Genomic DNA, 49163 nt, shown 5'->3' on the forward strand with positions numbered 1-49163 from the left:
CTGCGCCGCGCGGGCGGGCTGGACCCCGGGGACCCCGACATCCGCAAGGCCCTGGAGGAGGCCGGGTGAACGCGGCGGGCGGCGCCGGGACCAGGCAGACCCCGGCGCCGCCCGCTCGTCCGCGTCCTCGTGCCAGAGGTACGCGCCGGCCTCACTCCTGGCCTTGGCCGGGGCGGCCGGCGAGGAGGGCGATCACCTCGGGGAGCGAGGCAGGCTCGATCGGCTCGGGAAGGGCCGCCAGCTCGGCTGGGGTGAACCAGTCGTGGCCGAGGTAGGTGGCCTGCTCCTCGCGGGTGAGCCCGGTGGGGGCGACACCGGGGGACCCGGCGAAACGGGCCAGGTAGAACGGTTCGATCTTCACGTAGTGGACACCCAGCCAGTGGTAGTCCCGCTCCACGGGAACCCACATGTCCACCACGGCGTCGCCGGGCAGGCCCGTCTCCTCGCGTAGCTCCCTGCGGGCCGCCTGCAGTGGCGTCTCGCCGGGGTCGATCCCTCCGCCCGGCGGCTCCCAGAACACCACGCCGCTCACCGGGTCGCGCCAGTGCAGCAGCAGCACCCGGCCTTCGCCGTCCAGGCAGACGATCCGGGCGGCCGGGCGGCCACTGGTCCCCGGCGGACGGTCATCGATCTCCATGGGACGGGCTACGCCTCCGGCTTGCCCGGAGGTTCGGGCCGATCGGTGACGTCCGGCCCGTCGAGGTCGTCCCGCCAGGTGTTGGCATTGATGATCTGCCAGAACTCGTCGGGACTGCCGGCAGCGCGCTGGACGCTCTGCTCCTGCAGCTCGGCGGCGATGGCGCGCTGCTCCTCGTAGGCGCCCTTCATCGCGTCCAGCCACTCCACCGGGTCGACGCCGGCCTCCTGGGCGGACCTCATCGCCATGTCGGCGTACTGCTCGGGGGTGGCGTTGAACTTCCAGCCGGTGCGCTCCATGAGGTCCTCGTCGGTGAGTTCGCCGCGCTGCCAGGCGATGGTCTCCGCGAGGTGCTCGGCCACGAACACGGCGTTGATGTAGCCGGGGAGCATGGCCGCGAGCGCGACCGCCGCGCGCTTCTCTCCCGGTGACAACTCGTCCCACTTCAGCACCCGCCGGCTCCTCTCCGCTCGTCCGGGCGCCACTGTACGCCCCGCCCTCGCGGGACGGCGGCATCACCGCCGCGATGGCGGTGATCAGTCGGTGACCACGAGATCGGACAGGTCCAGGTGCCGGGACAGCTCGGTGACGTCGGTGTAGTAGGCCACGTACTCGTGGCCTCTGCGCACGCGCAGGCAAGGCTGGTTGCCGAGGACCAGCGCCTCGACCTCAAACCCTCTGCTGTCGACCCATTTCACGTCATAGAGGCTATGAACCCCGAGGTCAAGGGCGGGCAACAGGCGCAGACGGAATGCGTGTGTCTACGGTCGCTCGTCCGTAATGAAGTTTTAGTCCGTTCTGTACCGCGCGGGCCCGGGCCGCCACTACACGGCTCGCGCCTCTCGCCGGTACACCTTCATCGGCGGGACCTGTGGAAGATGGGACGGCGACCGGGGGCGGGGAGCGGTAATCTGCCTCAACGCGATCGAAGAGGTGAGTGGCCGGTGAGCTCCGAATATGTGCTGACGCTGTCGTGTCCCGACAGGCCCGGCGTGGTCGCGGCCGTCTCCGGGCTGCTGGCCTCGCACGGGTGCAACATCACCGAAAGCCAGCAGTTCGGCGACCGGTCCGCCGGGCGCTTCTTCATGCGCGTCCAGTTCACCTCGGCCCTCGCCGAGCAGGAGCTGCGAGCGGCCTTCGCCGCCCTCGCGCCCGAGCTCGCCATGGAGTTCCGGCTCCACGACCGCGCCGTCAAGCCGCGGGTGCTGGTGATGGTGAGCAGGCTCGGCCACTGCCTGAACGACCTGCTCTACCGCGTGCGCTCCGGGCTGCTCGACATCGAGATCGTCGCCGTGGTGTCCAACCACCCCGACCTGCGGCCGCTCACCCAGTCGTACGGCATCGACTACCACCACCTGCCGGTGACCCCGGAGACCAAGCAGCGCCAGGAGGCCGAGGTCCTCACGCTGGTGGACCACTACCGTGCCGAGCTGGTCGTGCTGGCCCGCTACATGCAGGTGCTCTCGGAAGATCTCTGCGCCAAGCTGTCCGGCAAGGTGATCAACATCCACCACTCGTTCCTGCCGTCCTTCAAGGGCGCCAAGCCCTACCACCAGGCGCACTCGCGCGGCGTGAAGCTCATCGGCGCGACCGCCCACTACGTGACGGCCGACCTCGACGAGGGCCCGATCATCGAGCAGGAGGTCGCCCGCGTGAACCACACCCACTCGCCCGACGATCTGGCCGCCATGGGCCGCGACGTCGAATGCCTGGCGCTCGCCCGGGCCGTGCGCTGGCACGCCGAGCAGCGGGTGCTGCTCGACGGCCACAAGACGATCGTCTTCCCCCGCTAGCCGGGGGCGGACGCCTCAGCCGGCGAGGCCGGTGTGCCGGGCCAGGAAGGCGAGCTGGTCGGCGAGGAGCTCCACCGAGCGGCTGACGGCGCGGGCTCCGTGCCCCACCTCGGCCTCGTTGCGCAGCAGGATGGGCCGGTCGTCGGCCGCCTGGCCGTGCTGGAGCGCGGCGCACATCTTCCAGGCGTGCAGCGGATGCACGCGGGTGTCGGAGCCGAAGACCATGAACAGCGTCGCCGGGTAGCGGACCCCCTCGCGGACGTGGTGGTAGGGGGAGTACTCCCACAGCCAGGCGAACTCCTCCGGGTCGTCCGCCGAACCGTACTCGACGTTCCACGTCGCGCCGAGACCGAACTTCTCGTACCGCACCATGTCGAGCAGCGGGGCCGAGCAGGCGACCGCCGCGTACAGCTCGGGGCGCTGGGTGAGCGCGGCTCCGACCAGCAGGCCGCCGTTGGACCCGCCGGAGATCGCCAGCTGGTCGGAGGTGGTGACCCCGGTGGAGATCAGATGCTCGGCGGCGGCGTGCAGGTCGTCGAAGACGTTCTGCTTGCGGCCCAGCATGCCGGCGCGGTGCCACTCCTCACCCTGCTCGCCGCCGCCCCGCAGCTGCGCGACCGCGTAGACGCCGCCGGCCTCCACCCACGACAGGGTCGAGGCGGAGAACCCGGGGGTCAAGGACACGCCGAAGCCGCCGTAGCCGTACAGGATCGTCGGCCGGGGGCCGGTGCCGGGCCTGGAGACCACGATCATGTGGACCTCCGTGCCGTCAGCGGAGCGGTAGACCACCTGCTCGGTGTTCACCTCGGGCACCTCCACGGCGCCGGGTGAGGCGGCCCACAGCGTGGTCTCGCCGGTGCGGGCGTCGTAGCGCTGGATGCTCGGCGGGGTGGTGTTGTCGGTGTAGCCGAACCACGCCTCGTAGCCGCCTTCCGGCCGCTCGGTGATGCCGCCGATCGTGCCCAGGCCGGGGGTGGGCACCTCGCCGACCTTCTCCCCAGTGGCCAGGTCGTGCACGGAGATCTCGCTGATGGCGTGCCGCGTCCAGCCGACGAGCATCACCGGACGCTCCAGATCGTCGAGGATCGCGAAGTCCGTCAGCACCGCCTCGGGGTCCTCTGGGATGAGGTCGCGCCAGCTCGCGTACTCCGGATGGTCCGGCGAGGTCACGCAGACGCGGCAGCGGGGAGCGTCGCGGTCGGTGTAGACGTACAGGCGCCCGTCACGGCCGAACAGCACGCCGCTCTGCGCGTCGACACCCTCCTGGACGGAGATCAGCCGCGGCGCGTCGAGGGGGGAGGCGGACAGGTCCGCCATCCACAGGTCGTTGCGCGGAGCCGTGCCCCGCGAGGCCGAGATGGAGAGCCACCGGCCGTCCTTGGAGACCGAGACGCCGTAGTAGTTGGTCTTCTCCAGCCCCTCGCCGAAGATCATGGTGTCCTGCTCGGTGGGCGTGCCGAGGCGGTGCAGGTAGACGCGGCGGTGATACTGCTCCTCGCCCGCGGGAACGTCGCCGGGCGCGAGCCTGCGCACGTAGTAGAAGGCCTCGCCCCCGGGCAGCCACGCGATGGGGGAGTAGCGGCACCGGTCGATCGGCCCGTCGAGCCGCTCGCCGGTGACGACGTCGATCACATAGAGCTGGGACTCCTCGTCGCCGCCGACCGAGATCTGGTAGGCCAGCCGCCGGCCCTCCTTGTCGGGCTGCCAGGAGTCGATCGTGGTCAGGCCGGACGGGTCGAGGGCCATGGGGTCGAGCAGCGCCTGCTCGGTCTCGTCGGGGCCGACCGTGTAGAGCACGGCGTGCTCCTGCTCGGGGGTGCGGCGCATGAAGAAGTGCCGGTCCCCGCGCCACGCCGGAGCGCCGACGGTGCCCGAGCGCACCAACTCGGAGATGCGGTCGCGGAAGGCGTCCCGCCTCGGTGACGCGGCCATCGCCTTGCTGAACAGCTCGCCCTGCGCGTCGAGCCATTCCTTGGCCTCGGGCTGGTCCGGGTCCTCCAGCCAGCGGTACGGGTCGGGCACCGGCGTGCCGTGGTAGTCGTCCACCACGTCGTCACGGCGTGCGTTCGGATAAGGCTCTCGCGTCATGGAGATGAGCCTATGACACTCCGTTACCCCGACGTGGAACATCGTTTTCCGGTGCACTTCGCCGGGAGCGGACAGGGAGCTGATCAAGCGATCAGAGTGATCTTTCCCCAATAGGTTTGCTTAGCGGGGTGAACCGGACATAAACCGGAAGGCGGGGTCTGGAAGACACGACCGTTAATTGGGGTGGCGGGAGAGTCGACCGAGAGGCCACACTTGCTGAAGGGCGGTGCCGTGGAACCCATCCGCTGGGCCGTCCGGCGGAGGTGCACGTGACGGAAGCATCCGGGGCTCAAGACGACGGGCCGCAAGCCGGGGTGTGCCACGGCACATCCCTGATGAGCACGTGCGCAGCGGAAAGGGCCCGCTGATGCGCCAGGTGCTGCTGCTGAACGCCACTTTTGAACCGCTCACCACGCTCAACCTGCATCGAGCCGTCGTGCTGGTGATCAGGGAGAAGGCGGACGTCGTCCATCGTGACGGCCGGGGCGCGGTCCTGCGCTCGGCCTCGCGTACGGTCGACGTGCCGTCGGTCATCCGGCTCAGGCGTTATGTCCGCATTCCCTACCGCTCGCGCATCCCGCTGACCCGCGCCGCGCTCATGCGAAGGGACGACTACCGCTGCGCCTACTGCGGCCAGCGGGCGGAGACCATCGACCACGTGCTCCCGCGCTCCCGCGGCGGGCTGCACACCTGGGAGAACTGCGTCGCCTCCTGCATGCCGTGCAACCACCGCAAGGCCGACCGGCTGCTGGAGGAGATCGGCTGGACGCTGCGCGTCGCGCCCGTCGTGCCCCGAGGCGTCCACTGGCGCCTCATCGGCGCCCAGCTCGACGGCGACCCCCAATGGGCTCCCTACCTGGCCGAAACCGCGGCCTGAGCCGCGAGTCTCCGGCGCTGGCAGGGGTGTCCTCCGCCGGTCCGAGGCGGCGACGCCGGGGCAGGTGAGGACGTACCGCGCGCCGTCCGCCTGGCGACGGGGCCAGGCGGTGCCGCGCGGCCTTCACCGGCTAACCCGCCGTGTGGGCGGGCTGCGGCTCGACCCCAGCGCCCCTGGAACGGCGACGGCGACGCCATTGCCGGTGCGGGAGCCCCATGCGGCTCCGGCACCGGCTCCTTATGACGCCTGAAATCGTCGTACTCTTATGGCATGCCGCGTTACGACTACCGCTGCCGCTCCTGCGGATCGACCTTCGAGCTGTCTCGGCCCATGTCCGCTTCGGGAGACGCCGCGGTGTGTCCTGCGGGCCACGACGACACGGTGAAGCTGCTCTCCACGGTCGCCGTCACCGGCGGTGCCTCGGCGCCACGCCCCACCGGCGGCGCCGGCGGGGGCGGTTGCTGCGGCGGCGGTTGCTGCGGCTGACCCAAGCACGACCCGAATCGCCTGAGCCCAGCACGACCCGAATCGCCTGAGCTCCGCACCCACCTGAATCGGCTGACCTCGCACGACCCGAATACGGTCACGCGACGCTTCGCCGCATTGCCCGCCGTACGGCGGCGCCGGCTTCGCCGTACCTCTCTCCCGCCATCACGGGTGTGGCTTTGCTCGCTCGTGTGGGGCTGGGCGTGTTTGGTCGGGGACGGGGCTAGGCGGGGCGGCGGTTGGGCAGGGGGATGAGGGGGCGGGGGGTGTGTCGTTCGGGGGCCTTGCGGCGCTGGAAGGGGAGGTAGCGCTCGGCGCGATGCGGGCGGGCGGGGACCAGGGTCGGTTCCACAGCGACGATGCGGTCGAAGCGGAACGCGCGTATGCCGACCTTCGTGCGGCACCACCCCACCAGATACCAATGCTCACGGTGGACGAGGCAGGTGACCGGCTCGACGTCACGGGAGGTCACCCGGCCGCCGGCGTCACGGTAGTGGAGCCGCACCACCTGACGGCCGGTCACGGCACCCGCGATCGTGCGAGCGCGCCGGGCGACGTCGGGAGGCAGCGGCGTGGTCAGCGTTTCGAGGGTCGTCGCGACGACGTCGTCGTCGAGGTCGAGATGGTCGAACACGGCGCGCAGACCACGGCGGGCGGTCAGCGCTTGGGGACCCTCGCCGAGATGGGCGAGGGACAGGGCGAGGGCGGCGATCTCGGCGGTCGTCAGGAGCGGCGTGGTGACGTTGGCCATACATTGACACTACCGCCGAGCACCGACATTTTTCGAACACCAGATCATGAAATGGCCATCTCGAAGGCGACTATTCTTTACCTTCGAGTGACAGCCGACTCCCCAAGAAGGTAGAGCAGGGCGAGCGCCCTGATGTTCTCAACCTTCGGATGACAGCCGGCTTCCTAGGGAGGCAGGGAAGGGCGACACCCCTCGGGAGGCGCCGGTTAGTGGGGGGAGAGTTGGGACAGGTCGCGGGAGGCGCCGGTGGAGGCGGAGGTGGTCAGCGCGGCGTAGGCCTGCAGGGCGGCGCTCACCGGACGGTCGCGGTCGCGCGGGCGGTAGCGGCCGAGGTCGGCCAGCAGCCGCTCGCGGCGCGCGGCGAGATCGGCCTCGGACACCCTGAGCTCGATGCTGCGCCCCGGGATGTCGATCTCGATCAGGTCGCCGCTCTCGACCAGGGCGATGATGCCGCCCTCGGCGGCCTCAGGGGAGGCGTGCCCGATGGACAGGCCGGACGTGCCTCCGGAGAAGCGCCCGTCGGTGATCAGCGCGCACGCCTTGCCGAGGCCCTTGCCCTTGAGGAAGCTCGTCGGGTAGAGCATCTCCTGCATGCCGGGACCGCCCTTGGGCCCCTCGTAGCGGATGACCACGACGTCGCCGGCCTTGACCTTGTTGCCGAGGATGCCCTCGGAGGCATCCTCCTGCGACTCGAACACCACGGCGGGGCCGCTGAACTTCCAGATCGACTCGTCGACGCCGGCCGTCTTGACGATGGCGCCCTCGGGCGCGAGGTTGCCGTAGAGCACCGCGAGACCGCCGTCGCGGGTGTAAGCGTGCTCGAGGTCGCGGATGCAGCCTTCGGCGCGGTCGAGGTCGAGGGACTCCCACTGGGCGTTCTGGGAGTACGCCTTCACGGTGCGGACGTTGCCGGGGGCGGCGTGCCAGAGCTCCAGCGCCTCCTGCTTGACGCCGGGCGACATCGGGTCCCAGGCCTCGAGGAATTCGGTGAGGGAGGCCGCGTGGACGCTGTGGGTGTCGCGGTGGAGCAGGCCCGCGCGGTCGAGCTCGCCGAGGATGGCCGGGATGCCTCCCGCTCGGTGGACGTCCTCCACGTGGTACTTCGCGGTGGCGGGCGCGACCTTGCACAGGCACGGCACCCGCAGCGACAGCTCGTTGATCTCCTTCAGGCCGAAGTCGACGCCGCCCTCCCGCGCGGCCGCGAGCAGGTGGAGGATCGTGTTGGTGGAGCCGCCCATGGCCACGTCGAGGGCCATGGCGTTCTCGAAGGCGTCGCGGGTGGCGATGTTGCGGGGCAGCACCGAGGCGTCGTCATCCTCGTAGTAGCGCTTGGTGATCTCGACGACCTGGCGCCCTGCCTGCTCGAACAGCGCCTTGCGGGCCTTGTGGGTGGCGAGCGTGGTGCCGTTGCCGGGGAGCGCCAGGCCGATGGCCTCGGTGAGGCAGTTCATCGAGTTGGCGGTGAACATGCCGCTGCACGAGCCGCAGGTCGGGCAGGCGTTCTCCTCCATCTCGAGCAGCTCGGCGTCGGAGACGCTGTCGTCCGCCGCGGCGATCATCGGGTCGATCAGGTCGAGCTTGCGGCCCAGGGTCTTGCCGGCCTCCATGGGGCCGCCTGAGACGAAGACGGTGGGGATGTTCAGCCGCAGCGCGGCGAGCAGCATGCCCGGCGTGATCTTGTCGCAGTTGGAGACGCAGACCAGCGCGTCGGCGCAGTGGGCGTTGACCATGTACTCGACGGCGTCGGCGATCAGTTCGCGGGAGGGCAGCGAGTAGAGCATGCCGCCGTGGCCCATCGCGATGCCGTCGTCGACGGCGATGGTGTTGAACTCGCGCGGGATGGCGCCCGCCTCGCGGACGCCGGCCGCCACCACCTCGGCCACTTCGCGCAGGTGGACATGGCCAGGAACGAACTGGGTGAAGCTGTTGGCCACCGCGATGATCGGCTTGCCGAGGTCTCCACCGGCTACACCCGTGGCCCGGAGCAGGGCACGCGCGCCTGCCATGTTCCTGCCGTGAGTGACCGTTCGAGATCTGAGGGCCGGCATGACCGTTCTCCCATCCGATGACTGCTGAGTCTTCAAATGGTACGGCCACCGCTCGCTTGACGAGACCCGCCGTCCACAGCTTGGACAGCGAACAAGATCCTTCGGGATTCCCGGGGGCAGTGGTGGAACAGGGACGGGAATCCCGAAGGACCTTCTCGGACGGTCAGTTCTCGGGATAACGCGCCGGCAGGACCTGCTCGGCGGCGGTGTAGATGTCCTCGACTTCCTCGCTGGTCAGTGAGCGCTCCCGATTGGTGATCCACTTGCGCACGCGGCCGCCGTCGAAGACGTCGACCTCGCGGATGTTGAGGATCTTCCAGGGGATCGCCGGCCCGTAGATGGCCAGGGACGGCACCACGGTGATCTGGCGGCCGAGCGCCGCGGTGATCAGCTCGCTCGCCTGGGAGGCCTCCCAGCGCGCCTCGTCGAGACGTGGCTTCTGGTTGAAGGGCCCGTGGAACAGTTTGCGGTGGGACTGGACGCGGACCGGAAGCCGCTTGTCCCACTTCTCGGAGTCGACGGCGTACACCCCGGTCGGGCCGACGACCAGGTGGTCGATCTGCGCGTCGCTGTCGGGGATGGCCCTAGCGTGCAGCGTGAGGTAACCGCTCTTCTCGAGCTTTCTCAGCTGGGCCTCGGTGCGCCGCTCGGCGGCCGATGCCCGGCGCCAGGGTGCGACGGAGGAGGCCGTGCGCGCGCGGTAGACCGTGTCGGCGATGGCGGCGATGATCGCCGCGACCAGGCCGAGCCGCCAGCTCCACAGCGGGATGCCCACGACCAGGCCGGCACCGGCGGCGATCAGGGCACGCAGCCGCAGATGCCGGTATTTGGGCTGCTGAAGCAGTCCGAGCAAGGACGCGCGCCCGATGGGAGCATAAGTCTCCTCGGGTGCCGCGGGCCGAGATTTCGGCTGCGAGGGGCGGTCACTCACCCATATGGGTGACGTATTGTGACCGTCATCAGGTTCTAGACCGGAATCCACGTAACTCACGGTAGTTGACGCCCAAGGGTGTGCCTAGTGTTGGCTAGTTCACATTTTTGTGGCCCCGCGTTCCCGCATTGTGGGGCGGAAAGACGGGTATCTCTTTCTTTTCTCTCTAGATAAGTGATGGTCACAGGCCTTACTGTGCGGAAGCGTGGCGCACATACATGATCTTACAGCCCTGGAGCAGGCCGAGGCCGTACGAGCCCGGGAGCTGTCCCCCGTCGAGATCACCAAGCACTACCTGGAGCGCGCGGAGCGGCTCGACGCCGAAGTCGGCGCCTTCGTCACGCTGACCGCCGACCGTGCCCTCGAGGAGGCCCGCCGGGCCGAGGCCCTGGCCCTGGAGAGCACCGACCTGCCCCCGTTGCTCGGCGTCCCGATCCCCATCAAGGACCTGAATCTCGTCAAGGACGTGCCGATCATGTTCGGTTCGTCGACCTACGAGGGCTTCGTCGCGCCGGTCGACGACAGCGTGGTGGAGCGGCTCCGCGAGGCCGGGACGATCATGCTGGGCAAGACGGCGACCCCGGAGTTCGGGCTGCCCTGCTACACCGAGACCGACGTGTCCGTGCCTTCCCGCACGCCGTGGGACCTGACCCGCTCGGCGGGGGGCTCCAGCGGTGGAGCGGCGGCCGCGGTCGCGGCCGGGCTCGCGCCCGCCGCGCAGGGCAGCGACGGGGCCGGCTCCATCCGCATCCCCGCGTCGGTCTGCGGCCTGTTCGGCATCAAGCCCACCCGTGGGCGCATCTCCTTCGCGCCGGTCATTCCCGACCTGGCCGGCCTGTCCACCAACGGGCCCCTCGCCCGCACGGTGGCCGACGCCGCCGCGCTGCTGGAGGTGATGGCGCACAACCAGCCGGGCGACCTGTACGTGGCCCCGCCGTCGCCGGTCGGATTCGTCGAGGCGGTCACCCGCGAGCCCGGGCGGCTCAAGATCGGCAGGTTCGCCGACCCGGTCGTCCCGGGCGCCGAGGTGCACCCGGACGTCCTCGCGGCCTACGAGAAGGCCTCCGCGCTTCTCGCGTCGCTCGGCCACGAGGTGGTCGACATGCCGCCGCCGTTCGACGCCTCGATCCTGGGCGAGTTCGAGAGGCTGTGGTTCTGTTTCGCCTGCATGCACCCGGTGGACCCGTCCATGGAGTCCAGGTTGCGGCCCCTGACGCGGTGGCTGCGCGAGCGCGGTTTCGCGACGCCCGCGCCGGCCTTCCTGCAGGCCCAGGCGACGCTGCAGACCGCGACGCGCTTCGCCTTCCTGGTCATGAACGAGTACGACGCGGTCCTCACCCCCACCGTCACCCAGCCGCCCGTGCCGATCGGCTGGTTCGAGGACGTCGAGGATCCGGAGGAGACCTTCCATCGAATGGAGCGGTTCGCGCCGTTCGCCGCGCCCTACAACATCAGCGGCCAGCCCGCCGTCAACCTGCCCCTGCATTGGAACGAGGAAGGGCTGCCGATCGGGGTGATGCTCGCCGGGCGGTTCGGCGACGAGGCCACGCTCATCTCGCTGTCCGCGCAGGTGGAGGCGGCGGTCGGCGGTTTCTGGGGAGAACGCCGTCCGGCGATCTGGTGACCTCGCCGATGCCTTTCCGCCGATGTGCGGAATTCGCGCGGCCGGCCGGTGAAGAAGGCGAGGAATCGCCCGCCGTGCCGGCCGGTGCGTGGCCACGGCCGGCAAGCGGCTAGATATTCGCGAAATGCGACAGCAGCGACATCATATGTCCGCTCACGTCCTTCAGCAAGGTCGCCGGCCGGATCGGGGCGCTCGCGATGGCCGAGAAGAGGCTGGGCAGACCCGGCAGCGGGAAACCGTCGTCCCGGGTGGCCTGGTGGCCGACGCCGTTCTTGTCGAGATACGACCGGCTCCGCGCCCACGCGTCCAGCACCTCCTCCGGTGAGGGCACGCCGAACCCGTGGCCGACCGGCGCGGCGTGGCGCAGCCGCACCAGCGGGGTATCGGCGAACGTGAGCGCCACCTTGCAGCGCAGGGCGAGGCTCTCACGGGACTCCGGGGCGATCCAGTCCATGGCCGTGCACGGCCTGCGGCACTTGGCGACGCACGTCGCCATGGCCCCCGACAGCTGGCTGTGCTGGCGGTCGAAATAGGCCCGCCAGCCCTCACCGGGCTCCTGGGCGACGCGCAGCGTGCGCTCGGCGGCCGACTTCTCGGGCTTGGTGTGGTCGCACTCGCGGTCGCCGATCACGCCGAACCGGCTGCCCTCGGCCCGGAGCCCGTCCGGCCAGCGCGCGGGGTCGCCCGCGTGCCCGAGCACCGGCTCGAAGGCGAGCAGCGGGAGGTACTCCCCGGCGATGTGGATCGCCGACATCACCGAGCTGAGCTCACGCCGCTCCCAGCGCACCTGGATGACCTCCAGCAGCAGCCCGTAGGCGGGCCGGAGCGAGGACAGGGCGCCGCGCGGCTGCTCCCGCGCGGTCTGCGGCATGTGGCACTCGCGGGCGCGGCGCCGCAGGGCGCTCGGGACGGACTTCGCGTCGACCTCGGTGGCGAAGTCCTCCGCGTCCAGCGTCAGCAGCCGCTGCCCGAACTCGCACAGCGCGGGGATGAGGACTCCCTCCGGCACCACCTTGGGGGCCAGGGCGCCCAGGTCCGCGAAGGCGTACCGCCGGGCCAGTTCGATGAGCAGGTCGAGGGGCGAGTGCACCTGGACACCCTCTCACGCCACCGGTGATCTCCCTTCCATGCGGGCGGCGGCCGTCCGGGCCAGCTCGACCAGCGCGTCGGGCGGCGGCGGCCCCGCGGGGGAGTGCACGTGGATGGCGAAGGTCCCCTCGCTCGTCCGGGCGGAGACCACTCCCGGATACAGCATCGCGTCGCCGCCCACCCCGGAGATCTGCCGCCCCTCGACCCGGGTCAGCAGGTGCCCGAGCACCATCAGATAGCCGCCCCGGGCCCCCTGCGCGGCGTGCACGTCCACGGTCACCGGGGTGCCCCCGGTCGTCCGGTAGCGGCAGGACCGCACCGCCAGCCACGCGGGCGTGGGCAGCGCGTCGGTGTACGCCGCGGCGGGGCCGACCTCGATGCCCAGAGCGCGCCGCAGGTCGGCGGGGGTGACCAGCGCGGCCGTGCCCTCGTCCCCGCCCCGCCCGTCACCCGCGCCATGTGCCAGGTACCGGTCGTCCCCGGCGGCGCCGTCGGCGTCCTCGCCGGTGCCCCGCACGTCCCCGGCCGGGCTCCGGCGGGAACCGGCGAGCACCGGAACCTCGCCCAAATTCTCCGGGGCCGAAAGGAGGTGCTCGCCGGTGTCGTCGTACGACGCGGCGCCGCGGTGCCGGGAGCGCTCGGTGACCTCGATCTCGAAGACCCAGCCGAGCCGGCGGCCGACGCGCGCCCTGACCCGGTCGCCCTCGGCCAGTGGCCGCCACAGCGACTCGTCGATGCCGAAGGCCTTGACGTCACGCTGGTGGCCGTCGTCCAGCGCCACCCAGTAGACGTACCTGGGCCGGTTGTCGCCGTCGGATCCGACCTGGAAGGCCCGCAGCCGGACGATCTGGCCCTCCAGCTCGGCCTTGCCGGTCAGGTCGGCGATGGCGAAGGCGATGGGCACGCCGGCCGCGAGGGCCGCGCCGAGGTAGGCGACGGGCATGACCAGAGGCTCGGGCCAGTCGAGCAGCGCCTTGGCGACGATGCCGAACAACCAGAGCCAGAACCCTGTGAAGAACGCGGCGGCCAGGCCCCGGAGCATCATCGGCCAGGGCGGACGCCCCCACAGGATGCGGCGCGGGTAGCGGACGTTGACGACGTGCCACATGCCGCCGAAGTCTGACCAGGCGCGTCTGTCGTCGGCGGGGACGCTGATCGGCAGGCTGGTCACGGCGCGCCTGGCCAGGCCGAGGGCGGCGGCGTACGCCAGGTGACGTCCCCAGATGGTGACGGCCGCCGCCGGCCGGTCGGCGAACGCTCCGCCGGCCGACAGGTGCTCGCGCACCCCGAGCCAGTGACCGGCGACCCTCGCCCCCTCGGCCGTGCCGCGCTCGCCGTTCAGCTTTCCCATCAACCCGGTGAGCAGGGCGAAGCCGACGATCGCGGCGCCGATCCCGCCCCCCTTGTCGTCGGTGTCCGCCGTCGCGGTGACGGCGACGCCGGCGGCGATGGCCGGCACGGCGGCGGCGACGGTGAGCAGGAGCGCCTGCGCCCTGCTCCACCGGGGCCGCGACAGGCCCTTCTCACGCGCCTCGGCGATGACCTTCTTGCGGAAGCTCTTCCACCAGCGGCCGAGGTTCCTGGCGCCTTCCGCGAGGGCTCCGGTGGCGACCACCCCGTCGGTGGCGAGCGACGCCACGTGGTCGTGGACGAGCTTCTCGTAGGGCGCCAGCGGCGTGCGGGGCGTGCGGAGCCGTACCAGGGACAGCTCCGGGCCGATCTCCTCGATGTCGACCGCACCCTTCGCGGCCAGATCGAGCAGGGTGGCCGAGGCGGCCTCGTCGCACAGGCGCCAGTTGCCGGTGATCAGGTCCACCAGCGCGGGCGACTCCTCACCCAGCTCGCTGGTGGGCGGTGCCGGGTCGACGTCGGGATTGCGCGTGGCGAACGCCAGCGCGGCCAGCAGGAGCAGCCACAGCCCGAGCGCGGCCGCCGTGGCGAGCAGATAGATCATGGCTGGGGGTCAGAACTGGACCTGGACCGGGCCGCGCTCCTCGCCGGGCGCCTGGAAGTACTCGCGCTGCTGGAAGCCCGTCATGCCGGCCACGATGTTCGCCGGGACCGTCTGGATGCCGTTGTTGTAGGTCAGGACGGCGTCGTTGTAGTACTGCCGCGAGTAGGCGATGCGGTTCTCGCTGGTCGCCAGCTCGTCCTGGAGCGCGGCGAAGTTCTGGTTCGCCTTGAGGTCGGGGTAGGCCTCCGACAGGGCGAACAGGTTCTTCAGGGCGCCTGACAGGAGGTTCTCGGCGGAGGCCTGGTCACGTGGCCCCTGCGCCTCCACGGCCTGCCGCCGGGCGGCGATGACGGCCTCCAGGGTTCCGCGCTCGTGGGCGGCGTACCCCTTGACGGTCTCCACGAGGTTCGGGATCAGGTCGTGGCGGCGCTTGAGCTGGACGTCGATCTGGGCCCAGGCGTTGTCCACGGCTCCACGCTTGCGGACGAGCCCGTTGTAGGTCGTGACGACGACGAGGATCAGGAGAAGGGCGAGGACGCAGACGACGACGAGAGCGATCAAGGGGGGCCTCCCGGCTTACGGTGACAGCGCGCACAGTAGACCTGCCGTGGCCTGCTGTAAACGGGTGCTGCCGTTGTCCTGCCATGTCACCGCGGAGTGCTTGCGACGCGCTTGAAGCGTGCTGGCGGCCACTCCCGCCGGGAAGCCGACCGGCCCGCCTGACGTTCAACCGGACTTGAACATCAGGCGGGCCGGGGCTCAGGCGGCCGAGGCGTCCTTGGCGCGGGCGCGAAGGGCGCGGCTGATGCCGTCGGCGCCCTCCAGCAGCAGGCGGCGCAGAGCGGGAGACGGCTGGGAGGAGGTGATGTAGTCCTGCGTCCTCGCCACCGTGCCCGGCTCGATGAGCAGCGCGGGGTAGCACCCCATCGCGAACCGCTGGGCGCTGTCGGACGGCCAGCTCTTGTAGATGCGGCCGACCTCCTCGAAGAACCGATCGCCGTAGGGCCCGAGCTGCTCGACGTGGTGCGGGTTCATGAAGCCGACGATGGTCGAGCGCAGCACCGCGCCGCTCAGCGTCCCGCCGGTGATCGAGGCCCACGCCTCGGCCTTGCCCTCGGCGGTCGGGATGGACGCCTGGCACATCGCGGCCGACTGCTCGCCCCTGGCCGTCGCGTCGCGGCGCAGCTCGTCGGCGATGTCGCCGGCGGACAGGACGCCGCCGGAGACCAGCGCGTGGATCAGCGTCCAGCGCAGGTCGGCGTCCACGGTCAGGCCCTCGGGGGCCGACGAGCCGTCCAGGATGCCCTGGATGAAGGCGAGGTCCTCGGCGGAGGTGGCGCCCGCGGCGAAGGCGTTGACGTAGGCGAGCTGGTGGTCCGAGCCCGCCTCGGCCGAGGCGATCAGGCCGCGCAGGGCCGCCGACAGCTCGGCGAGACCGATGGCGCGCCACGCCGGGTCGGCGTACTGCTGGGCGGCCAGGCGCGCCTGGCGCAGCACGGTCTGCAGGACGGTGATGTCGGTGATCGTGTGGACGTTGGAGGTGACCAGCCGCACGTAGTCGCGCGTGGCCATCTCGGCGTCCCGGGTCATGTCCCAGGCGGCCGACCAGCACAGGGCGCGCGGCAGCGAGTCGGTGAAGCCGGCGAGGCCGCCGTCGACCAGGGTGCGCAGCGAGCGCTCGTCGAGACGGATCTTGGCGTAGGTCAGGTCGTCGTCGTTGATCAGGATCAGGTCGGGCTGCGCCTCGCCGACCAGCTCGCGCACGGCCGTGCGGGCGCCCACGACGTCGAGCTCCACCCGCTTGACGCGGGCCAGGGCGCCGTCCACCCGGGAGTACAGGCCGACGGCGACGCGGTGCGAGCGCAGGGTCGGATAGTCGGCCGGGGCCTCCTGCAGGACCTCGAAGGACAGGAAGCGGCCCTCGGCGTCCACCGTGAAGGACGGCCGCAGCGTGTTGACCCAGGCGGTCTCCAGCCACTCCTTGGACCAGGACGACAGGTCGCGCCCGGAGGTGCGCTCCAGGGCCGAGAGCAGGTCCTTCAGCTCGGTGTTGCCCCAGGCGTGCTCGTTGAAGTAGTCGCGCACGCCGGCGAGGAAGTTGTCGAGCCCGACGTAGGCCACGAGCTGCTTGAGCACCGAGGCGCCCTTGGCGTAGGTGATGCCGTCGAAGTTCACCTCGACCGCCTGCATGTCGGGGATGTCGGCGGCGATCGGGTGGGTCGAGGGCAGCTGGTCCTGGCGGTAGGCCCAGGACTTCTCCACGTTGGCGAAGGTCGTCCACGCGCCCTGACCCCAGCGGGTGGCCTCGGCCTGGCACAGGACCGACATGTAGGTGGCGAAGGACTCGTTCAGCCATAGGTCGTCCCACCAGCGCATGGTGACCAGGTCGCCGAACCACATGTGCGCCATCTCGTGCAGGATCGTCTCGGCGCGGCGCTCCACCATGGCGTCGGTGACGCGGGAGCGGAAGATGTAGTCCTCAAGGAAGGTCACCGCGCCGGCGTTCTCCATGGCGCCCGCGTTGAACTCGGGGACGAACACTTGGTCGTACTTGCCGAAGGGGTAGCGAGTGCCGAACACGCGGTGGAAGAAGTCGAAGCCCTGCTTGGTGACCTCGATGATGTTGCCGGCGTCGAGGTGCTCGGCCAGGGAGGCCCGGCAGAAGACGCCGAGGGGGATGCCGTCGTGCTCGTCGCGCACCACGGAGTACGGCCCGGCGATGAGGGCGGTGATGTAGGTCGACATCACCGGGGTGGGCGGGAAGTGCCAGCGCTTGGCGCTCTGGAGGGTGCCGTGGCGGCCGCGGTGCTCCTCGAGCTCCTCGACGGCGTCGGGGGCGGCGTTGGAGATGACCTGCCAGTCGCCCGGGGTGAGCACGCTCAGCTCGAAGGCCGCCTTGAGGTCGGGCTGGTCGAAGCAGGCGTACATGCGGTGGGCGTCCGCCGTCTCGAACTGCGAGTGCAGGTAGACCTTCTGGTCGACGGGGTCGACGAACCTCGTGAGGCCCTCGCCGGTGCGCATGTAGGCGCAGTCGGCGTCGACCCGCAGCTCATTGACCTGCGCCAGGTCCGGAAGGGGAAGACGACCGGTCTCGGGGTCGTAGGACGTCACGTCGAGCTCGGCGCCGTTGAGGACGACCTTGCGGACCTTGGCCTCGGCCAGATCGATGAAGGTGGTCGCGCCGGGGTCGGCGCAGGAGAATCGGACCGCGGTGACGCTCTCGAAGCGCTCGTCGCCTTCGGTGAGGTCGAGCTCGACCGAATAGGACTCCACCTTTAGCAGACGAGCCCGCTCCCGGGCTTCGTCACGGGTCAGGTTGCCTGCCACATCCGCTCCTCATCACGACTCCCCCTGCCCCTTCGCGAGAGGGATGCATGAATCCTGCCACGTCGGGCGCTGTGATGCGGCACCGGAGGTGCGGCACCCGGGAGCGGTCACGACGAGGGCGGCGAGGGGGAGCGGCCGGAGGGCCCACGGGGGAAGAACCTCTACCGGCGCCCCGGAGGATTCCTACCCGGTTACAGAGGAATAGGAAGCACCGGGGAGCCGGTTGTGGCTGCGTAGCACCACAACTGGCACCGCCACCACGATCAGGAAAGCTGGCCATGTCTGAACGCACCCCGGTCGACTTCTGGTTCGACCCGTTCTGCCCGTGGGCTTGGATGACTTCCCGCTGGCTGCTGGAGGTCCAGGCCGTACGGCCCGTCGAACCGCGCTGGCACATCATGAGCCTCGCCGTGCTCAACGAGGACAAGGACATCCCCGCCGAATACCGGGAGATGCTGAAGAACGCCATGGGGCCGGTCCGCGTGCTGCAGGCCGCCGCCGAGAAGTACGGCGAGCAGGTCCTCGGCGATCTCTACACGGAGATGGGCGTCCGCATCCACATCCGGCAAGGCCTCAAGCCGCGTGACGGTGAGGAGGAGGGGTTCGACGCCGCCGCCGCCATCCGCGGGGTGCTCGCCGGAGCCCTCGAGGCCGCCGGGCTCGACCCCGCCCTGGTGGCCGCGGCCGACTCCACCGAGTTCGACGAGGCCGTGCGCCGGTCGCACCACGAGGGCATCGGGCTGGTCGGCCAGGAGGTCGGCACGCCGGTCATCGCCGTCGACGGCGTGGCCTTCTTCGGGCCGGTGGTCTCCCCGGCGCCGAAGGGTGAGGCCGCCGGGAAGCTGTGGGACGGCGTGCTCCTGGTCGCCGGCACCGACGGTTTCTTCGAGCTGAAGCGCTCGCGCACCCGCGATCCGATCTTCGACTGACCGCTGAGCTGCGGTCCGATCGCGATTAGATGCCCGCGAAACCTTGCGGGCGGCTGTCAAGCATGGTCAACTCAAGCCGTTCTCCTTACCTGACCGTAGTGTGAGATGGGCAGGCGACCGGATCGTGGCGACCGCGCGGCACCACATCCCCGAAGTCGCGTCCACCGGGCGATGGACGGCCATCGCCCGGCGGCGCGGCTTCTCGCCCAGGCATTCCGCGCACAGGGAATGAGGGGCATGCGTCACCTTTACGTGCAAGGAGCCTGGGTTTCCTCCTCGTCGGGTGAGGGCATCGACGTCGTGAATCCGGCGACCGAGGAGGTCATCGACCGGGTGCCGGCGGGTTCGCCGGGCGACGTCGACCGGGCCGTCTCCGCCGCGCGTGCCGCGTTCCCGGCGTGGTCGGCCACGGCCCCCGCCGAGCGCGGCAAGATCCTCAAAGCGGCGGCCGACCTGCTCAAGGACCGTGCGGAGCAGATCGCGCGCACCATCGCCACCGACATGGGGGCGCCGTACGCGCTGGCGCTGAAGGTGCAGACGCTGATGCCCGCCGGGGTGCTCGCCGACTACGCGCGGCTGGCGGAGGAGCGGGGCGAGGCGGAGACCCGCGTCGGCAACTCCCTGATCCTGCGCGAGCCGGTCGGCGTCGTCGGCGCGATCACCCCGTGGAACTACCCCCTCCACCAGGTGATCTGCAAGGTGGCACCCGCGCTCGCCGCCGGCTGCACGGTCGTGCTCAAGCCCAGCGAGGTCGCGCCGCTCGCGGCCTACGCGCTCGCCGAGGTCTTCCACGAGGTGGGGCTGCCCGCCGGCGTGTTCAACATGGTCAGCGGCCACGGGCCCGTCGTCGGCGAGGCGATCGCCTCCCACCCGGATGTCGACATGGTGTCCTTCACCGGGTCGACGCGGGCCGGCAGGCGCGTCGCGGCCCTCGCCTCGCACACGGTGAAGCGGGTCGCGCTGGAGCTCGGCGGCAAGTCGGCGAACGTGATCCTGCCCGACGCCGACCTCGGCACCGCGGTGAAGGTCGGAGTGGCCGGCGCCTTCCTGAACTCCGGCCAGACCTGCTCGGCCCTGACCCGCATGCTCGTCCACCGCGACCAGTACGACGACGCCGTCGGGCAGGCGGTGTCCGTCGCGTCCACCTACACCCTCGGCGACCCCTTCGACGAGGCCACGCGCCTTGGTCCCCTGGTGTCGGCCGCCCAGCGCGACCGCGTCGTCCACTACATCAACCGCGGCCAGGAGGAAGGGGCTCGCCTGGTCGCGGGCGGCGGCGACCGGCCGCTGGAGCGCGGCTACTACGTCGAGCCGACCGTCTTCGCCGGGGTCGCGCCGGGCATGGTGATCGAGCAGGAGGAGATCTTCGGCCCGGTGCTGTCGATCGTCCCCTACACCTCCGTCGACGAGGCCGTGGACATCGCCAACGGCACGCCCTACGGCCTGGCCGGCGCGGTGTGGGGGGCGACCGAGCAGGAGGCGGTGGCCGTGGCGCGCAGGCTGCGCACCGGCCAGGTGGCGATCAACGGCGGGCGGTTCAACCCTTCGGCCCCGTTCGGCGGCTACAAGCAGTCGGGAATCGGCCGCGAGCTCGGGGAGTTCGGCCTGGAGGAGTATCTCGAGGTCAAGTCCCTGCAGTTGTAGCCCGAAGGGCGGTGCCATGGAGCCGTCGGTCCGTCCCGCACGCCGGGTCGGCGCGTTCGAGATCGCGCTGGCGCTCGGCGGGCTGCTGCTCATCCTGCTCGCCGCGCAGAACGCCGGTCCCGTCATCGCGGCCGCGCGCGCCGACGGCGTCCAGGGCATCTTCACCGCCCGGCGGCTCGACTGCGTCCAGCACCCGGGCCACGAGCAGTGCTCGTGGACCGGGACGTTCCGCTCCGACGACGGCCAGGACGTCCGGCAGGGAGTCGGCTTCTACGGCAGCGAGCGCGGCACGTTCACTCCCGGAGCCGCCTCTCCCGCCTTCGACACCGGCCGGCGCGGCCACGTGTACGGCCCCGGCGGCTCCAACGAGTGGGTCGTCGTCGCGGCGCTGATGCTCGCGGGCCTCGCCCTGGTCGCACGGCTCGTGGTGCGGGCGTGGCGCTCTCAGGGGGTGCGCAGCATGATCTTGCGGGCGGCGTCCTTGGGGAGCCGGTCGACGTAGAGCACGCCGTCGAGGTGGTCGTACTCGTGCTGGAAGCAGCGGGCCAGCAGCCCACGTGCCTTCAGGCGCGTCGGCCGCCCGAGCCGGTCGAACCCGCGCACGCTCACCCCGGCCGCGCGCGGCGTGGGGGCGTACAGCGGCTTGCCGGTGTCGCGCCCGGGCACCGACAGGCACCCCTCCTCGTCGAGGACCTCCTCGGCGTCGTCGATGATCAGCTCAGGGTTGACGACGTGGCCTTTGCGGCCGCTCGCGTCGTACACGAAGAGCCTCTTCGACACGCCGATCTGCGGCGCGGCCAGGCCCACGCCGTCGGCGGCGTACATCGCCTCCATCATCTCGTCGATCAGCCGCCGCAGATCCCTGTCGAAGACCGTGACCGGCTCGGCGGGGGTGCGCAGGACGGGGTCACCGATCACGCGGATCTCACGCATGAAGCTCTCCTGTAAGGGGTCATCGGGCCAGCCGCCTATTACTGTAACGGAATCGCCGCCGGTGACGGCCCGTAACCCGCGTACGGCGCGGCCCGATGGACCCGCGGTGAGCGAGGCTGCGAGAATGAGGCCTGTGCGCGTCTACATCGCCGCCGATCACGCCGGCTACGAACTCAAGAACCACCTGGTCTCCTGGCTGAAGGACCACGGCCACGAGGTCGTCGACGACGGCCCGTTCGTCTACGACGCCGAGGACGACTACCCGACGTTCGTGATCCGCGCCGCCCAGGGCGTCGTCCAGGATCCCGGCGCCTTCGGCGTCGTGATCGGCGGGTCGGGCAACGGCGAGCAGATCGCGGCCAACAAGGTGCGCGGAGTCCGCGCCGCCCTGGCCTGGAGCGAGGAGACCGCCTCGCTGGCGCGGCAGCACAACGACGCCAACGTCATCAGCCTGGGCGCCCGCATGCACACCCTCGAGGAGGCCACCCGCTTCGTCGAGGTCTTCCTGAGCACGCCCTTCTCCGGCGTGGAGCGGCACCAGCGCCGCGTCGACCAGATCCTCGCCTACGAGACCACCGGCGAGACACCCCCGCTACCCGAACACTGACCGCCGCGGCCGGGCCTAGCCGTCCTTGCGGCGGCGGGGCTTGGGTCTGTGCTGGGTCTCGGTCTCGCGCTGGAGCGGGTTGTCGCGCGGTGGTTCGGGCCTTCGCTGCGGCTCGCTCCTGCGCGGGGGCTCGGCTCTGCGGGGCATCTCGTCCCGCAGCGGCCGCCGGTCGGCGGCGTCCTGGTGCTCGGGAGACGGGCGCGAGACGTCGCGCGCCCGCATCGCCGTGATCGCGGTGATCTGCAAGCTCTGCAGTGCCATGTCCGGATCCTAGAACGCGGTTCCCGCTTCCAGTAGGTGTGCGAGGCCCCGGAAGCCGGAAAGGCTCAGAAGACGAGGCCGCCCCACGGCGCGGTGTCCCAGGACATCGCGGCCGACAGGGCGCGTACCGCTCCCGGCCGGGCCTCGCGTACGACGCCGGCGGCCAGGTAGGAGCCGAGGGTGCGCCCGCCGAGGTAGGCCGCCCCGAGCACGCTCACCGGAAGCTCCAGGTCGGCGGGGTCGCTCGTGCGCGCGCAGACCGCTCCGGTGGCGTCGGCGGACAGCCGCCAGCGCCCCGCGTTCCACGGGCAGACGGTGTCCTGGACGTCGAGGACCACGTCCACGGGCGCGGAGTACGCCCGATCGGGCAGGGCCCGGTCGACGTCGACGACCCGGACCCACAGCTCGTCGAGCCAGCCCGCGTGCAGCAGGCGGGGATTGGCGAGCAGATGCATGATCGGATCGTCGGCAGGGCGATTGGCGGCGCGCACATGCGAGCACAGGTCACGGTCGAGGACGTGACGCCACAGAAGCGCGTAGGCGGCGGGGTCGAGGCCGAACAGGTCGATCAGCCGCACCTCGCCGTCGGGCAAGTCGTGATCGGTCGTTCCGGACTTGATCCGGAACAAGGCGTATCCGCGCGGCCCCGAGTCGTCCTCGGCGATCACGCAGCGCAGCGCGCTCGCCCCGCGACGGTAGTCCGGGTCGTCGACGAGCAGCACGTCCCATTTGACGGAGTTGCGGGCGTACAGGCCCGGGCGCGTGGGCATCACGGCCTCGAAGACCTTCTCCAGCTCCCCGCGCGCGGCGGCCGCCGGTCTGACCAGGCGCAGCCGGAGCGACGGGTCGGCCGGGGCATGCGGGACGAACTGCGATCCCTGCTTGGGGATGCGGAAGAACAGGTTGTCGACGGCCCTGCCGTACCCGAACCGGCCGTAGATCGCGGCCTCGGCCGCGTACAGCGCCGCGACCGCCTCCCCGCTCTCGTGCAGGTCGGCCAGCTGGCGCCGCATGAGCGAGGACAGGATGCCCTTGCGCCGGTGGGAGGGCAGCACCGAGACGGCGGTCACGCCGCAGACCGGCCGCGGCCCGCCAGGGACGGTCATCGTGAACGTGAGCCCTCCCGCGCAGCCGACGAGACGGTCGCCGTCGAAGGCCCCGAGGGATCGGTCGAACTCCACCAGGGCCCGGAAGTGTTCGGCACGGGCGGGGGAGTTGTCCTCGGAGAACGCCTCCTCGTCGACGTTCAGCCATTCGGGCCATTCCGCTTCCTTGATGGGACGGATGACCATGTCGGGCCGCGCGCTTGGTTCGGTGTTCACCTGGCCAACGTTATGACCGGGCAAACCGGATCGGCCACCTAATATCCCCGTTTAATGATCAAGGTCTTGGTCAAGTCGGCTGCCCAAACGGCAGACGGGCAGATAGAGTCGACCGCATCATGACTTCCCGTCCGGCGCCGCTGATCCCCCCGCGGCTCCGCGCGATCTTGGTACGCATCCCGTTCCTGGTGCGGATCGTGCGATTCCTGCGGAGGGGACCGTTGGCGCGTGACCGGAACCTGCTCATAACCCTGAGCGTCCTCACCCTGCTGCTCGGCGCCCTCTCCGCGAGGGTCTCGACCGACTGGTTCTCACCCAGCCTGTTCATCCTGGTGACCCTGGTGGGCGGCCTGCAGTTGCGCATGCGCAGCCTGGCCGTCCTGGTCGGCGCGGTGGGCGTCGCCCTGGCCTACATCGCCGTCATGCTCGGCGTGCGGTCCGTGAGCCCGGGGCTGCTGGTGACCATCGGGTTCACCACGGTGCTGGCGTTCCTCATGGCGCGCACCCGCGGCAAGCTGGGCGTCCAGGGCCTGCGTGGCGACGTGATGCTGCTGGAGCTCAGAGACCGGCTCAAGAGGCAAGGAGAGCTGCCGCCGCTGCCCACCAAAGACTGGGGCTCGCGGGTCGTGCTCAAGCAGGCCGGCGGGTCGTCCTTCGGCGGCGACTTCCTGGTCTCCATGCGCCACGGCAACATCCTGGAGGTGGCGCTGGTCGACGTGTCGGGCAAGGGCGTGGACGCCGGCACCCGCGCGCTGATGCTCTCCGGCACCTTCGGCGGGCTGCTCGGCTCGGTCGACTCCTTCCTGCCCGCCTGCAACGCCTACCTCCACCGCCAGCCCGAGGGCGAGGGCTTCGTCACGGCTGTCCACCTGCGGCTCGACCTGTCCACCGGGGCGTACGAGATCACCTCGGCCGGTCACCCTCCCGTGGTCAAGTTCGACGCGGGCACGGGCACCTGGCAGGTGTCGGCCGCCAAGGGCGTGGTGCTGGGCGTCGTCCCCGACCTCCACTGCGAGCCCGACAGCGGCGTCCTGCGCAAGGGCGACGCGCTGATGCTGTACACCGACGGCCTCATCGAGCAGCCGGGGCGTGACATCGACTCGGGGCTCGACCGGCTCCTCGGCGAGGCCGAGCGCCTGGTGCCCTCGGGCTTCCACGACGGCGCGCGCCCGCTGGTCAACTCCATGTCGGCCGGGCACAACGACGACTGCGCGCTCATCCTCATCTGGCGGCCGTAGCCGCCGGCCCGGGTGGTCAGAGCCAGCCGGCCTCCGCGGCGATGCGCACGGCGTCGGCCCGGTTGCGCGCTCCGGTCTTGCAGATGATCCGGGACAGGTGGTTTCGGACCGTTCCCACCGACAGATAGAGCTTGGCGGCGATCTCCTTGGAGGTGGACCCCTGCGCCGCGACGCGCAGCACTTCCTGCTCGCGAGGAGTGAGGGGATTGTCGGCGGAGGTCAGCGCCGCGATGGCGAGGTCGGAGTCCACGGCCTTGCGCCCGGAGGCGACCCTGCGGATGCCGTCCGCCAGGTGTTCGGGCGCCACGCTCGTGCTGAGGAAGCCGAGCGCGTGGGCGGCGAAGGCCCGGCGGACCTGCCCGGGGTTGGGTCGCGCCGACAGCAGCATCACCTTGCAGCGAGGAGCCTTCTGGTGCAGGCGTGCGGCGGCAGTGAGCCCGTCGACGTCGGGAAGGTCCACATCGATCACCGCCACGTCCGGGGTGAGCTCCATGGCTGCCGGTACGATGTATTCACCGGAGGCCACGTCGGCGATCACCACGAGATCCTTCTCCCCGTCCAGGGACGCCACCAGGCCTCGGCGGACCAGCGGGAGATGTTCGGCAACCAGGATGCGTATCAAGGTGCTCCCTTGGATGGCCTTGGAACAGATCCGGCAGATTACGCTTCGCCGGCTCATATCCCACGGTGTCTACATGATTGCTTACCGTCAATGCAGTCTCCCGATTCGCTCCACGGCGCGCAAGTCACTCCTACGGTTGGTCGTTGAACGGTGTTTTCGTGCTGAGGCCGAAGTCCTCGGTTGTTCGGTTACGCTCGGACGGGGCAATGTAAACAGAAGGCATCTTCTCCGCAGGTGGGGGTAGCACCTATGAGCTGGCTCGTCGTGGCCGGGTTTCTCATCTTCTTCCTCGGGATGGCCTTGTCCATTGCCCTCCACGAGCTGGGCCACCTTGTGCCCGCCAAGTTCTTCGGCGTCAAGGTGACGCAGTACATGGTGGGTTTCGGGCCCACCATGTGGTCACGCCGCCGCGGCGACACCGAATACGGCCTGAAGTGGATTCCGCTCGGCGGCTACATCCGCATGATCGGCCCGCTTCCGCCGCGCCCCAACGACGATCCGAACAAACTTCGCAACATGTCCACGGGGCCGTGGCAGGGGCTCATCGAGAGCGCCAGGCAGGCGTCACTGGAGGAGGTCCGGCCGGGCGACGCCGACCGCGTGCTGTACCGCAAGCCCTGGTGGCAGAAGGTCATCATCTTCTCCGGCGGCCCCGCCATGAACTTCGTGCTGGCCTTCGCCCTCTTCGCCGTCGTGGTGATGGGCTTCGGGGTAGAGGTCGCCAAGCCCGTCGTCGGCGCGGTCTCCAAGTGCGTCATGACCGTCGCCGAGCAGGAGAAGGGCCAGAAGTGCACACCGGCGCACCGCGCCACCCCGGCGGCGCTGGCCGGGCTGAAGGCCAACGACAAGATCGTGTCCTTCGGCGGCAGGCCGGTGACCTCCTGGGATGACGCCAGCAAGCTGATCCGCGGCCACGGCGCCGGCCCCGTCGCCATCGGCATCGTGCGTGACGGCAAGCCGATGACCTTGAACGCCACCCTCGTCGCCCAAGATCGGCCCTCGCTCGACGACCCCGCCAAGCTCGACAAGAACACCGGCTTCCTGGGCGTCAGCCCCGTCATAGTCGTCGAGAAGCAGGGCCCCGGGTACGTCGTCGGCCTCATGTGGGACCTGACCAAGCGCACCGCCCAGGCGCTCACGCGGTTCCCCGAAAAGCTCGTCGGGGTCTGGCAGGCGGCCTTCGGCGGCGCCGAACGCGACCTGGACAGCCCTCAGAGCGTCGTGGGCGCCGGACGCATCGGCGGCCAGATCGCCGCGGCGGCCATCCCGCTGGAGAACAAGATCGTCGGGTTCATCCAGCTGCTCGCCGGGGTCAACCTCGCCATCGGCATGTTCAACCTGATCCCGTTGATGCCGCTGGACGGCGGCCAGATCGCCGGCGGTCTCTGGGAAGGCGTCAAGCGGGGCTATGCCCGGGTGCGGCGCCGCCCGCTACCTGGCCACGTGGACATCGCCAAGGCGCTGCCCCTGACGTACGCGATGGCGATCGTGCTCTTGGTCATGGGCTCCCTGCTCATCTACGCCGACATCGTGAACCCGATCCGCCTCCCGGGCTGACCCGGTCGCCCCGCCTCGTCCCCGCCTCCCGGCCGGCGCCGTCCGCCCTCCGGGAGGGGCGAAGCCGTCCGGCGAAGCGCATCCGAACACCTGATCGATGGCCTATGGTGGTTTCGTGGACGAGCTGGAACCGTCGCAGGCCCTCGAGCGGCTGAGGAGCCTCTGTCTGGCCCTGCCCGAGACGACCGAGCGGCTCAGCCATGGCGAGCCCACGTGGTTCGTCCGCGGCAAGAAGACCTTCGTGATGTTCGCCGACCACCACCATGACGACCGGCTGGCCTTCTGGTGCGCGGCGCCGCCCGGCGTCCAGGAGGCGCTCGTCGCCGAGGCTCCCGACCGGTTCTTCCGTCCCCCGTACGTGGGCCACCGGGGCTGGCTCGGGGTCTATCTCGACGTGCCGGCCGACTGGCAGGAGATCGCCGAGATCGTCACCGACGCCTACCGGCGGGTGGCCCCCAAGAGCCTCGCCGCCGGCCTCGGCTGACGGCCGGGCCGACGGCAGAACAGCCGGGCCGGCGGGCTGGAGGGCAGGGGCGGCGCGACCCGCTGAACGCTTCACGCGGACGCGCCGCCGCCGGCTAATACATCGAGATGTGGACGTGGTCGAAGTGGTTGGCGGTGATGCCGCCGCGGTTCTCCATGGGGCGCCAGCCGGGGAAGCCGAGGTTGTAGATCCGCTGCCGGTAGATCACGTACTTCACCCCCAGCTTGCCGCCGTTCTCGATGGCCCAGGCCGCGACCTGCTCGCCCAGCGCGGTGCCGGCCGCCGAGGGCATGGCGCCGCCGGAGCTCAGCATGAAGTCGCACGCGCGGCCCAGCGGGTGCTCGCCGCTGTTCTCGGCCCGGTAGCAGCCGATGGGGAAGGTCAGCGGGAAGTGGCTCTTGACCTGCGCCCGCATCAGCCGGGTCCGGGGAGTGATGTTGTCGCTTCCGGTGGGCAGCTCGGGGGCCCATGACCCGTTCGACCGCTTGCCGGGAGCGGTGGGGACGAGCCGGTCCAGCTTGTCCTTGATCTGGCTGATCAGCTTCTCGGCTTCCTTGCGCTGATCGGTGACCTCCAGGACGTCGTCGCGGAGGTGCTTGGTCAGCGTGGTCGCGTCGTCGGCGGCCTTCTTGCGGGTGTCTCGCGCCGACGCGAACCGGGCTATCTTCGCGGTCTGCTCGGCCTGGAGCTGCTGCAGCATGGCCGCTCCGCCGAAGTCGGGGGAGAGGATCTGGCCCATCATGCCAAGGCCGCCCGCCTGGTAGCGGAGCTGGGCGATGTCGCCGACCTGGCTTTGTGAGGTCTTGAGATCCGACTCGGCGGTCTTCAGCCGCTCGCGCGCCGTCTTCTCGGCCGTCTTGGCCTTGGCGACGGCGACGCGCTTGGCGTTGTACTCGGCGATCAGTTTGTCGATCTTCTTGTTGAGCGAGGCCAGCTGCGCCTTGAGCTGTTTCTCGGTGGGCTTGGGGGCGGCGTATCCCGCCGTCGACTGGCCCAGCACGAGGGTGGCCACGATCAGGACACTGGCGGCCAGGGAGCCATGGCGGCCGAAAGTCGGGGGCAGAGCCCGCTCCTCTCCTTCTGCCGACCGGGTTAGCTGACGGGTTCGGGCCGGAGTCGCCCTACCACTGACGTGGATTCACCCCAAGGAACCAATGGGTCCCCGGCTCCCAGGCGGGGCACCTGGGATTAGGCGGACCGACCGTTACGGCCGGTGTGGGATGGATGTTAGTGGTAAGTGCTCGTTTGTGGCGACTCGGGGTGCTTGCTACGCCGGTGACCGCAGGAGACGGGCGGCCTCCTCGGGCAGCACGTCGTTGACGAAAGCGCCCATCGCGGACTCCGAGCCGGCCAGGTACTTGAGCTTCTGCGCGGCCCGCCGGATGCTGAAGAGCTGCAGGTGCAGGTAGGCCAGGTCGCGCCCGGTGTTGACGGGCGCCTGGTGCCAGGCCGCGACATAGGGCATGGCCACCCCGAAAAGGCCGTCCAGCCGCCGCAGCACGTCGGTGTACAGCGGACCGAATGCCGCGCGCTCCTCGGCGTCCAGCGAGGACAGGTCCGGAACCTGGCGGTTCAGGTAGACGTGCACCTCGAACGGCCACCGGGCCGCCGCGGGGACGAACGCCGTCCAGTGGTCGTTCGACGCGACCACGCGGGTCTCGGCCTTCCGCTCGGCCTCGAGCACGTCGGCGAACAGGTTGCCGCCCGTCCTCTCCCGGTAGCGGGCCGCCGAGTCCAGCATCTGCCTCGTGCGCGGCGTCACGTACGGATAGGCGTAGATCTGGCCATGCGGGTGCGCCAGCGTGATGCCGATCTCCGCGCCGCGGTTCTCGAAGCAGAACACCTGCTCCACGCCGGGCAGCGCCCCGAGCTGCTCGGTGCGGTCGGCCCACGCCGTCAACACCAGGTCCACCTGCTCGGGGGAGAGCGCGGCGAAGGAGGAGTCATGCTCGGAGGTGAAGCACACCACTTCGCAGCGGCCGAGCCCGGGACGCACCTCGCTCAGCCCGCCCACCTGCTCGTACTCGCCCGCGTGGAAGCTGAACGAGGGGAAGCGGTTCTCGAAGACGGCGACGTCGTACTCGGGAGCGGGGATCTCGGTGGCCCGGCCGGGCGCCGACGGGCACAACGGGCACTCGTTCGCGGGCGGCAGGAACGTACGGCTCTGCCGGTGCCCGGCGATCGCGATCCACTCGTCCATGACCGGGTCGTACCGCAGTTCGGAGGCCGGGGGACGCGGAGGCAGCTCGCGGGTGTCGACCGCGCTGCGGTCGGCGTCGTCACGGCGGTCGAAGTAGATCAGCTCCCGGCCGTCGGCCATGCGGGTGACGGTGCGCTTCACTGGGCCGCCACCTGTCCGGCCTGCGTCGTCCGCGCCGCGGCCGGCTGGGCCGGATCGGCCAGGAGGAGCGTGCCGGCCTGGTCCGTCAGCGTGGACCTCGCCTCCTCGGACAGGCCCGTGTCGCTGATCACGACGTGCGCCTCACCGAGCCTGGCGATCGTGCTGATGCCGACGGTGCCCCACTTGGTGTGGTCGGCCAGCACGACGAGTTGCTGTGCCGCGGCGACGAGCTCGCGGTCCATCTCGGCCTCCAGAATGTTCGGCGTCGTGAATCCCGCCCTGAGGTTCATGCCGTGCACGCCGAGCATCAGCGTGTCGACGTTGAGGGCTCGGATGGCGGCCACGGCCACCGGGCCGACCAGGGCGTCCGACGGTGTGCGCACCCCTCCGGTGAGCACCACCGTCTGGTCGGGGCGTCCGGCCCGATGGAAGACATCGGCGACCTGGACGGAGTTGGTGATGATCGTCAGGTGCGGGACGTCGACGAGGTGGTGGGCGAGGGTCCAGGTCGTGGTGCCTGCCGAGAGGGCGACGGCGCTGCCGGGGCGGACGAGCTCGGCGGCCCGGCGGGCAATGGCCTCCTTCTCGGCCTGCTGGCGCACGGACTTGGCCGCGAAGCCCGGTTCCTCGGTGGAGCCCGCACCCGTGGCGGTGGCGCCGCCGTGCACCTTCTCGACCAGGCCGCGCTCGGCCAGGACCTCCAGGTCGCGGCGGATCGTCATGTCGGACACCCCGAGCTCGCGCACCAGGTCGGCGACCCGGGCGGCGCCGTTCCTGCGAACGCGCTCGAGGATCGCCTGCTGCCGTTGCTGGGCCAGCATCGCCTCTCCTCTACACCAAGTTCCCCCAAATTACCACATATTCTCACTGGATCGCTGTTCGATCGTGGGGAAGAGCGGCGTGCGGTGGCATGAATCCCCAGGAGACCGCCGATGTACCCGTGCTGTTCCTTTGACCTTTGGGCCTTGTACGGTCCCCGCGGCGCGGGCATGGTGAGGGCACTGATCCGTACGCGATGGGAGGCCGAGATGGCGAAACGCGCACGAAAGGGCCGGGCCCGCAAGAAGAAGAAGGCCAACCACGGCAAGCGGCCGGTGTCACGCTGACCGATCCGCGCCGGCCGTCCAAGCGTGGATCACCATGCCGGAGAACGGCTCGATGACGCACGCCGAGGTCGGCGCGGAGGCTCAGCGCAGGCGGGTCAGGGTGTCCTCGACGGCCCGGTGGAAGGTCGGGTAGGCGTAGATCATGCTCTCGAGCCGGTCGATCGGCGTCCGGGAATGCACGGCCAGCGTCAGCAGGCCCAGCACCTCCCCGCCGCAGGGCCCGGCCACCGTCGCGCCGACCAGGACTTGATCGCCGGCGATCAGCTTGACCAGGCCTTCGGCCCGGTGGATCCAGCCTCGGGCCGAGGAGGAGAGCGAAGTGACCGCCGCGCGCACGGCGATGCCCTTCTCGCGCGCCTGTGCCTCGGTCAGGCCCACCGCGCCCACCTCCGGATCGGTGAAGGTCACCCGCGGGACGGCGTGGTAGGCCGCCGCCGGCCCCGGCTCGCCCAGGATGTCGGCGAGCGCGATCTTCGCCTGGTACATCGCGATGTGCGTGAAAGCGCCCTTGCCGGTCACGTCGCCGAGCGCCCACACGCCCTCGGCGGCCCGCATGCGCTCGTCCACCTCGATCGAGCGCGCCGACTCGTCCAGGCCGACGGAGCCCACGCCGATCGCCGGGAGGTCGCACCGGCGCCCGGTGGCGATCAGCAGCTTCTCGGCCCGATGGCTGCCGTCCGCGGTCATCACGGTGAAGGCGGCGCCGTGGTGGTCCACCCGGCTGACCTCGATGCCCGTGCGGACCGTCATCCCCTCGCCGGCGAAGACCTTCGCGATCAGCTCGCTCGCTTCGGGCTCCTCCGCCGTGAGCAGCCGCCCGGCCGCCTCCAGCACCGTGACCTCCGCGCCGAAACGGCGGAACACCTGGGCGAGCTCGGTCCCGACCGCGCCGCCGCCGAGCACGATGAGCGACCGCGGCACGTGCTCCGCCTCGATCGCCCCGTGGTTGGTCCAGTACGGCGTGCCGGCCAGGCCGGGGATCGGCGGCACGACGGGCTGCGAGCCGGTGGCGATCGCGATGCCGCGGCGGGCGCGCAGCCGGCGCGTGCCGTCGATCGTCACCTCTCCCGGCCCGGTGATCCGGCCGCGCCCCCGTACGAGGGTGCCGCCCTTGTCGCGGAACCGGTCCGCGGCGACCTTGTCGTTCCAGTTGTCGGTCGCCTCCTCCCGGATCCGCCGGGCCACGGGCGCCCAGCTCGGGACGACGGTCGACTCACCCGCCATGGCGGGGATCCGCCTGCCTTCGGCGAGCAGGTCGGCCGCGCGGAGCATCATCTTGGACGGGACACAGCCCCAGTACGGGCATTCGCCGCCCACCAGGTTGGCCTCCACGCCCGCGACGGCCAGCCCGGCCTCCGCGAGGCCTCCGGCGAGCTCCTCGCCGCCCGGTCCGAGGCCGAGAACGATGACGTCGAACTCTTCCACTTCCGCAGCCATGGCCTTCCCCTGCCCATGGGCCACGCCACCGACACGGCCCCGGCCAAGATCTTCACCACGCCGATCGGAAGGGTGTGAGGGCAAGTTCTTGCTTGATCACGCCACATCGGGCATGCACCGGGCACGCTGTGCCAGGTGAGTGTGGGCGTGGTGGATCGCCCGGTAGTCCTCCTCCATCGGACGACGCAGGGCGCCGTCAGGGTGTTCCAATGACAGCTGTGTTGATCACCGGCATGTCTGGTACGGGGAAGTCCTCGGCGCTCAACGAGCTGAGCCGCCGCCCAGGCCGCACGCGCGGCGCGGGGACGCCGGCGCGGGGCGTAGGCGGCGCGGGCGCGCCGCCGCTCGACGGCGGCAAGCTCGTGGAGGACATCCCGAAGTCCCAGGCTGGGCGCCGAGTTCCAAGGGGGCATGGCTGCGCCGATCGCGCTTCCGCAAGATCTGGAACAAGGTTCGGGCGGATGTCGGGCTTTCTGATCTTCACTTCCATGATCTTCGTCACGTCGGTAACACGCAACGGGCACGAGACCAGAAGTGAGCCAGGAAAGAAGTGAGGCCCGGGTTGAGGATCATGTCCTCTACCTGGGCCTTCATCATGTGCCCCTGATCTGGCGGCAAGGCTGCGTGGTCTGGTTGGGCCGCTGCGTCCGGCTTCTGGGGCGGATCATGCTCGGCAGAGATCGTCACATAGCCAGACGTCCATCTGGCTATGGCCGTCAGGGCGCTTCAGGCGCATCCTGTGAAGTGCGCGGAGTGGCCGGGCGTGGCCAGCATGCTGGGTTCTGGCCGGCGAGGAGGAATGCATGGAAAGCGCGCCGAGCAGGACGGCGATGTTTGCGGCCGTGTCGCGTGGATTGTTTCGCCTGGAGACGGCGTCGCCGTGGGTACTGGACGATGTGCTGGCCCTGGTGCTTGTCGGCCCGGTATGGCAGCAGCTGCGAGACCAGTTCGATCCGCTGTTCCCCGGCCCGGTCCGCAGCGAGTCCCGTGCGGCTGTCTGCACCCGCAGCCGGTACGCCGAGGACCGGCTGGCTGCTGGTGCCTTCACGCAGTACGTGATTCTTGGCGCGGGGCTTGACTCGTTTGCGTGGCGGCGGCCGGATCTGCTCGGCTCGCTGACGGTGTTCGAGGTTGATCACCCTGCCTCCCAGGCCTGGAAGCTCGAGCGGGTCAGGGAGCTCGGCCTGCCGCTCAGCGACTCGCAGGTATTCGTGCCGGTTGATTTCGAGGCCGGACCGGTTCAGGATGTTCTGGGCCCGGCTGGGTTCGACTGGGCGCAGCCGGCGATGTTCTGCTGGACGGGCGTCGCCCCCTATCTGACGGCACAGGCGATCGAGTCGACGTTGCGCACGATCGCGGCGGCTGCTCCCGGGTCTGAGGTGGTGTTCTCCTACCGGGCCGAGGACTGTGCGCTCGACGATGCGGGGACGGAATTCGCCCGTATCTACACGCCGATCGCGGCTTCTGTCGGCGAGCCTCTTCAGCCTGGCTGGCCGGTATCCGAGATCGAGAGGCTGATCAGCCGGTGCGGGCTAAAGGTCGTGGACCACCCCGCACGTGCAGACCTCCAGCAGCGGTACTTCGCCGGCCGTACCGATGGCCTGCGGCCCTATACCTTCGAGACCCTGGTGGCCGCGCGGGTCACCTGAGCGAGCGCAGGCCACGTCGGCAACTTCACCGTCTGCGAGGGCCAGGCGGTGACGGTACGGCAGAGGAGTACAGCAACCTCCAGGGCCTCGGCGTAGCCGCGTCGTGTCCGCTTTGCTCATGCTGGGCGCAGTCCGAGGGTTTCGAGGGTCCGGGTGGCGTCCCGGGCGTGGTGCCTGCAGGCGGCGGCGACGCTGGCGTGCCCGGCCGTTTTCAAGATGCCGATGGCCAGGTTGCGCAGGGCGGCCATGGCCTGGGGTCCGCTGCCGGTGCGGATCTGGGAGGCGTCTTCGCCGTAGCTGACGTCGCGGAGGTGGTGCAGGGCCTCGATCTGCCAGTGGCCGCGCGGATAAGAACGAGAACCGAAAGCAGCCAAAGGCCGGCTCAAGCCACGGACAGAAGGCCTGTATCGATCACTGCTGAACAACCATCTCGTTCCGACGTTCGGTAACCGGCACTTGATCGACATCCGCGAGGCCGATGTACGGCGCTGGCGCAAGGAACGGCTACGAGTGGTCGGACAATCCACTGTCGCAAAGGCGTACACACTGCTCAAAGCCATCCTGAACACGGCGGTTGAGGACGAGGAGATCAGGCGCAACCCATGCCGGATCAAGGGCGCGAGCACACCCGACACTCCCGAACGGGAGTTGATCCCTCTTACGAAGGTTCTCGAGATCCTCGACGTGGTGCCGGCGCGCTATCGGGCGCTCGTGCTCTTGGCAACCTTCACGACCTTGCGTTGGGGCGAGCTCGCGGGCCTTCGCTGTACCCATCTCGACTTGGAGGCCGGCGTGGTGCGTGTCGTCGGCGCCCTGGTCGAACTTGACGGCGGCACGCTCCTCGACGACACACCCAAGTCCCGGGCCAGCCGTCGAGTGGTCGCCATCCCTCCGGAACTCATACCTCAGCTTCGTGAGCATGTGGACGCCTACTCGGAGCGGGTGGCAGATGGCTGGGTGTTCGTAGGACCCAAGGGCGCTCGCCTGAGGCGATCCAGCTTCCGCCGAATCTGGAATAAGGCCCGTACGACCGTCGGCCTCCCTGACGTCCACTTCCACGATCTACGCCATGTGGGGAACACCCTGGCGGCTGCCAACGGCGCGAGTCTCAAAGATCTGATGGCGCGAATGGGCCACTCCTCCACTCGGGCCGCGTTGATCTATCTGCACGCAACTCACGACCGTGACCAGGCCATCGCGAAGGCACTCGGTCAGGCGTTCAAGGACGCAAGCAAGCCCAAGATCGAAGAAACGTAGTGTGGCACGTGTGTGGCACGGAAGCTCTAAAAGAGCGGGTGGAGATCACAAAGGCCAGGCTTCCCATGGGGGTTGACCTGGCCTTTTGTCTTGAGAGCGGACGACGGGAATCGAACCCGCGTAGCCAGTTTGGAAGATTGCGGTGCGTGACCCTCCGGCCTGCTGCGTTCCAGCTCATAGACGGTTTCGCCTTGCCCGCGAGTCCCCGTGGCTCCCCTTTGCTCACCCTCCTGACGGGCACGCAACGGGCACGGCCTGAGAACCCCGTGCGGACGCACGCACCCCTCTCGCCGGATCTTCCCGTCTGCCTCGTCCCACCCGGGAGGGGCAACAGCCCGGGGACGGAGGGTCAAGGCCGTCTTCGCGTGTACGTCAGCCGGTAGACGTTCCTCGGCCATTGGATGCCAACGGTCACAGACGGCCTTGATCCGGAGGAGTTGGGATGTTGGGCTTGCCTGGGACGTGGCAGACGGGAAGATCAGGCTTCCACCTCAGCCCCTCGGGTCCTCGGCGATGCGCGGGCGATCATCCCGGAGCTGAGGACCCCCGCCGGAGGCATCGCTTTTCTAACAGGGGATGGATTCTTCCTACCGGTGGCTCAGATCATTGCTTGGGTACTCATGTGATCGCAGAACGCATCGGTCGATGAAAGCGAGTGGCTGGCCGCCACCTGCCTTCTCTAGGTTGGCTCCATGACTAATCACCCGTTCCAGATCATCTGCGAGATCGAACCGCCCACCCGGCCAGACCTGAAGCACGTTCGGCACCAGATCGGCACCCTGAGCAAGGTGGCCGACACTTTCCTCGTACCTGACAACCACATCGGCCGTGCCACAGTGTCCAGCGTGGCGGTCGCGCACGAGGTTGAGGCAATGGGGGGACGTAGTATCGCCTGCCTCAACTCACGCGACCGTAACCTGCTGGGGTTCCGCCGGGACCTGCTCACCGCAGCCGCATACGGTGTTGACCAGTTCCTGTTCGTCTACGGGGACAAGCCCAGTTCAGGTAGCCGGACCGGAGAGCTGAACGTGCGGGCGATGATCGAGGAGGTCCGAGCCCTACCGAAGGACAGCGCGTTCACGGGAGTGCGACCCTTCCGCGTTGGCACAGCTGCGGCGCTGCGTCCGCTGCCAGCCTGGAAGCGAGCAGCGGACTTTATGTTTGTCCAGGTCAGCTTCTCGCTGGAAGCCTTGCTGAGGTGGCGGGAGGCCAACCCGATGGACGTTCCGGTATATGCAGGCGTGATGGTTCTCGCCAGTGAGACGCACGCCCAACGTCTCGCGGCTGCGATCCCAGACATCGACATCCCGAGCGAACTGGTGGAGAAAGTCGCCTCCGACCGCCTCGCCGGTGTCGAGGCCACCTGCGAACAAGTGCTCCAGATCCGAGACTCCGGAGCTTTCGACGGCGTACATCTAATCCCGGTGGCCCGGTATCGCGAGGTAGCCGCCCGGCTGGAGCACCTACTCAGCTGACGGCATGGTTGGGCAGTCCTGGCCGGTAATCGGTCCGGCGGCTCGGAGCAACTTGGCGGCGGCGCGTCGCTGGGGTCGGTGAGTGCGTTGGGTACGGCGGGTGCGCGGTACGGCTACGGCCCGGGTCGCCGCCGGCTGGGACCGGCGCCCACGCCGCACGCCCAGCCGGCGGGCGGCAGAGGGCCGGTACGGCGGCGCGGCGCGGCGCCGCTTGACGGCGGCAAACTCGTGGAGGACACCCCAAAGTCTCGGGCCGGTCGTCGGGTGGTCTCCATACCGCAGGAGATCATTCCGGAGCTTCGCCACCACCTTGACCAGTTCGCGGAGCCGGGGGAGAACGGGCGGGTGTTCGTCGGTCCCAAGGGGGCATGGCTGCGCCGATCGGGCTTCCGCCGGATCTGGAACAAGGTCCGGGCGGATGTCGGGCTCCCTGACCTTCACTTCCATGATCTTCGTCATGTCGGCAACACGCTCGCGGCGGCCTCCGGGGCGAGCCTCAAGGAGCTGATGGTGAGGATGGGCCACGCGAGCCCCCGCGCGGCGTTGATCTACCAGCACGCCACGCAGGACCGGGACAAGGTCATCGCGGAAGCGCTCGGCCAGGCGCTCAAGGCCGCGAGGGAGGGCAAGCCCGAGAAGCGGCGGAAGCCGGCGGCGGGGAACGGGCACGCTCGCCGGTTGGGTCGGCAGGCCGGAAAGGGAGCGGGCACGCAACGGGCACGAGACCAGAAGTGAGCCAGAAAAGAAGTAAGGCCCGGGTTGAGGATCATGTCCTCTACCTGGGCCTTCATCGTTGGAGCGGACGACGGGAATCGAACCCGCGTAGCCAGTTTGGAAGACTGGGGCTCTACCATTGAGCTACGTCCGCGCGAGCCGGTCGCTGTCTGGTCTAGACTTCATCCGGTCGTCAGGACGTAAGCGTACCGGAGATTTACGAGTGCGCGAGCGACCCGATGTTCCGGGGTGTAGCGCAGCTTGGTAGCGCGCCTGCTTTGGGTGCAGGAGATCATCGGTTCAAATCCGGTCACCCCGACCCGCCGGACGCCCGGCTCCGCGCACGCGGAGGCCGGCGGCGGCGTTCGCATCGCCGCGGCGGCGGTCGCGGGACCGCTGGAGTGATGGTTCTCGGTGCCGCCCACTAATGGTTCCGGTGTCGCCGCAGTAGTGGTTCCGGTCCGGCGAGTACTGGTGTCCCGGGGCCGGCGGAGTGCTGACCGGTGGTCAGCGATCGGCGCGAAAGAGCGCCCAGACGGCCTTGCCGCCCTCTTCGAGCGGGTCCCAGCCCCAGCACTTGCTGTAGGTCTCGACGATGTACAGGCCGCGGCCGTGCTCGGAGATGAAGTCGGGTTCCTTCGGCGTCGGGACCTCGTCGCTGGGGTCCGACACCGCGAGCAATATGTGCGGGGACATCCGCAGGAGCATCAGCGTGATCGGGTGGTCGTCGTAGCGCGGCCCGGAGTGGCCGGCGTAGCGCACCGCGTTGGTGACCAGCTCGGAGACCACGAGTGCCGCGTCGTCACCGAGTTGGGGACATCCCCAGCTCCTGAGGGTCGTGCGGGTGACGTCTCTGGCCGTTTTCACGGAATCGGCCTGCGGGCGTAGCGGGCAGGTGGTGGCGTCCTCGTGTCGGCTCGACCGCAATAGACGCCGAAATCCCACTTCAGGGGTTACTTCCAGGCGGTGGGCCGCGGATACGGGCTCCAGCATCCTGCTGATACCTCCCGCTGTCATTGTGGTCTCCGCAGCCAGTCGCTTCGTTTTACGAGTTAGTGCAGGTTTAGCCCAATATGCACTAGACCATCATGGGTCAGTATTGCGCCTTGGTGCAAGACCCAAATGCACGTGCAGTTGCGCCGTGCAGACGCATGAACTCGTACAGAAGGGACGGGCGGGTCCGGCCGGTGCGACCCGTGAAACGGACGATCGGATCAGACCTTGTCATGGGAGCCGGAAGTGGTGACACTGTGTTGGCTGGCCCGAGAAGAGGAGGAGGCCGAATGACACTGTTCCAGCCCGGATCCGGTCCTACGGCCCTCCGTATCCTGTTGGGGGCCCAGCTGCGTCGACTCCGCGAACATAAGGGGATTTCGCGCGAGGACGCCGGTCATCAGATCCGCGGCTCCGAATCCAAGATCAGCAGGATGGAGCTGGGACGGGTCGGATTCAAGGAACGCGATGTGGCGGACCTGCTCACCCTTTACGGAGTCGCGGACGGGGAGGCACGGTCGGCCGTGATGGACCTCCTGCAGAGAGCGAACGAGCCCGGCTGGTGGCATCGTTTCAACGACCTCCTGCCCTCCTGGTTCCAGGCGTACGTCGGCCTCGAAGAGGCCGCCTCTCGCATTCGCACCTATGAAGTGCAGTTCATCCCCGGGTTGCTGCAGACCAAGGAGTACGCCCGCGCCGTCATCAGGGCGGGCGCGGCGGGCATCGGGGCCGCCGAGATCGCGCGCCGCGTCGACCTGCGGATGGAACGCCAGCGCGTGCTCGACCGGGCCGACGGGCCCATCTTCTGGGCGGTGATCGACGAGGCGGCGCTGCGGCGGCCGATCGGCGGCACCGACGTGATGCGCGGCCAGCTTGAACACCTGCTCGAACTCATGCGGCTGCCGAACATCACGATTCAGGTCATGCCGTTCAGTTTCGGCGGGCACAGCGCCGAGGGCGGAGCGTTCAGCATCCTTCGCTTCGAAGACAGCGAGCTTCCGGACGTGGTATACGTGGAGCAGCTGGCCAGCGCTCTCTACCTGGACAAACGCGAGGAAGTGGACCGTTACAGCGAGGTGATGGAGCGGCTGTGCGCCGTCAGCACCACTCCTGACGACACGGTCGAGATCCTCCAAAAGATCATTTCTCAGAGATTCTGATGCCTGTCGGTGACGCCGAAGGTGCTCGCCTGCCCTAGACTGGCATGCGGCGCTGGACACCCGCCACAGTTGAGCACGCCCAGATAGGTTGTGCCGGTTGGCCTGTGCACTGAGCCGCCCATGTGGGCGCGGCGCGCGATCATGTCGCGGTAGCCGTACGGCATGACGCGCCCGCGATCACCAGAAGCTTGATCAAGGAGACCACCCCGTGAAGACCGCTGTCGAGGAGCTCAGCCCGACCCGGGTCAAGCTCACCGTCGAGGTGCCGTTCGAGGAGCTCGAGACGAGCATGCAGGCGGCGTACAAGAAGGTCGCGCAGCAGGTGCGCGTGCCCGGCTTCCGCCCCGGCAAGGTTCCCGCCCGCATCATCGAGCAGCGCTTCGGCCGCGCGGTGGTTCTGGAGGAGACCCTCAACGAAGCCCTGCCGAAGCTGTACGGCCAGGCCGTGGACGAGAGCGACGTCTTCCCGGTGAGCCAGCCCGAGATCGAGGTCACCAAGATCGAGGACGGCAAGGAGGTGGAGTTCACCGCCGAGGTGGACGTCCGCCCCGCGTTCGACATCCCGGCCTACGAAGGCCTCGAGGTGACCGTTCCCTCGGCCGAGGTCTCCGACGAGGACATCGACACCCAGATCGACGCCCTGCGGCAGCGGTTCGCGACGCTGACCGGCGTCGAGCGTGCCGCCGGCAACGGCGACTACGTCGTGATGGATCTCTCCGCCACGATCGACGGTAAGAACATCGAGGAGCAGCAGGCCTCGGACGTCTCCTACGAGGTGGGCGCCGGCTCGGTGCTGCAGGGCCTCGACGACGCCCTGGTCGGCATGGCCGCCGGCGACGAGAAGACCTTCACCACGACGCTGGTGGGCGGCGAGAACGCCGGCGAAGAGGCCGAGGTCACCATCAACGTCAAGAGCGTCAAGGAGAAGGTCCTCCCCGAGCTGGACGACGAGTTCGCCGGCCTCGCCAGCGAGTTCGACACGCTGGAGGAGCTCCGCGACAGCATCAGCGAGCAGGCGCGCCGCAACAAGCTGGTCGACCAGGTCGTGCAGGCCCGTGAGAACGCCGTCACCGCCGTTCTCGACCAGCTCGACATCCCGCTGCCCGACAGCGCGCTGAACGCCGAGCTGGACGCCCGCAAGCACAACCTCGAGCACCAGATCGCCGAGAGCGGGCTCAGCCGCGAGGCGTTCTTCCGCCTGTACCAGACCACCGAGGAAGAGCGGTTCGCCGAGTTCGAGGAGAACTCCAAGAAGGCCATCAAGACGGGCTTCCTGCTTGACAAGATCGTCAAGAAGGAGGAGCTGGGGGTCAACGAGGAGGAGCTGACCAACTTCGTGGTGCGCCGCGCCATGCAGCTGGGCGTCGCCCCGAACACCCTGGCCCAGCACCTCGCCGATAACGACCAGCTCACGCTGGCGATGGTCGAGATCGTCCGTGACAAGGCCAAGACCGTCATCGGCGACGCCGTCAAGGTGGTCGACGAGGCCGGCAACGAGGTCGACCTCAAGGCCATCTACGCCGAGCTCAACGAGGGCCAGGAGGCCGACGGCGCTCCCGCCGAGCCCGCCGCCGAGCCCGCCGAGTGATCCTCGCGCCTGCCGGCCGAGCCCGGCGGGAAGGCGCACCGGCCGGCCCGAGCCGGCCCGATCTTCGCGTTGCCCCCACCGCGTTCTCGCGGCGGGGGCATCGCCGTTTCACGGCCCGCAGGAGCACGCCTGTCGGTCCGTGCGACCGTGCAGCTGCATTCACCCTTTGGTGACTGATGGGGTGATTCTTTCCAGATCCCGGGCAACTCTCGACTGTGAGGCGGGTATCCGGGGGTGCCGATGATTGACGAGCACCTCATCGTCGGCCTGGCCGTCGCCGTGCTCATGCTCGTGGGGCGGGGAGTGGCGCGCGGCCTCGGCGTTCCGCAGGCGATCCCACTCGTCGTGCTCGGCGTCGCGGCGAGCCTGCTGCCCGGCATGGGCAAGGCCGTCGTGGCGCCCGATGTCATCCTGAACCTCTACCTGCCGCCCCTGGTGTACCGCGCCGCCTTCCTGACGGCGCCGCGCGAGACCAGGGAGAACGCCGTCCCGATCTCGGTGATGGCCTTCGGCCTCACATGCGTGACCGCCCTCGCCGTCATGGCGGCGGTGCGCCTGGCCGTGCCGGAGGTGAGCTGGCCGGCGGCGCTCGCGCTCGGCGCCGCGGTCGCTCCGACCGACCCCGTGGCGGCCACCTCCATCATGCAGCGCCTCGGCGCCCCCCGCCGCCTGGTCACCATCCTGGAGGGGGAGAGCCTCGTCAACGACGCCGTGGCGCTCACCCTGTTCGGCCTGGCCCTCACCGCGATCGCCCAGCCGGTCACCCTCACCGAGGGCGGGTCGCTGCTGGTCCGCGTGGTCGCGGGCGGCGTGCTGTACGGGCTCGTCCTCGGCTGGGCCGTGGGCCGGCTGCGCCACTGGATCAAGGACCCCGGCGCTCAGATCGTGGTCTCCCTGATCACGCCGTTCGTCGCCTACCTGCCGGCGGAGCACTTCGGCTTCTCCGGGGTGCTCGCGACTATCACCACCGGCTTCTACCTCGGCATGCGCGCCCACGGCCTCCTGCAGCCGTCCTCCAGGCTGACTGGTAACGCGTTCTGGGACGTTCTGGTCTTCCTGCTGGAGTCCAGCCTGTTCGTCCTGCTCGGGCTGGAGATCCGCCAGGTGGTCTCGGGGGTGTCGAACTACTCGCCCGCTCTGGTGGCCGGGACGGCGGTCGTCGTCATCGCCGTCGTCGTGCTGATCCGGCTGGTGTGGACGATGGCGCTGTTCCCGCTGGCCAAGTGGCTTCCTGGCAGGCATCTGTCGTTCGACCGGGTCGGCAGGGCGCAGCGCCTGGTGATGGGCTGGGCGGGGATGCGCGGGGCGATCACGCTCGCCGTCGCGCTGTCGATCCCGCTCACCGTGCCGAACCGGCCGTTGCTCATATTCCTCGCCGCGGCGGTCGTCCTGGCGACGCTGCTCGGGCAGGCGACCACGCTGGCTTCGCTCCTGCGCCTCCTCGGGCTCGGCGAGTCCGACAAGTCGGTCGTCGAGGAGGCCAGGGCCCGGCAGTCGACCATGGAGGCGGCCCTGGCGAGGCTGGACGATCTGGCCTCCGACGGCAAGGTCGACGAGCACACCGCCGAGGTGTTCCGCCAGCTCCTGGAGCTGCGCCTGGACAGGGTGCGCGCGATACTGAACGAGGATGAGGACGAGGGGTCCGGTGAGTCCGGCACCGGCGGCTGGCTGCGTAAGCAACTCAACTCCGCACAACGGGAGAAACTGGACGAGCTTTATTCCAGAGGGAAGATCAGCGCGACGACGCAGCGGCGCCTCATCCACGACCTGGACCTGGAGGATCGCGGTCGCGCCCACGGGTCTCAATGACCCTCCTGGTACCTGCGCCTTCAGCGAACAGCGCGGGGACCGGGACTGACCGGTCGGCGCCGCGCGTTAAGGTCACAAGCAAAGCCAATCGATTACGACGCATCGGAAGGTGACGCTGTGACCAGCCCGCCGACCTCTTACCAGCCCACCAGCTTCGGGCCGGAGTCGCGTGGCCGTGAGAACGGTTCGTTCCGACTTGAGGACCAGCTATACAACCGTCTGCTGCGTGAGCGCATCGTGGTGCTCGGCACCCAGGTGGACGACGAGGTCGCCAACCGCATCTGCGCGGAGCTCCTGCTCCTGGCCGCCGACGACTCCGAGCGGGACATCTGGCTCTACATCAACTCTCCTGGCGGTTCGGTCACTGCTGGCATGGCGATTTACGACATGATGGAGTATGTGCCGAACGATGTCTGCACGGTCGCCATGGGGCTCGCCGCCTCGATGGGGCAGTTCCTGCTCTGCGCGGGTGAGACGGGCAAGCGTTACGCGCTGCCGCACGCCCGCATCATGATGCACCAGCCTTCCGGTGGCATCGGTGGCACGGCCGCGGACATCGCGATCCAGGCGGAGCAGATGCTCTACGTCAAGAAGACCTTGGCCGAGCGCATCGCGCACCACACCGGCCAGCCGCTCGACCAGATCGAGAAGGACTCCGATCGAGACCGCTGGTTCACGGCCGAGGAGGCCAAGGACTACGGCTTCATCGACCAAGTCGTGCGCAGCGCGCGGCAGGTGCCCTCAGAGGGCGCCGTCTCCTGAAGGGGCAACTCGTGAGTGATCTGATCCGGCCGGGAGACATCAACGGCCGCTACATCATCCCTTCGTTCGTCGAACGCACGACGTACGGCGTCAAGGAGATGAACCCGTACAACAAGCTCTTCGAGGACCGCATCATCTTCCTCGGCGTGCAGATCGACGACGCGTCGGCCAACGACGTGATGGCCCAGTTGCTGACCTTGGAGTCGCTGGACCCCGATCGTGACATCAGCATCTATATCAACTCGCCCGGCGGGTCGTTCACGGCCATGACGGCGATCTACGACACGATGCAGTTCGTCCGTCCGGAGATCCAGACGGTCTGCCTCGGCCAGGCGGCCTCGGCCGCGGCCGTGCTGCTGGCCGGCGGCACCGCGGGCAAGCGCTTCGCGCTGCCGAACGCCCGCGTCCTGATCCACCAGCCCTCCACCGAGGGTGGCGGCCAGGGAAGCGACATCGAGATCCAGGCGCGCGAGATCCTGCGGATGCGCTCGCTCCTCGAGGAGATCGTCGCCCGGCACTCGGGCAAGACGCAGGAAGAAGTCCGTCGCGACATCGAGCGCGACAAGATTCTCAACGCCGATGAGGCCAAGTCTTACGGCCTGATCGACGACATCATCCCCTCACGGAAGAAGCGCGCTCAAGCCGTGGCTTCCTGAGGACGCGGATCGCACCGGAACGGTGCCCAATTGGGCACGTTCCGGTGCGACTCACCGCTAGGGGGCGCACTGTGGGCCCAGAAGACGGTAACGTCGAAACCTGAGCGGGATGACTTTTCGGACCGAGTCCGCAAGATTCGGATCGCGGAGCAGGCGGTCCCACGCAAAGGAGTATCTGGGGTGGCACGCATCGGCGACGGCGGAGACCTGCTGAAGTGCTCGTTCTGCGGGAAGAGCCAGAAGCAAGTCAAGAAGCTCATCGCCGGACCAGGCGTCTACATCTGCGATGAGTGCATCGATCTCTGCAACGAGATCATCGAGGAGGAGCTTTCCGAGTCCTCAGAGCTCAAGTGGGACAGTCTTCCCAAGCCGAGAGAGATCTACGAGTTCCTCGACGCCTATGTCATCGGTCAGGACCAGGCGAAGAAGGCCCTCTCGGTGGCGGTGTACAACCACTACAAGCGGGTGCAGTCCGGCGAACGCGGCCGAGACGATGGTCTGGAACTGGCGAAGTCCAACATCCTCTTGCTCGGCCCTACCGGCTCGGGCAAGACCCTTCTCGCGCAGACGCTCGCGAAGATGCTGAACGTCCCGTTCGCCATCGCGGACGCCACGGCGCTCACAGAGGCGGGGTATGTCGGGGAGGACGTTGAGAACATCCTCCTCAAGCTGATCCAGGCGGCCGACTACGACGTCAAGAAGGCCGAGACGGGCATCATCTACATCGACGAGGTCGACAAGATAGCCCGCAAGAGCGAGAACCCCTCGATCACCCGCGACGTGTCGGGCGAAGGGGTGCAGCAGGCCCTGCTGAAGATCCTGGAGGGCACGACCGCCTCGGTCCCGCCCCAGGGCGGCCGCAAGCATCCGCACCAGGAGTTCATCCAGATCGACACCACCAACGTGCTGTTCATCTGTGGTGGTGCCTTCGCCGGCCTCGAGAAGATCATCGAGTCGCGCATCGGCAAGAAGGGCATCGGCTTCAACGCGATCATCCGCTCCAAGGACGACATCGACGCCTCGGACATCTTCGCCGACGTCATGCCGGAGGACCTGCTGAAGTTCGGGATGATCCCCGAGTTCGTCGGCCGCCTCCCGGTGATCACCAGCGTGCACAACCTCGACCGCGAGGCGCTCATCCAGATCCTCACCGAGCCGAGGAACGCCCTGGTCAAGCAGTACCGCCGGCTGTTCGAGCTCGACAACGTCGAGCTGGAGTTCACCGACGACGCGCTCGAGGCCATCGCCGACCAGGCGATCCTGCGCGGCACCGGAGCCCGTGGCCTGCGGGCCATCCTCGAAGAGGTCCTGCTGTCGGTGATGTACGAGGTGCCGTCCCGCCAGGATGTCGCCCGCGTCGTCATCACCCGTGAGTCGGTCCTTGAGCACGTCAACCCGACTCTGGTGCCTCGCGACCAGCTGAGCGCCAAGCAGCAGCGCACCCCCAGGGAGAAGTCCGCCTGATCGGGCGGTCCTCATCCGCACCACGCCGACGTCATGCGATCGCGAAGCGGCAGGCAGCCGCTCGCGATCGCGTCGCGTTCAGCCGGTCACGCTCGCGATCGCGTCGCGTTCAGCCGGTCAGTCACGCGGTCTCCCTCGTCGTGACTCGCCCGCGAGAAACGCGCCGCAGATATCACGCTAAGTGATGACGCCGTACTTTTAGTCAAGCCTAAGATGCCTTTTCGGCAACCGCGGCCGTATACCGGATAACGGTCCCCAGCCGGTTGCGACGCGGGGCGGGTGCCGCCGTCCCTACAATTGGTGACTGTGACAACGCCAGAGCTGCCGACCCAGTACGCACCCGCCGACGTCGAGACCCAGAGCTACGAGCGCTGGGTCGCGGAAGGCTACTTCACGGCGGACGTAGGCAGCGGGCGAGAGCCGTACAGCATCGTGTTGCCGCCGCCCAACGTGACCGGCGTCCTCCACATCGGCCACGCCCTCGACCACTCCATCCAGGACGCCCTCACCAGGCGGGCCCGCATGCGGGGCTACGAGACGCTGTGGCTCCCGGGCATGGACCACGCCGGCATCGCCACCCAGAACGTCGTCGAGCGCGAGCTGGCCAAGGAAGGCCTCTCCCGGCACGACCTCGGCCGGGAGGCGTTCGTCGAGCGGGTCTGGCAGTGGAAGGAGGAGTCCGGCGGCCGCATCCTCGGCCAGATGGCCAAGCTCGGTGACGGCGTCGACTGGTCGCGCGAGCGCTTCACGATGGACGAGGGGCTCTCCCGGGCCGTCCAGACGATCTTCAAGAGGCTTTTCGACGACGGGCTCATCTACCGCGCCGAGCGCATCATCAACTGGTGCCCGCGCTGCCTCACCGCGCTGTCCGACATCGAGGTCGACCACAGCGACGACGAGGGCGAGCTCGTCTCCATCAGGTACGGCGACGGCGACGCGTCCATCGTGGTCGCCACGACCCGGGCTGAGACGATGCTCGGAGACACGGCCGTCGCCGTGCACCCCGCCGACGAGCGTTACGCGCATCTGGTGGGCACATCGGTGGAGGTGCCGCTCACCGGGCGGCTGATCCCGATCGTGGCCGACGAGCACGTCGACCCGGCGTTCGGCACCGGCGCCGTCAAGGTGACCCCGGCGCACGACCCAAACGACTTCGAGATCGGACGCCGCCACGGGCTGCCGTCCCTGACGATCATGGACGAGCGCGGCATCATCACCGCCCACGGCCCCTTCCAGGGGCTCGACCGCTTCGAGGCCAGGCCCGCCGTGGTGGCGGCCCTGCGGGCGGAGGGCCGCGTCGTCGCCGAGAAGCGGCCCTACGTCCACGCCGTCGGCCACTGCTCCCGATGCAAGACCGTGGTCGAGCCGCGGCTGTCCCTGCAGTGGTTCGTGAACGTGCAGCCGCTGGCCAAGGCGGCCGGCGACGCCGTGCGCGACGGCCGCACCCGCATCCACCCGCCCGAGCTGGCCAAGCGCTACTTCGACTGGGTCGACGACATGCACGACTGGTGCATCTCCCGTCAGCTCTGGTGGGGGCACCGGATCCCGGTCTGGTACGGCCCCGAGGGCGAGGTGCTGTGCGTGGGTCCCGACGAGGAGCCCCCGCCCGGGTACGTGCAAGACCCCGACGTGCTCGACACCTGGTTCTCCTCGGGGCTGTGGCCGTTCTCGACCCTCGGCTGGCCCGAGCGCACCGCGGAGCTCGAACGCTTCTACCCGACCACGGTGCTCGTCACGGGGTACGACATCCTGTTCTTCTGGGTCGCCCGCATGATGATGTTCGGGCTCTACGCCATGGACGGCGTGCCGCCGTTCCAGACGGTCGCCCTGCACGGCATGGTGCGCGACCAGTTCGGCAAGAAGATGTCGAAGTCCTTCGGCAACGTCGTCGACCCGCTCGACTGGGTCTCCCGGTACGGCGCCGACGCGACGCGCTTCACCCTGCTTCGCGGAGCCGGCCCCGGGTCCGACGTGGCGATCAGCGAAGACTGGGCGGCGGGCTCCCGCAACTTCTGCAACAAGATCTGGAACGCCACCCGGTTCGCGCTCATGAACGGGGCGACGGTCTCCGCGGCGCTGCCGGCTCCGGGCGAGCTGACCGTCGCCGACCGGTGGATCCTGTCCCGCCTGCAGGCGGTCGTCGGCGTCGTGGACGCCGCCTACGAGGACTTCGAGTTTGCCAAGATCTCCGACCAGCTCTACCACTTCGCCTGGGACGAGGTGTGCGACTGGTACGTGGAGCTCGCCAAGATCCAGATCGCGTCGGGCGGAGAGGTCGCCGAACGCACCCGGCTGGTGCTCGGCCACGTGTTCGACGCACTGCTCAGGCTGATGCACCCGCTCGTCCCGTTTGTGACCGAGGAGCTCTGGCGCGCGCTCACCGGTGGCCCATCGATCATGGTGGCCTCCTGGCCGGTCCTGGCGGAGGAGTACGCCGACCGGGCCGCCGAGGAGGAGATCCTGGCCTTGCAGGAGCTCATCACCGAGGTCCGCCGGTTCCGGTCCGACCAGGGGCTCAAGCCCGGACAGCGGGTCGCCGCCCGGCTGACGCTGGAGGGAACGGCGCTCGTCGCGCACGAGCCGGCGATTCGCACGCTGCTGCGCCTGGACGACCCTGTGGAGTCGTTCACGGCCACGGCGCGGCTCGCCATGGGTTCGGCCGTGGTCGAGATCGACACGGCGGGAGCCATCGACGTCGCGGCGGAGCGGAGGCGAATGGACAAGGACCTCGCCGCGGCGCGCAAGGAGGCTGCGCAGGCGGTCGCGAAGCTGGCGAACGAGCAGTTCATGTCCAAGGCGCCGGATGACGTCGTGGCCAAGGTGCGTGCCCGGGCGGCCCAGGCGGACGCCGACATCGCACGGCTGGAGGCCCAGCTCGCGGCACTGCCGGCGGGCTGACCCCCCGCGGCGCAGGAAGTCACGGAAGGGTCGCGGTCGAAGGTTTGAGCTTCCGCGACCCGGGAATAACCACCGGCTGACCCAAGTTGGTCATCAGCAGGCCTGACCGGTGCTAGAGTTCTACTCGCAGGGCGCGCCGCACTCCGCTCGAACCGAACGGAGGCTCCGGGAATCATCTGAGTCCCGGAGGTGCTAGGCTCCCTGTACTCCCAAAGACCAACCTGTATCCGGGTTGCCGCGTCGAGGTTGACACGGTCTCTCTGGCCAGGTAAGTTAGTGGAGTTGCCCTGGAGACGGGGTGGCTCGAATGCTAGTGGGTTCGGGTGGCTGGAAGTCAAGTGTCGGTAACGGCACGGTTTGCTCCTGGTCAAGCGGATTCGGTAGGATGAGGGCATACGAGATGGAAGCCCCGGAGTTCGGGCCTTTGGGTCTGGGTGATGGTGTACGCGTCCGTTTCTTGAGAACTCAACAGTGTGTTAAAAGCCAGTGCATGATTATGCATTAACCTCCGTCTTTCGTGCCTCTTTTTGTGGGTGCGGGGATGGTTCCTTTGGTTGGCATCGCACATGTGTGTGTGGTGTCCGCCGGGATTTCTTCAGACATTGTTTGGAGAGTTTGATCCTGGCTCAGGACGAACGCTGGCGGCGTGCTT

Annotated in this window: 44 protein-coding genes, 2 tRNA genes and 1 riboswitch; of the genes, 24 read left to right on the forward strand and 22 right to left on the reverse strand. The window is 69.3% G+C overall.

Annotated elements, in window-relative coordinates:
• Window positions 1–151: 151 nt before the first annotated feature.
• The 3 genes from MYF83_RS36290 to MYF83_RS36300 all read right to left on the reverse strand — a co-directional run bounded on the left by MYF83_RS36290 (window position 152) and on the right by MYF83_RS36300 (window position 1335).
• Window positions 152–637, reverse strand: coding sequence for an NUDIX hydrolase (locus MYF83_RS36290; RefSeq protein WP_248965331.1), 486 nt, complete (start codon window positions 635–637; stop codon window positions 152–154).
• Window positions 638–645: 8 nt separating this feature from the next.
• Window positions 646–1089 (reverse strand): hypothetical protein, encoded by a 444-nt coding sequence (locus MYF83_RS36295; RefSeq protein WP_248965332.1) that lies wholly within the window; start codon window positions 1087–1089, stop codon window positions 646–648.
• 84 nt (window positions 1090–1173) lie between these two features.
• Entirely contained in the window at window positions 1174–1335 is a 162-nt protein-coding gene (locus MYF83_RS36300; protein ID WP_248965333.1) for a hypothetical protein, read from the reverse strand.
• A 246-nt stretch (window positions 1336–1581) separates the two neighbouring features.
• Here MYF83_RS36300 and purU point away from each other — a divergent pair, with 246 nt between their 5' ends.
• Window positions 1582–2430 carry a formyltetrahydrofolate deformylase gene (gene purU / locus MYF83_RS36305; RefSeq protein ID WP_248965334.1) on the forward strand — a complete coding sequence of 283 codons (849 nt, stop codon included), beginning with the start codon at window positions 1582–1584 and terminating at the stop codon, window positions 2428–2430.
• A 15-nt stretch (window positions 2431–2445) separates the two neighbouring features.
• On the opposite strand, the gene MYF83_RS36310 is transcribed toward purU, so the two are convergent.
• A complete protein-coding gene (locus tag MYF83_RS36310) occupies window positions 2446–4518 on the reverse strand; it encodes a prolyl oligopeptidase family serine peptidase (protein WP_248965335.1) in 2073 nt (690 codons plus the stop codon).
• Between the two features lie 367 nt (window positions 4519–4885).
• Between MYF83_RS36310 and MYF83_RS36315 the strand changes: the two genes are divergently transcribed.
• Both MYF83_RS36315 and MYF83_RS36320 read left to right on the forward strand, forming a co-directional pair.
• On the forward strand, window positions 4886–5395 hold the full coding sequence (locus MYF83_RS36315) for an HNH endonuclease (protein WP_248965370.1): 510 nt from the start codon (window positions 4886–4888) through the stop codon (window positions 5393–5395).
• Between the two features lie 270 nt (window positions 5396–5665).
• A complete protein-coding gene (locus tag MYF83_RS36320; RefSeq protein ID WP_248965336.1) occupies window positions 5666–5881 on the forward strand; it encodes an FmdB family zinc ribbon protein in 216 nt (71 codons plus the stop codon).
• A gap of 223 nt (window positions 5882–6104) precedes the next feature.
• On the opposite strand, the gene MYF83_RS36325 is transcribed toward MYF83_RS36320, so the two are convergent.
• The 3 genes from MYF83_RS36325 to MYF83_RS36335 form a co-directional block, all read right to left on the reverse strand.
• A complete protein-coding gene (locus MYF83_RS36325) occupies window positions 6105–6632 on the reverse strand; it encodes a helix-turn-helix transcriptional regulator (protein ID WP_248965337.1) in 528 nt (175 codons plus the stop codon).
• A gap of 206 nt (window positions 6633–6838) precedes the next feature.
• The gene (gene ilvD, locus MYF83_RS36330; protein ID WP_248965338.1) at window positions 6839–8680 is read right to left on the reverse strand and encodes a dihydroxy-acid dehydratase; all 1842 of its coding nucleotides are present in this window, start codon (window positions 8678–8680) and stop codon (window positions 6839–6841) included.
• A 163-nt stretch (window positions 8681–8843) separates the two neighbouring features.
• Complete coding sequence (locus MYF83_RS36335) at window positions 8844–9533, reverse strand: nuclease-related domain-containing protein (RefSeq protein WP_248965339.1); 690 nt, start codon at window positions 9531–9533, stop codon at window positions 8844–8846.
• Between the two features lie 283 nt (window positions 9534–9816).
• Between MYF83_RS36335 and MYF83_RS36340 the strand changes: the two genes are divergently transcribed.
• Window positions 9817–11235 carry an amidase gene (locus tag MYF83_RS36340; RefSeq protein ID WP_248965340.1) on the forward strand — a complete coding sequence of 473 codons (1419 nt, stop codon included), beginning with the start codon at window positions 9817–9819 and terminating at the stop codon, window positions 11233–11235.
• A 109-nt stretch (window positions 11236–11344) separates the two neighbouring features.
• On the opposite strand, the gene MYF83_RS36345 is transcribed toward MYF83_RS36340, so the two are convergent.
• From MYF83_RS36345 to pepN, 4 genes are all read right to left on the reverse strand, one after another.
• Window positions 11345–12325, reverse strand: coding sequence for a hypothetical protein (locus MYF83_RS36345; RefSeq protein WP_248965341.1), 981 nt, complete (start codon window positions 12323–12325; stop codon window positions 11345–11347).
• Between the two features lie 12 nt (window positions 12326–12337).
• Complete coding sequence (locus MYF83_RS36350) at window positions 12338–14278, reverse strand: DUF2207 family protein (protein ID WP_248965342.1); 1941 nt, start codon at window positions 14276–14278, stop codon at window positions 12338–12340.
• A gap of 9 nt (window positions 14279–14287) precedes the next feature.
• Window positions 14288–14839: a LemA family protein gene (locus tag MYF83_RS36355; RefSeq protein ID WP_248965343.1), complete on the reverse strand. Its 552-nt coding sequence runs from the start codon at window positions 14837–14839 to the stop codon at window positions 14288–14290.
• 198 nt (window positions 14840–15037) lie between these two features.
• Entirely contained in the window at window positions 15038–17605 is a 2568-nt protein-coding gene (pepN, locus tag MYF83_RS36360) for an aminopeptidase N (protein WP_248965344.1), read from the reverse strand.
• A gap of 278 nt (window positions 17606–17883) precedes the next feature.
• On the opposite strand from pepN, the gene MYF83_RS36365 reads away from it, so the two are divergent.
• The 3 genes from MYF83_RS36365 (at window position 17884) to MYF83_RS36375 (ending at window position 20680) form a co-directional block, all read left to right on the forward strand.
• Entirely contained in the window at window positions 17884–18534 is a 651-nt protein-coding gene (locus MYF83_RS36365) for a mycothiol-dependent nitroreductase Rv2466c family protein (protein WP_248965345.1), read from the forward strand.
• A 237-nt stretch (window positions 18535–18771) separates the two neighbouring features.
• The gene (locus MYF83_RS36370) at window positions 18772–20178 is read left to right on the forward strand and encodes an aldehyde dehydrogenase family protein (protein ID WP_248965346.1); all 1407 of its coding nucleotides are present in this window, start codon (window positions 18772–18774) and stop codon (window positions 20176–20178) included.
• A 16-nt stretch (window positions 20179–20194) separates the two neighbouring features.
• Window positions 20195–20680, forward strand: coding sequence for a hypothetical protein (locus MYF83_RS36375; protein WP_248965347.1), 486 nt, complete (start codon window positions 20195–20197; stop codon window positions 20678–20680).
• Here MYF83_RS36375 and def read toward each other — a convergent pair.
• Window positions 20623–21111, reverse strand: coding sequence for a peptide deformylase (gene def / locus MYF83_RS36380; RefSeq protein ID WP_248965348.1), 489 nt, complete (start codon window positions 21109–21111; stop codon window positions 20623–20625). The genes MYF83_RS36375 and def overlap by 58 nt on opposite strands.
• Window positions 21112–21244: 133 nt before the next feature.
• On the opposite strand from def, the gene MYF83_RS36385 reads away from it, so the two are divergent.
• The gene (locus MYF83_RS36385) at window positions 21245–21718 is read left to right on the forward strand and encodes a ribose-5-phosphate isomerase (protein WP_248965371.1); all 474 of its coding nucleotides are present in this window, start codon (window positions 21245–21247) and stop codon (window positions 21716–21718) included.
• A gap of 15 nt (window positions 21719–21733) precedes the next feature.
• Here the strand turns inward: MYF83_RS36385 and MYF83_RS36390 are convergent, their stop codons facing one another.
• Both MYF83_RS36390 and MYF83_RS36395 read right to left on the reverse strand, forming a co-directional pair.
• Window positions 21734–21979: a hypothetical protein gene (locus MYF83_RS36390; RefSeq protein WP_248965349.1), complete on the reverse strand. Its 246-nt coding sequence runs from the start codon at window positions 21977–21979 to the stop codon at window positions 21734–21736.
• Window positions 21980–22044: 65 nt separating this feature from the next.
• Window positions 22045–23301, reverse strand: a complete 1257-nt coding sequence (locus tag MYF83_RS36395; protein WP_248965350.1) for a GNAT family N-acetyltransferase — start codon at window positions 23299–23301, stop codon at window positions 22045–22047.
• A 119-nt stretch (window positions 23302–23420) separates the two neighbouring features.
• On the opposite strand from MYF83_RS36395, the gene MYF83_RS36400 reads away from it, so the two are divergent.
• Window positions 23421–24539 carry a PP2C family protein-serine/threonine phosphatase gene (locus MYF83_RS36400; RefSeq protein ID WP_248965351.1) on the forward strand — a complete coding sequence of 373 codons (1119 nt, stop codon included), beginning with the start codon at window positions 23421–23423 and terminating at the stop codon, window positions 24537–24539.
• 16 nt (window positions 24540–24555) lie between these two features.
• Here MYF83_RS36400 and MYF83_RS36405 read toward each other — a convergent pair whose 3' ends face one another.
• The gene (locus tag MYF83_RS36405; RefSeq protein ID WP_248965352.1) at window positions 24556–25161 is read right to left on the reverse strand and encodes a response regulator transcription factor; all 606 of its coding nucleotides are present in this window, start codon (window positions 25159–25161) and stop codon (window positions 24556–24558) included.
• Window positions 25162–25410: 249 nt separating this feature from the next.
• Here MYF83_RS36405 and MYF83_RS36410 point away from each other — a divergent pair, with 249 nt between their 5' ends.
• Both MYF83_RS36410 and MYF83_RS36415 read left to right on the forward strand, forming a co-directional pair.
• Entirely contained in the window at window positions 25411–26718 is a 1308-nt protein-coding gene (locus MYF83_RS36410; protein WP_248965353.1) for a M50 family metallopeptidase, read from the forward strand.
• Window positions 26719–26833: 115 nt separating this feature from the next.
• Window positions 26834–27202: an MmcQ/YjbR family DNA-binding protein gene (locus tag MYF83_RS36415; protein WP_248965354.1), complete on the forward strand. Its 369-nt coding sequence runs from the start codon at window positions 26834–26836 to the stop codon at window positions 27200–27202.
• Window positions 27203–27296: 94 nt separating this feature from the next.
• Here the strand turns inward: MYF83_RS36415 and MYF83_RS36420 are convergent, their stop codons facing one another.
• The 3 genes from MYF83_RS36420 to MYF83_RS36430 all read right to left on the reverse strand — a co-directional run bounded on the left by MYF83_RS36420 (window position 27297) and on the right by MYF83_RS36430 (window position 30364).
• A complete protein-coding gene (locus tag MYF83_RS36420) occupies window positions 27297–28214 on the reverse strand; it encodes a coiled-coil domain-containing protein (protein WP_248965355.1) in 918 nt (305 codons plus the stop codon).
• A gap of 55 nt (window positions 28215–28269) precedes the next feature.
• A riboswitch (cyclic di-AMP (ydaO/yuaA leader) is annotated at window positions 28270–28407 on the reverse strand.
• Window positions 28408–28469: 62 nt separating this feature from the next.
• Window positions 28470–29543: a galactose-1-phosphate uridylyltransferase gene (gene galT, locus MYF83_RS36425; protein WP_248965356.1), complete on the reverse strand. Its 1074-nt coding sequence runs from the start codon at window positions 29541–29543 to the stop codon at window positions 28470–28472.
• Window positions 29540–30364: a DeoR/GlpR family DNA-binding transcription regulator gene (locus MYF83_RS36430; RefSeq protein ID WP_248965357.1), complete on the reverse strand. Its 825-nt coding sequence runs from the start codon at window positions 30362–30364 to the stop codon at window positions 29540–29542. The genes galT and MYF83_RS36430 overlap by 4 nt, the downstream gene beginning before the upstream one ends.
• A gap of 207 nt (window positions 30365–30571) precedes the next feature.
• On the opposite strand from MYF83_RS36430, the gene MYF83_RS44600 reads away from it, so the two are divergent.
• Window positions 30572–30649, forward strand: coding sequence for a 50S ribosomal protein bL37 (locus tag MYF83_RS44600; RefSeq protein ID WP_372500345.1), 78 nt, complete (start codon window positions 30572–30574; stop codon window positions 30647–30649).
• A gap of 81 nt (window positions 30650–30730) precedes the next feature.
• Here the strand turns inward: MYF83_RS44600 and MYF83_RS36435 are convergent, their stop codons facing one another.
• Window positions 30731–32086, reverse strand: a complete 1356-nt coding sequence (locus MYF83_RS36435; RefSeq protein ID WP_248965358.1) for a dihydrolipoyl dehydrogenase family protein — start codon at window positions 32084–32086, stop codon at window positions 30731–30733.
• A gap of 803 nt (window positions 32087–32889) precedes the next feature.
• On the opposite strand from MYF83_RS36435, the gene MYF83_RS36440 reads away from it, so the two are divergent.
• Entirely contained in the window at window positions 32890–33735 is an 846-nt protein-coding gene (locus tag MYF83_RS36440) for a class I SAM-dependent methyltransferase (RefSeq protein ID WP_248965359.1), read from the forward strand.
• Between the two features lie 116 nt (window positions 33736–33851).
• On the opposite strand, the gene MYF83_RS36445 is transcribed toward MYF83_RS36440, so the two are convergent.
• Entirely contained in the window at window positions 33852–34109 is a 258-nt protein-coding gene (locus MYF83_RS36445; protein WP_372500342.1) for a hypothetical protein, read from the reverse strand.
• Window positions 34110–34191: 82 nt separating this feature from the next.
• Between MYF83_RS36445 and MYF83_RS36450 the strand changes: the two genes are divergently transcribed.
• The 3 genes from MYF83_RS36450 (at window position 34192) to MYF83_RS36460 (ending at window position 37202) form a co-directional block, all read left to right on the forward strand.
• Window positions 34192–34992, forward strand: a complete 801-nt coding sequence (locus MYF83_RS36450) for a tyrosine-type recombinase/integrase (protein WP_248965360.1) — start codon at window positions 34192–34194, stop codon at window positions 34990–34992.
• 692 nt (window positions 34993–35684) lie between these two features.
• A complete protein-coding gene (locus MYF83_RS36455) occupies window positions 35685–36467 on the forward strand; it encodes a methylenetetrahydrofolate reductase (RefSeq protein WP_248965361.1) in 783 nt (260 codons plus the stop codon).
• A gap of 87 nt (window positions 36468–36554) precedes the next feature.
• Window positions 36555–37202: a tyrosine-type recombinase/integrase gene (locus MYF83_RS36460; RefSeq protein WP_248965362.1), complete on the forward strand. Its 648-nt coding sequence runs from the start codon at window positions 36555–36557 to the stop codon at window positions 37200–37202.
• 59 nt (window positions 37203–37261) lie between these two features.
• Here the strand turns inward: MYF83_RS36460 and MYF83_RS36465 are convergent.
• Window positions 37262–37335, reverse strand: a tRNA-Gly gene (locus tag MYF83_RS36465).
• Between the two features lie 91 nt (window positions 37336–37426).
• Between MYF83_RS36465 and MYF83_RS36470 the strand changes: the two genes are divergently transcribed.
• Window positions 37427–37500, forward strand: a tRNA-Pro gene (locus MYF83_RS36470).
• Window positions 37501–37688: 188 nt separating this feature from the next.
• Here the strand turns inward: MYF83_RS36470 and MYF83_RS36475 are convergent.
• On the reverse strand, window positions 37689–38108 hold the full coding sequence (locus MYF83_RS36475; RefSeq protein WP_279340552.1) for an ATP-binding protein: 420 nt from the start codon (window positions 38106–38108) through the stop codon (window positions 37689–37691).
• A gap of 356 nt (window positions 38109–38464) precedes the next feature.
• On the opposite strand from MYF83_RS36475, the gene MYF83_RS36480 reads away from it, so the two are divergent.
• The 7 genes from MYF83_RS36480 (at window position 38465) to MYF83_RS36510 (ending at window position 48511) form a co-directional block, all read left to right on the forward strand.
• Window positions 38465–39334: a Sco1979 family transcriptional regulator gene (locus MYF83_RS36480; protein WP_248965372.1), complete on the forward strand. Its 870-nt coding sequence runs from the start codon at window positions 38465–38467 to the stop codon at window positions 39332–39334.
• 208 nt (window positions 39335–39542) lie between these two features.
• Window positions 39543–40922 (forward strand): trigger factor, encoded by a 1380-nt coding sequence (tig, locus tag MYF83_RS36485; protein WP_248965364.1) that lies wholly within the window; start codon window positions 39543–39545, stop codon window positions 40920–40922.
• Between the two features lie 240 nt (window positions 40923–41162).
• A complete protein-coding gene (locus MYF83_RS36490) occupies window positions 41163–42731 on the forward strand; it encodes a Na+/H+ antiporter (RefSeq protein WP_248965365.1) in 1569 nt (522 codons plus the stop codon).
• Window positions 42732–42848: 117 nt separating this feature from the next.
• Window positions 42849–43493: a ClpP family protease gene (locus tag MYF83_RS36495; RefSeq protein ID WP_308201563.1), complete on the forward strand. Its 645-nt coding sequence runs from the start codon at window positions 42849–42851 to the stop codon at window positions 43491–43493.
• 11 nt (window positions 43494–43504) lie between these two features.
• Window positions 43505–44149, forward strand: coding sequence for an ATP-dependent Clp protease proteolytic subunit (locus MYF83_RS36500; RefSeq protein ID WP_308201564.1), 645 nt, complete (start codon window positions 43505–43507; stop codon window positions 44147–44149).
• A gap of 180 nt (window positions 44150–44329) precedes the next feature.
• On the forward strand, window positions 44330–45613 hold the full coding sequence (clpX, locus tag MYF83_RS36505) for an ATP-dependent Clp protease ATP-binding subunit ClpX (protein WP_248965366.1): 1284 nt from the start codon (window positions 44330–44332) through the stop codon (window positions 45611–45613).
• A 297-nt stretch (window positions 45614–45910) separates the two neighbouring features.
• Window positions 45911–48511 carry a valine--tRNA ligase gene (locus MYF83_RS36510; RefSeq protein WP_248965367.1) on the forward strand — a complete coding sequence of 867 codons (2601 nt, stop codon included), beginning with the start codon at window positions 45911–45913 and terminating at the stop codon, window positions 48509–48511.
• Window positions 48512–49163 lie beyond the last annotated feature (652 nt).

The organism is Sphaerisporangium perillae, assembly GCF_023276435.1.
Classification (GTDB): domain Bacteria; phylum Actinomycetota; class Actinomycetes; order Streptosporangiales; family Streptosporangiaceae; genus Sphaerisporangium; species Sphaerisporangium perillae.

Excerpts from the sequence above, each read along its gene's own strand:
- MYF83_RS36290 (WP_248965331.1), bottom strand. The coding sequence starts at position 637 with ATGGAGATCGATGACCGTCCGCCGGGGACCAGTGGCCGCCCGGCCGCC.
- MYF83_RS36310 (WP_248965335.1), bottom strand. The coding sequence starts at position 4,518 with ATGACGCGAGAGCCTTATCCGAACGCACGCCGTGACGACGTGGTGGAC.
- MYF83_RS36315 (WP_248965370.1), top strand. The coding sequence starts at position 4,886 with ATGCGCCAGGTGCTGCTGCTGAACGCCACTTTTGAACCGCTCACCACG.
- MYF83_RS36320 (WP_248965336.1), top strand. The coding sequence starts at position 5,666 with ATGCCGCGTTACGACTACCGCTGCCGCTCCTGCGGATCGACCTTCGAG.
- MYF83_RS36325 (WP_248965337.1), bottom strand. The coding sequence starts at position 6,632 with ATGGCCAACGTCACCACGCCGCTCCTGACGACCGCCGAGATCGCCGCC.
- ilvD (WP_248965338.1), bottom strand. The coding sequence starts at position 8,680 with ATGCCGGCCCTCAGATCTCGAACGGTCACTCACGGCAGGAACATGGCA.
- MYF83_RS36350 (WP_248965342.1), bottom strand. The coding sequence starts at position 14,278 with ATGATCTATCTGCTCGCCACGGCGGCCGCGCTCGGGCTGTGGCTGCTC.
- MYF83_RS36365 (WP_248965345.1), top strand. The coding sequence starts at position 17,884 with ATGTCTGAACGCACCCCGGTCGACTTCTGGTTCGACCCGTTCTGCCCG.
- MYF83_RS36370 (WP_248965346.1), top strand. The coding sequence starts at position 18,772 with ATGCGTCACCTTTACGTGCAAGGAGCCTGGGTTTCCTCCTCGTCGGGT.
- MYF83_RS36375 (WP_248965347.1), top strand. The coding sequence starts at position 20,195 with ATGGAGCCGTCGGTCCGTCCCGCACGCCGGGTCGGCGCGTTCGAGATC.
- def (WP_248965348.1), bottom strand. The coding sequence starts at position 21,111 with ATGCGTGAGATCCGCGTGATCGGTGACCCCGTCCTGCGCACCCCCGCC.
- MYF83_RS36390 (WP_248965349.1), bottom strand. The coding sequence starts at position 21,979 with ATGGCACTGCAGAGCTTGCAGATCACCGCGATCACGGCGATGCGGGCG.
- MYF83_RS36400 (WP_248965351.1), top strand. The coding sequence starts at position 23,421 with ATGACTTCCCGTCCGGCGCCGCTGATCCCCCCGCGGCTCCGCGCGATC.
- MYF83_RS36410 (WP_248965353.1), top strand. The coding sequence starts at position 25,411 with ATGAGCTGGCTCGTCGTGGCCGGGTTTCTCATCTTCTTCCTCGGGATG.
- MYF83_RS36430 (WP_248965357.1), bottom strand. The coding sequence starts at position 30,364 with ATGCTGGCCCAGCAACGGCAGCAGGCGATCCTCGAGCGCGTTCGCAGG.
- MYF83_RS44600 (WP_372500345.1), top strand. The coding sequence starts at position 30,572 with ATGGCGAAACGCGCACGAAAGGGCCGGGCCCGCAAGAAGAAGAAGGCC.
- MYF83_RS36435 (WP_248965358.1), bottom strand. The coding sequence starts at position 32,086 with ATGGCTGCGGAAGTGGAAGAGTTCGACGTCATCGTTCTCGGCCTCGGA.
- MYF83_RS36440 (WP_248965359.1), top strand. The coding sequence starts at position 32,890 with ATGGAAAGCGCGCCGAGCAGGACGGCGATGTTTGCGGCCGTGTCGCGT.
- MYF83_RS36455 (WP_248965361.1), top strand. The coding sequence starts at position 35,685 with ATGACTAATCACCCGTTCCAGATCATCTGCGAGATCGAACCGCCCACC.
- MYF83_RS36480 (WP_248965372.1), top strand. The coding sequence starts at position 38,465 with ATGACACTGTTCCAGCCCGGATCCGGTCCTACGGCCCTCCGTATCCTG.
- MYF83_RS36490 (WP_248965365.1), top strand. The coding sequence starts at position 41,163 with ATGATTGACGAGCACCTCATCGTCGGCCTGGCCGTCGCCGTGCTCATG.